The organism is Amycolatopsis mongoliensis (assembly GCF_030285665.1).
GTDB lineage: Bacteria > Actinomycetota > Actinomycetes > Mycobacteriales > Pseudonocardiaceae > Amycolatopsis > Amycolatopsis mongoliensis.
Genome location: NZ_CP127295.1, coordinates 10,252,216 through 10,309,886 on the forward strand (window position 1 = coordinate 10,252,216; position 57,671 = coordinate 10,309,886).

Annotated in this window: 14 protein-coding genes (2 of these 14 only partly in view); 5 read left to right on the forward strand and 9 right to left on the reverse strand. The window is 74.1% G+C overall.

Annotated features, from left to right (window positions below; translation table 11 throughout):
• Positions 1-873 carry the 5' portion of an ATP-binding cassette domain-containing protein gene (locus QRX60_RS49155; RefSeq protein WP_285998329.1) on the reverse strand. It extends 96 nt beyond the left edge of the window, so only the first 873 of its 969 coding nucleotides appear in the window; its start codon is at positions 871-873; its stop codon lies off the left edge, out of view.
• A gap of 141 nt (positions 874-1,014) precedes the next feature.
• Here QRX60_RS49155 and QRX60_RS49160 point away from each other — a divergent pair, with 141 nt between their 5' ends.
• The 4 genes from QRX60_RS49160 (at position 1,015) to QRX60_RS49175 (ending at position 4,894) form a co-directional block, all read left to right on the forward strand.
• Positions 1,015-2,226, forward strand: coding sequence for a macrolide family glycosyltransferase (locus QRX60_RS49160; protein WP_285998330.1), 1,212 nt, complete (start codon positions 1,015-1,017; stop codon positions 2,224-2,226).
• An 18-nt stretch (positions 2,227-2,244) separates the two neighbouring features.
• The gene (locus QRX60_RS49165; RefSeq protein ID WP_285998331.1) at positions 2,245-3,450 is read left to right on the forward strand and encodes a cytochrome P450; all 1,206 of its coding nucleotides are present in this window, start codon (positions 2,245-2,247) and stop codon (positions 3,448-3,450) included.
• A gap of 473 nt (positions 3,451-3,923) precedes the next feature.
• The gene (locus tag QRX60_RS49170; RefSeq protein WP_285998332.1) at positions 3,924-4,514 is read left to right on the forward strand and encodes a helix-turn-helix transcriptional regulator; all 591 of its coding nucleotides are present in this window, start codon (positions 3,924-3,926) and stop codon (positions 4,512-4,514) included.
• A gap of 233 nt (positions 4,515-4,747) precedes the next feature.
• Positions 4,748-4,894, forward strand: a complete 147-nt coding sequence (locus tag QRX60_RS49175) for a hypothetical protein (protein WP_284748679.1) — start codon at positions 4,748-4,750, stop codon at positions 4,892-4,894.
• A 249-nt stretch (positions 4,895-5,143) separates the two neighbouring features.
• Here QRX60_RS49175 and QRX60_RS49180 read toward each other — a convergent pair whose 3' ends face one another.
• Together QRX60_RS49180 and QRX60_RS49185 are read right to left on the reverse strand one after the other, a co-directional pair.
• Positions 5,144-6,202 (reverse strand): ketoacyl-ACP synthase III family protein, encoded by a 1,059-nt coding sequence (locus QRX60_RS49180; protein ID WP_285998333.1) that lies wholly within the window; start codon positions 6,200-6,202, stop codon positions 5,144-5,146.
• Complete coding sequence (locus tag QRX60_RS49185) at positions 6,199-7,413, reverse strand: macrolide family glycosyltransferase (RefSeq protein WP_285998334.1); 1,215 nt, start codon at positions 7,411-7,413, stop codon at positions 6,199-6,201. The genes QRX60_RS49180 and QRX60_RS49185 overlap by 4 nt, the downstream gene beginning before the upstream one ends.
• A gap of 266 nt (positions 7,414-7,679) precedes the next feature.
• Between QRX60_RS49185 and QRX60_RS49190 the strand changes: the two genes are divergently transcribed.
• Positions 7,680-8,873 (forward strand): aminotransferase class I/II-fold pyridoxal phosphate-dependent enzyme, encoded by a 1,194-nt coding sequence (locus QRX60_RS49190; RefSeq protein WP_285998335.1) that lies wholly within the window; start codon positions 7,680-7,682, stop codon positions 8,871-8,873.
• A gap of 39 nt (positions 8,874-8,912) precedes the next feature.
• Here the strand turns inward: QRX60_RS49190 and QRX60_RS49195 are convergent, their stop codons facing one another.
• The 6 genes in view from QRX60_RS49195 to QRX60_RS49220 are tightly spaced (at most 48 nt apart) and all read right to left on the reverse strand, a layout consistent with a single transcriptional unit that may run on beyond the window.
• Entirely contained in the window at positions 8,913-10,166 is a 1,254-nt protein-coding gene (locus QRX60_RS49195; RefSeq protein ID WP_285998336.1) for an activator-dependent family glycosyltransferase, read from the reverse strand.
• Positions 10,167-10,179: 13 nt separating this feature from the next.
• The gene (locus QRX60_RS49200; RefSeq protein WP_285998337.1) at positions 10,180-10,938 is read right to left on the reverse strand and encodes a thioesterase II family protein; all 759 of its coding nucleotides are present in this window, start codon (positions 10,936-10,938) and stop codon (positions 10,180-10,182) included.
• Complete coding sequence (locus QRX60_RS49205) at positions 10,931-21,286, reverse strand: type I polyketide synthase (protein ID WP_285998338.1); 10,356 nt, start codon at positions 21,284-21,286, stop codon at positions 10,931-10,933. Before QRX60_RS49205 ends, QRX60_RS49200 begins: the two co-directional genes overlap by 8 nt.
• Before the next feature lie 31 nt (positions 21,287-21,317).
• Complete coding sequence (locus tag QRX60_RS49210; protein WP_285998339.1) at positions 21,318-30,203, reverse strand: type I polyketide synthase; 8,886 nt, start codon at positions 30,201-30,203, stop codon at positions 21,318-21,320.
• Entirely contained in the window at positions 30,200-54,610 is a 24,411-nt protein-coding gene (locus tag QRX60_RS49215; protein WP_285998340.1) for a type I polyketide synthase, read from the reverse strand. Before QRX60_RS49215 ends, QRX60_RS49210 begins: the two co-directional genes overlap by 4 nt.
• A 48-nt stretch (positions 54,611-54,658) precedes the next feature.
• Positions 54,659-57,671, reverse strand: partial view of a type I polyketide synthase gene (locus QRX60_RS49220; RefSeq protein ID WP_285998341.1) — the final stretch only. Its footprint extends 10,463 nt past the window's final position; 3,013 of the gene's 13,476 nt are visible here — the last part of the coding sequence; the start codon falls outside the window, past its right edge; the stop codon is at positions 54,659-54,661.

Below are 57,671 nucleotides of genomic sequence, written 5' to 3' on the forward strand. Positions count from 1 at the left end.
CTCGACCTTGACGTCGTCGAGCGCGCGGACCACGCGCGCGAGGTCGGTGGACTTCTCCACCGGCACCGTCAGCGCGAGCCCGGCCAGTTCGTCCACTCCGGACACCCGCGGCTCCAGCCCGGCGAGGCGGACGGCGTCCGCGGCGCGTTCGGCGTCGGGCCGGTCGGCCAGTGTCAGGGTGACCGTGCGCTTGCCGACCTGCGCCTTGAGCGAGGCCGACGTGCCCGCGGCGATCACCTTTCCCTGCGCCAGCACGACGATCTTGTCGGCGAGCCGGTCGGCCTCGTCGAGCATCTGCGTGGTGAGCAGCACGGTCGAGCCGTCGCGCACGAGCTGTTCCACGATCTCCCACATGGCGATCCGGGCCGCCGGGTCGAGGCCCGTCGTCGGCTCGTCGAGGAAGATCACGTCGGGGTGGCCGACCAGGCTGGCGGCCAGGTCGAGCCGCCGCCGCATGCCACCGGAGTAGGTCTTCGCCGGGCGGCCTGCCGCTTCGCGCAGGCCGAACGCGGTCAGCAGCTCGTCCGCGCGTTCCTTGGCCGCCTTGGTGGAGGCGCCGAGCAGGCGGGCGATCAGGATCAGGTTGCGGAAGCCGGAAAGCTGCTCGTCGACCGACGCGAACTGGCCGGTGAGCCCGATGCGGCTGCGCAGGGCCACGGCGTCGCGCTGCACGTCCAGCCCGGCGACCCTGGCACGGCCCGCAGTGGGTGTCACCAAAGTGGTCAGGACGTTGACCAAAGTGGTCTTGCCGGCGCCGTTGTGGCCCAGCAGCCCGCACACGGTGCCGCGCGGCACCTGCAGGCTGACGTCGTCCAGCGCGCGGACCTTGCCGAAGGTCTTGGTGATTCCCTCGGCCTCGACGAACAGGGTCACGGCCGCTTCCTTCCGCTGCGCCGAATCGGACATGGCAACAGGTAGCACAGGAGGAATCCCCTTTTCCCTGCTCACCGCGGGACCCGAGGGGTTCGCCTAGACATGGTTGACTGCCCGCCGCGCGCGACTAGCTTTCGAGGCATGACTCCCCCGCCGGGAAGCCACCTCGCCTTCCTCACCTATCCCGCCCACGGGCACCTCAACCCGACGCTGCCCGTCGCGGCCGAGCTCGTGCGGCGCGGTCACCGGGTGAGCTACGTCGTGGCCGAGCAGTACGCCGATGCCGTGCGCGCCACCGGCGCCACCGTGCTGCCGTACGAGTCCCACGTGCCGAAGTCGTGGGACACCGTGGCGATCCCGGAGGAGATCACCGGCGACGTCGTCGCGGAGGCGGGCCTCGCCCAGACGCTGGAAGGCTTCGCGCCGCTGCGGACCGCGCTCGGCGCGTTCGAGGACGACCGGCCGGACGTCTTCCTGTACGACGCTTTCGGTTACCCCACCGGACGGCTGCTGGCGCGCAAGTGGGAGATCCCGGCCGTCCTGTCGTGCTCGACGTTCGTGGCCAACGAAAAGTTCTCGCCGTACGCCTCGATGGCGGGGAAGGTCCCCGCGCCCGACCCGGACCACCCCGCGCTCGCCAAAGCCGCGTCGGTGGTCGGGGACGTGCTCGCCGAGCACCTGCCCGGCACGTCCGCGGCGGAGTTCGCGCAAGCGCGCGAGGACACCAAACTCGTGTTCCTGCCCCGGGAGTTCCAGCCCGGCGGCGACACCTTCGACGACGGGTTCGCCTTCGTGGGGCCGTGTCTCGGCGACCGCGCGGCCGGCTGGACCCCGCCGGACGACCGGCCGGTGCTGTTGATCGCCATGGGCAGCTTCGGTTACCACCACCAGCGCGAGTTCTTCGCCTCGTGCCTCGAGGCGTTCGCCGGGTCGCCGTGGCACGTCGTCATGACGATCGGCCGCCTGGTCTCGCCGGCGGACCTGGGCCCGGTGCCGGCGAACTTCGAGCTGCACCCGTGGGTGCCGCAGCCGGCCGTGCTGAGCCGGGCGAGCGGGTTCGTCTCGCACGCCGGCATGGGCAGCACCATGGAGTCGCTCGCGCTGGGCGTGCCGCCGGTGGTCGTGCCGCGGACGCTGGAGCAGGAGATCGTCGCCGACCGGCTGGCCGAGCTCGGCCTCGGCGTGCAGCTGGACCCCGACGCCGTCGATGCGGCGTCGCTGCGGAAGGCCGTCACCGGCCTCGCCGAGGACGCCGGCGCGCACGAGCGCGTGGCCCGGATGCGCGAGCACATCACCGACGCCGGGGGCGCCGCGGCGGCCGCGGACCGCGTCGAGGCCCGACTGACCGCCTGATCCAGGAGTGAATTCGACGTGAACACCACCGAGCTGACCGCTGCCCCGGAAATCGCCCCGGACGGCGGCGCTTCCCTGCTCGCCTGGCTGGAGAAGATGCGCGCGGACACGCCCGTGTGGCAGGACGAGGCCGGGGCCTGGCACGTGTTCCGGTCCGCCGACGTCCGCCGGGTCAGCACCGACGCGCAGCTGTTCTCTTCGGACACGACGCGGCTGACCTCGCCCGGGGACCAGGCGCCTCCCGGCACCCTGCTGGTCATCGACCCGCCCGAGCACCGCAAGCTGCGCCGCCTGGTCAGCCAGGCGTTCACCCCGAAGGTCGTCGCCGACCTCGAGCCGCGGATCACCGAGCTCACCCGGGAGCTGCTGGCCGAGGTCGAGCCGGACGCGACGGCGTTCGACCTGGTCGACGTGCTGGCCTACCCGCTGCCGGTGATCGTCATCGCCGAGCTGCTGGGCGTGCCCGCCGCGGACCGCGCGCTGTTCCGGGGCTGGGCCGAGGCGCTGATGGCCCTGCAGGTCGACGACCCCAGCACCGGCGAGAAGCTCGCCATCGCGATCGAGGAGATGGAGGCGTACCTCAACGCCCAGATCGCCGATCGGCGCGCGCGGCCCCGCGAAGACCTGCTGACCCGGCTCGTGGAGTCCTCGATCGACGGCGAGCGGCTGACCGACGAGGAGGTCGGCAACTTCACCGCGCTGCTGCTGCTCGCCGGCCACGTCACCACCACCATGCTGCTCGGCAACGTGCTGCTCTGCCTGGAGGACGCCCCCGGCGTCTACGAGCGGGTCCGGGCCGATCCGGCGCTGGTCGAGCCGCTCCTGGAGGAGGTGCTGCGGCTGCGGCCGCCGTTCCCCCGGGTGGTCCGGGTGACCACGGCCGACGTCGAGGTGGCCGGGACGGTGATCCCCGCCGACTCGATCGTCTGGGCCTGGGTGGTGTCGGCGAACTACGACGAGCGCGAGTTCGCCGACCCGGAGCGCTTCGACCTGCACCGCAAGCCGAACGCGCACGCCGCGTTCGGGCACGGCATCCACTTCTGCCTGGGTGCGCCGCTGGCGCGGCTCGAGGGACGGATCGCGCTGGAGCTGCTGCTCGAGCGGTTCGAACACCTGCGGATCACCCCGGGTGCGGAGGTGCCGTTCCACGCCGGCGGCGTGTTCGGCGTCCAGCAGCTGCCGGTCACGACCACCGCCGGGGAACCGTTCCCGAGCGGAGGGTGAACGCGCGGTGCCGCGCAGGTGCCCGGGCGATACCGCACTACCGAAGGTGCGTCCCGGGGTGCCGTACCTGCGGTCGGGGGGACCCCAGTGTTAGCCCCCAACCCTCCGGCCGGCATTGACGGACCAAACCCCGTTGGCTAGCGTACGAGGCGTCATTTGGTTTGTTTCCAACGAAACGGACCGAAGCGGAGCTGACCGGGTGGACTCGAGGACGTTCTGGGGAAGGAACTCGAGTTTTCCGCTGGGGTGGTGTGAAGAACCCATCCGGACAGCCGCCGCAGGCCCTCTTGAGGGGAGCTCGGGGGTCGCCGACATCTTTGTCCGTGGACAATGCCTACGATACGTAGAACGAATCTGGGGGTTCGAACTCTATGAACACGCGTGTCGATTCCTTGGTCGAGCGACCGGCGGCGGTCCCGCACGGTCTCCCGGCCGTCGCCGAGAGACAGAATCAGAACGTCCCCTCCTTTGACATGTCCGATGTCTGCATCGCGAATCTGGCGCCCGACCTCCGGGTGATCGAGGCCAATGGCGACTTTCTCCGTCAGCTCGGCCGAACGGCGTCCGACGTTTTCGGACAGAGCTTTGTGGACTTCGTGCACCCGAGTGCCAAGCAGTTCACCCTCCAGCAGCTGGCGCGGCTGAACGAAGGCCGCCGGGACCGCTTCAGCGCGCGCCTGGTGGGCGTGCGGCCCGCGCAGCCGGTGCTCTCGGGCGGGCTGACCGGCATCGCGGTGCGCAGCCAGTCCGGTCAGGTCACCACCATCGTCGTGCTGATCAAGCCGGACCGCGCCGCGGAGACCCCGCGGCCGGCGATCGAGAAGACCAAGCTCCTCAGCGAGCTCGACGCGAAGGTGCTCGAGGGCGTGGCCGCCGGGATTTCGACCGTGCAGCTCGCTTCGAAGCTCTACCTGAGCAGGCAGGGGATCGAGTACCACGTCGGCGCGATGCTGCGGCAGTTCAAGTCGCCGAACCGCTCGGCGCTGGTCTCGAAGGCCTACTCGCAGGGCATCCTGTGCATCGGCCAGTGGCCGCCGAAGGTCACCCCGCAGTACATCCGCTGAACGCTTTCCCTGGGCCGGCCAGGCCGCCCGGGCAGGGGTCGACGTCCGGTTCACGCCGGCGTCGGCACCCACCCGGCGCGCCCGGCCGGCCCTTTCCCGCGAGGCGGGAACCTTCCGGGAAATCCCTCGAATACAGCGTCGCCGAGGGTGCGTCCGGCGGTACCCTGCGCTATCCTGCGAAGGCAGGGATCGATTTTCACGACCGCGGCCGGCACAAAGAAAGGTGAGGCGCAGTGGGTATTTTCGGGAAAAAAGAAGACGATTCCAAGAAGAAGCCGTCCGACTCCAAGGCGGACAACGCCAAGGCCGACGACGAAAAGAACCGCAAGCGCCGCAGCCGCCTTTTGGGTGGCGCGTACGGCGGCGGCAGCGGGGGCTGAGCGAGCACACCGCTGACCGATCGGATCGGGTGGGACGGGGGCGACCTCGGACCACCCGATTCGCGTTTCGAGAGCACCGGCCGAGGCCGGGTGGTGACTTCACGAGCTGTTGGTCAGTTTCCCACCTGTCGTTCGGAGCGGCTACTCTGTGACAACAGTGGTCCCACCGGGCGTGACCGCCGCGGGGGAGCACGCACCAGGCCGCCCCCACCGGACCGCGTCCACCGAAGGCGACCTCCGAACCCGCGCTCAGCTCGAGCGGGGCACCACCGGCCCGGCCCACTCCGGCACGTCCAGGATCTCCACCACGGCACCGGCCACGCTGACCCCCGGCGCGATCCCGACCATCAGCACGTGGTCACCCGGCGCCAGCTGGCCCGTCCCGAGCATGTTCGCCAGCGAGGCCACCTGGTCACTCGCCCCCAGGTGACCCAGGCCGCGGCCGAAGTCCCAGTTGGACTTCTCCAGCGGGATGCCCAGCATCGCGAGCAACCCTTCCTCGACGTACTTGCGCGAGCCGTGGTTGTACGCGATGCGGCTGACCGCGTCGAGCCCGATGCCCGCCTCGGCCAGCACGCGGTCGATCAGCTCCGAGCGCGTCTTCAGCAGGTTCAGGCCACTGTGGAGCATCGTGTCGCGGTTCTCGAAGCCGAAGAAGTCGATGCGCTCGGCGAAGTCCATGAACCGGCCGATCGTCGCGCCCGGAGGGAACATCGGCTCGTCGCCGCGGTGCATGCCCTCCAGCTCGGGCACCGTGATCGAGCTCGCCGACTTCAGCCGCGCGAAGCCGGACGTCGTGTTCAGCACCACCGCCGTCGCGCCGTCGCCGATGACGAAGTCGGGACGCAGGCAGCGCCAGCGGTTCACCAGCGGGGACGTCGAGTTGTCCGAAGCGACCGTCATCGCGGTCCCGCCGCCGCGGGCGATCAGGTAGGTCGCCGCCAGCTCCAGCGCCCCGAACATGCCGTTGCAGCCCTGGCGCAGCTGGGCCGCGAGCAGGTCGCCGCCGACCAAGTGCCGCTGCAGCCAGAACTGCGGGAACCAGCCGTCCGGGCCCGAGTGGTAGTTGTCCGCGTAGAGCAGGACGTCCAGCGATTCCGGGTCGACGCCCGCGCGGGCCACGGCCTCCTGCCCGGCCCAGAGCGCCATGTCCGGGGCCGGGGTCTCGCCGGCGCAGGCCGCGCCGGTCAACCCGGACGTCTCGGCGTCCTCGGCGGTCATCCACCCCTGCTCGATCGCCGCCTCGACGCCGGTGGTCGCCGGCACGTACGTGCCGATCCCGCTGAGGTAGACCTCCGCCAGCTTCACTTCGCCTCCACTTTCGCTCCGAGCCACGATTCGACGGCGTCGGCCGCGCGGATCTCCCCGCCGGCCAGCGCGACCTGCTCGCTCATCCACCGGACGCGCTGGGCGATCACGGGATCGGACGCGGTCGCGGCGACCGCTTCGAGCAGTTCGTCCTCGGTGACCTCGGTGCGCGACACCACCCGGCCCAGCCCGAGATCGGCGATGCGGGCCGCGGTCACCACCTGGTCGCTCTGGGACGGCGTCACGACCATCGGGACGCCGTAGTGCAGGGCCTCCATGGCGCTGCCCAGCCCGCCGTGGGTGACGAACACCCGGGTGTGCGGCAGCAGGGCCGCGTGCGCGACGAACGGGTGCGCTTCGACGTTGTCCGGCAGCGGGCCCAGCTCGGCCGGGTCGACCCACCGCCCGAGCGTCAGCACGACGTGGTACGGCTGCCCGGTAAAGGCGCGCACGCACTTGCGGAAGAAGCCCACCTGCTCCCGGCTGCGCGAGGTGCCCAGCGAAATCAGCACGAGCGGCAGCCCGTCGGCGGGCGGGGTCCACTCCCCCGGCGGCACCGTCCGGTCGAAGCACGGCCCGATGAACGCGAAGCGGTCGTCGAAGGTCTCGCCGTGGATCTGGAACGCCTTCGGCAGGTAGACGAGGTGGTAGCCGGGGGCGCCGACGCCGGTGTCCACATCGGACAGACCGTGGCGGGCCAGCAGCTGCCCGGCGTGCTCCACGAACGCGGCCAGCTCGGGGTCGGTGAGGTCCGGTGGCGCGGCGGAGTCCGTCTCGGCCTGCGCCTCGTTCAGGCGGAAGTGCTCGTTGGAGGCGAACTCCGGGCACGACTGGACCGTCGGCACCGACCACTTCCGCGCGATCAGCCGCGCCGTCTCCGACGCCGCCAGGTCGTGCACGACCAGGTCCGGCGGGTCGTCGGCGAACCGCCGCACGGCGGCGTCCAGCGGCGCGAGCCCCTCGCCCATGAACGCCAGCATGGCCCGCAGCGCGTACCCGTCGGAGGCGGTGTCGCCCAGCCCGGTCGCCCACGGGAACGTCGAGGTGTAGGGCAGTACTTCGGCGCCGGTCGCCGCCACCTTCCCGGCGAACTCGTCCACCACGGCAAAGGTGACCCGATGGCCGCGCCGCACCAGTTCGGCGACGATCGGGAGGACCGGCGCGACGTGCGCGTACGCGGGGAAACTGAAGACCGCGATGTGCCTGCTCACCACTGCATCGTCGGCCACCGGCACCCCGGGCGGCACCGGCTACCACGCAAGTTCTGGCCGTTTCCCCGCAAAACGGCTTGGAACGTTTCTACGTCGGGACGACTAGGTGGTTCCACAGAGTTTCGCGGCAAGGGCGCATCACCCACTCGCGGCGTCCCTATCCTGCAGACGATCGCACGAGGGGGAGCTCAACAGCTGTTGCAAAGCAACGAACTGCACGTCATCGCGGGAAAGGGCAGACCGCGACCCCTGGGGAAGGACCTTTCATGAAGACGAGCGTTGACGACCTGGCACTGTTCGGCGGCCCGATGGCCTTCGAACAGACCCTGGTGGTGGGGAAACCGAGCACCGGGGACCGGGCGAAGTTCTACGAGCGGCTCGAAGTCGCCCTCGACAGCGGGCGCCTCACCAGCGGTGGCCCGCTGGTCAAGGAGTTCGAGGCGCGGATCGCCGACCACACCGGGGCGAAGCACTGCGTCGCCACCTGCAACGGGACGATCGCGCTCGAGGTGATGGCGCGGGCGGCCGGGCTGACCGGCGAAGTCGTCATGCCGTCCATGACCTACGTCGCGACCGCGCACGCGATGCGCTACCTCGGCCTGACGCCGGTCTTCTGCGATCTCGACCCGGCGACCGGGTGCATCGACCCCGAGCAGGTCGAGCGCCTGATCACCGACCGCACGACCGGGTTGGTCGGCGTGCACCTGTGGGGCCAGCCGGCCGCCATCCAGGAGCTCGAGAAGATCGCCGAGCTGCACAACCTGACCCTCTTCTTCGACGCCGCGCACGGCATCGGCTGCACCTTCGGCTCCCAGCCCCTCGGCGGGTTCGGCAAGGCCGAGATGTTCAGCTTCCACGCGGCGAAGGTCGTCACGACCTTCGAAGGCGGCGCGATCGTCACCAACGACGACGAGTTCGCCCAGCGCGCCCGCTACACCCACAACTTCGGCTGGGGCGAGGAGCACGTCACCGAGTTCGCCGGCACCAACGCCAAGATGAGCGAGGCGTCCGCGGCCATGGGGCTGACCTCGCTCGAGGCGCTGCCCGCCACCATCGCCGCCAACCGCGCCCACTACGAGCAGTACGCCGCCGAGCTGGCCGGGCTGCCCGGCCTGGAGATGCACCGCTACGACGAGGAGAACCGCAACAGCTACCAGTACAACGTCGTCAAGGTGGACGAGGAGGAGTGCGGCCTGTCCCGCGACACCATCCTCGACCTGCTGCGGGCGGACAACGTGCTGGCGCAGCGCTACTTCTCGCCGTGCGTGCACGAGTGCGAGCCCTACCGGACCGAGCGGCCGGTCTCGCTGCCCGCCACCGACGTGTTCTCCCGGCGCGTGCTGACGCTGCCGACGGGCCCGTCGGTCACGAGCGAGCAGGTCCACGAAGTCGCGGCCCTGGTGGCCTTCGCGATCGAGCACGCGCCCGAAATCCGGCGCCGCCTGGCCGCCCGCGGCTGACGAGGTCGTGAGTGGGAAACAGGGTTAGAACACTGTTTCTCACTCACGACGCTCGGCGACCAGCTTCTCCAGGTCGGCCACCAGCTCGTGCGGGGTCGGCTGGGCCAGCGCGAGGTCGCGCAGGCGATGCGCGTTGGCCGCGAACTCCGGCTCCCCGACCAGCCGGGCCACCGCGGACCGCAGGTCTTCGGCGGTGAAGCCGTTGTGGGTGAACAACAGTCCGGCGCCTTCGTCGACCAGGCGCTGGGGACGCAGGAGGTGGTCGGCGATCGGCGTCGTGACCGTCAGCTGCGGGACGCCGGCCACCAGCGCCGCGCCGTAGCTGCCGAAACCGCCGTGGTGCACGATCGCCGAGCAGCTCGGCAGCACCGTGTGCAACGCGACCGACTCGACGACCCGGACGTTGGCCGGAACCTCGTCCAGCGCCTTGCGCTGTTCGGGCACCAGCGCAGCCACCACTTCGATGTCCAAAGTGGACAACGCGGCCAGGATCTCCGGAATGGACACGTAGTCGCCGCCGAACGCGTCCGTGTTGGACGAACCCAGCGTCAGGCAGACGCGGGGCCGCGACGGCGGTTCGCGCAGCCAGTCCCAGACCACCGCCCGGCCGTTGTAGGGCACGTGCCGCACCGGCAGCCGCCGCACGCCGGAGCGCGCGCCGAGCGACTCCGGCAGCGGGTCGATGGTCGCTTGGCCGGTGACGAGCTCTTCGTCGAAGTCCACCCCGTACGGCCGGCCGGTCAGCTCCAGCCAGTCGTAGAGCGGGTCTTCCCGCTGCTCCGGCGGCTGTTCGGCCATCACCTCGAGGAACGTCCGGCGCATGGCGCACCAGACGTCGGCCCAGCACAGCTGCCGGACGTGCGCCGCGCCGCAGGCCTTCGCCGCGATCGCCCCGGCGTAGGTCAGCGCGTCCCAGACGACCAGGTCGGGCTGCCACTCCCGCGCGTGGGCGACCAGGTCCCCGACCATCTCGTCGTTGTAGATGGCGAACCCGGCCCACACGGTGAACGTGAAGCGCTGGTGCAGCGCCTCCCAGGTGTGCGAGGCCGGGTCCGTGTCGTTCCAGTTCGCGATGTCGGCTTCCTGGGCGTCGCGGTTCTGCTTCATGCCCTCGTGCATCGTGTTGTCCACGCCGACCGGCACCGCGGTCAGGCCGGTGCCGGTGACGACGTCGGTGAACCCCGGCGACGCGGCCACCCGCACCTCGTGCCCGGCCGCGACGAGCGCCCAGGCGGCCGGGACCATGCAGTACAGGTGGGACTTCTCGTCCAGCGTCACGAACAACACGCGCACGGGAGGGTGCCTTTCAGTGGTGGCCGGAGAACGTGCCCGCGAGCCGGGTGGAGATCAGCCGCAGCACCTCGGGCTGGTGGTCGGCGAGGAAGAAGTGCCCGCCGGCGAACACCTTCAGCTCGAACTCGCCGTCGGTGTGGTCCTGCCACGCCCGCGCCTCGGCCAGCGTGGTCTTCGGGTCGGCGTCGCCGGTCAGCACGGTGATCGGCGTGCTCAGCTTCGGTCCCGGCCGCTTGACGTAGGTCTCCGCGGCCTTGTAGTCGTTGCGGATCGCGGGCAGCGCCATCCGCAGGATCTCGTCGTCGCCCAGCACGGCCGCGTTGGTGCCGCCGAGCTTGCGCAGTTCGGCGAGCACGCCGTCGTCGTCGAGCTTGTGCACGGATTCGTCCCGGCGGCAGGAGGGCGCCCGCCGGCCGGACGCGAACAGGTGCAGCGGGGTCACGCCGGCCGCCTCCAGCCGGGTGGCGACCTCGAACCCGAGCGTCGCGCCCATGCTGTGGCCGAACAGCGCGAACGGCTTGCGCGTCCGCTCGGCCAGCACTTCGGCGACGCGGTCCGCGAGCTCGGGAATGGTGTCGATGCCCGGCTCCAGCCGGCGGTCCTGGCGGCCCGGGTACTGCACGGACAGGACCTCGACCGCCCGGCCGAGCCCGGTGGACATCGGGAAGTAGAAGCTCGCCGAGCCGCCGGCGTGCGGCAGGCAGAAGAGCTGGACGGCACCCTCGTCCGCGTCGTGGTAGCGGCGGAGCCACAGCTCCGGGTTCTCAGTCATGCGTGAACTCCGTCCTCAGGGTGGTGCCGAGCCAGCCGCGCACGGTCTCGGCGGTGGTGGCGGCGTGGTCCTCGACCATGGTGAAGTGGTTGCCCGGCACGTCGATGACGGTGTCGGCGGTGTCCCAGTGCGTCTGCCACTCCTCCGGAGCCAGCCGCTCGTCGGCGACCGGGGGCTCGGACGAGCGCACCAGCAGCAGCGGCACCGACAGCTTCGCGGGCGCCCAGCCGGCCATGAGCCGGAAGTACCAGCTCATCGCCGAGAGCCGGGCGACGTCCATCGGCGCGAACACCTCCTCACGGTCGAACATGCCGCCGAACAGCTCGTCGCGGAACCGGTCCAGCGGCGAGTCTTCGCGCGGCAGGTAGCTGTCGAGCAGCACGACGGCCAGGGGCGGCGTCCCCCGCTCTTCGAGGAGCTCGGCGGCGGCGTGCGCGAGCATCCCGCCCGAAGACGACCCGAGGAGCACGAACGGCGCGCCGCCGGCGACGCGCAGCACCGAGTCGGCCTGGACCTCGGCGACCGCGCGGACACTGGTCGGCAGCGCCTCGCCCTTGACGAACCCGGGCGCGGGGAGCGCGTGCACGTCGTGGTCGCCGCGGAACGGCGAGGCGAACCGGGCGTACTGGTGCACCCCGGCCAGCGCCACGTACGAGCTGAAGCAGATGAGCTTCGGCGTGCGCTCCCCGGCGGCCAGCTGCACCGAACCCGGCTGTTCGGCCAGGTCCGCGGCCGCGTCGAAGGTGGGCCGCAGCAGTGCCGCGTTCTGCAGCAGCTCGAAGCCCTCCTTCATCTTGCCGAGCTCGCAGGCCGTGCGGAACAGCGCGCCGAGCGTCTCACCGGTGTCCACAGTGGACTTCGGGTGCACGGCCGCGCCGACGTTCAGCTCCGCCCGCAGGTGCGCGGCGAGGTCCGCCGGTGCCGGGAAGTCGAAGACCAGCGTCGGCGGCAGCCGCAGACCGGTCGACGCGCCGAGGGCGTTGCGCAGCTCGACCGCGGTCAGCGAGTCGAAGCCGGCGACGAGGAACCCGACGTCCGGGCGCACGGCCTCCGGTCCGGCGTGGCCCAGCACCGTGGCCGCGGTGGCCCGGACCAGCTCCAGCAGGATCGCCTGCTGGTCCGGCTCCGGCTTCCCGGCCAGGGCGGCGCGCAGGGCGGCCTCACCGGACACCGGGGCGGCGGCCGACGCGGCACGCCGGGCCGGCCGCACGAGTCCCTTGAGGACGGACGCGACCGAGCCGCCCAGCCCGGTGAGCTCGAGTTTCGCCGGGACCAGCGCGGGTTCGGCGAGCGACGTCGCGGTGTCGAACAACGCCAGTCCCTGCTCGACCGGCAGCGCCTGGACGCCACCGCGCGACATCCGCTGCCGATCCGCCGAGTCGAGCGTGGCGCTCATCCCGGTCTCCCACAGGCCCCAGGCCAGCGCCTGGGCGGGCAGGCCGCGGGCGGCCCGGTGGGCGGCGAGCGCGTCGAGGAAGGCGTTCGCCGCGGCGTAGTTGCCCTGCCCCGGGCCGCCGAAGGTGGCCGACACCGAGGAGAAGAGCACGAACGCCGAGAGGTTCCGGTCCGCGGTCAGCTCGTGCAGGTGCCAGGCGGCGTCGACCTTGGGCCGCAGCACCGCGTCCAGCCGCTCCGGGGTGAGCGAAGACAGGACGCCGTCGTCGAGCACGCCGGCCGCGTGCACGACCCCGGCGAGGTCGGGGACGTCTGCCAGCAGTTCGGCGAGCGCCGTCCGGTCCGCGGTGTCGCAGGCGGCGAGCCGGACGTCCGCGCCCAGCGCGGTCAGCTCGTCCCGCAGTTCGGTGGCGCCGGCCGCGCTGCGGCTGGTCAGCACGAGCCGCCGGACGTCGTGGGCGGTGACCAGGTGCCGGGCCAGCACGCGGCCGAGGCTGCCGGTGGCGCCGGTGAGCAGCACCGTGCCGTCCGGCCCGAACGGCCGTTTGCCGGTGGCGGCTTCCGTGGTGGCGCGGGTCAGCCGGGCCGCGAGCAGGGCGCCTTCGCGGACGGCGAGCTGGGGCTCGTCGGAGAGGACCGCGGACGGCAGCGCGTCAGCGGACTCGTCGAGGTCGATCAGGCGGACCCGGCCGGGGTGCTCGGACTGCGCCGAGCGGACCAGGCCCCAGATCGGTGCGCACGCCAGGCCGGGGACGTCGTCGCCGGCCGCGGCGGCGACCGCGCCCCGGGTCACCACGACCAGGCGGGAGGCGGCGAACCGCTCGTCGGCCAGCCAGTCCTGCAGCAGCGAGAGCACGTCGTGCGCGGCCGCCCGGGCGACCCCCGGCAGCTCGCCCGTGGCCGGGGCGAGGACGGCCAGCACCGCTTCCGGCACGGCCATCCCGAGGCCGACCGCGGCCCCGAGCGCGTCGAGGTCCGCATAGGACTCGCACGCGACGCCGCTCGCGTCGAGCACCGGCCCGACCTCGAGGTCGTCCTCGCCGACGATGGCCCACCGCCGCGCGACGGCTTCGACCGGGGGCGCCGCGACCGGCCGCCAGTCGAGCCGGAACAGCGACTCGTGCGCCTTCCGGACCGGGCGCACCGCCCCGGCGACGAGGGGCCGCAGCACCAGCGCGTCGACCGACGCCACCGGGCGGCCGGCCGGGTCGGCCAGGCTCAGCTTGACGGTGTCGTGGCCGTTCGGGGTCACCGTGACGCGGACCGCGGTGGCGCCGCTCGCGTGCAGCGTCACCCCGCTCCAGGAGAACGGGAGGTAGGTCCGGCCCGCCCACTCGGCGACCGTGCCGAGCACGTGCAGCGACGCGTCCAGCAGCGCCGGGTGCAGGCCGGACCGGGCCGCGTCCGCGTGCTCCTCGGGCCGCAGGGCCACTTCGGCGTGGACTTCGTCGCCGAGCCGCCAGGCCGCGCGCAGGCCCTGGAAGGCCGGGCCGTAGCCGAACCCGCCGTCCGGGCTGCCGGTGTAGAGGCCGTCGAGGTCCAGGGGCTCGGCCCCGGCCGGCGGCCACTCCGTCAGGTCTTCGGGGACGGAACCGGGTTCAGCGGCCAGCCGTCCGCCGGCGTGCCGCGTCCACGGCTCGTCGTCGAGTCGCGAGTGGACGGTCACCGACCGCGTGCCCGCCTCGTCCGGCGCGCCGAGGACGACTTGCAGCTGCACACCTTCGCGCTCAGGCAAGGGCAACGGCGTCTCGATGACCAGTTCGTCGATGCCGCCCGCACCCACGTGCTCGGCCGCGCGCAGGACCAGCTCGACGAACCCGGTGCCGGGGAACAGCGTGCTGCCCGCGACGACGTGGTCGGCGAGCCAGGGGTGGGTGCGCGGCGAAACCCGGCCCGTGCACACCACGGTGCCGTCGTCGGCGTTCGTGACCGACGCGCCGAGCAGCGGGTGGTCCGGGCGGTCGAGGCCCGCCATCGTGACGTCGCCGGCCGGGGTGAGGGAGAACTCGGGCCAGAACCGCTCGTGCTGGAAGGCGTACGTCGGCAGGGACGACGGGTCGCCGGTCCCGCCGAGGACGGGCTTCCAGTCCACCGTGGATCCGGTGACGTGCAGTTTCGCCAGTGCGCTCAGCAGTTCGCGCGGCTCGTCGCGGTCCTTGCGCAGCACCGCGGTGACCACCCCGCGATCGTCCAAGGAGGACGCGGCCATCGCGGTCAGGATGCCGTCCGGGCCCAGTTCCACGAACCGGGTCACGCCGAGCCCGGCGAGGGTGGCGACGGCGTCGGCGAAGCGCACCGTCCCCCGGGCCTGGCGCAGCCAGTACTCGGGCGAGGTCAGTTCGGTCGCCGGTTCGCCGGTGAGAGTCGAGACGATCGGGATGGTGGGCGCGGCGAAGGTGACGCCGGCCAGGACCCGGCCGAACTCCGCGAGCATCGCGTCCATGGCCGGCGAGTGGAAGGCGTGCGAGACGCGCAGCCGCCGGGTCTTGCGCCCGGCCCAGTGCCGCTCGACCTGCAGGACGCCGTCTTCGGCACCGGAGACCACCACGGACATGGGACCGTTGACCGCGGCCAGCTCGACACCCGCGGGCAGCGTCGGGACGACCTCGGCTTCGGTCGCCTCGATCGCGAGCATCGCCCCACCGGGCGGGAGGGTCTGCATCAGACGGCCCCGCGCGGCGACGACGGCACAGGCGTCGGACAGCGACCACACGCCCGCGACGTGCGCCGCGGCCAGTTCGCCGATCGAGTGCCCGGCGAGCCGGTCGGGATGGACGCCCCAGGATTCCAGGAGGCGGAACAGGGCCACCTCGACCGCGAACAGCGCGGGCTGGGTGTAGCCGGTCCGGTCGAGCAGCTCGGGTTCGGTGTCGACGACGTCCAGGAGCGGCCGGTCGAGATGGGCGTCGAACTGCGCGCACACCTCGGCGAAGACTTCGGCGAACACCGGGAACTCACGGCGCAGCCCGGCACCCATGCCGAGCCGCTGCGCCCCCTGCCCGGTGAACAGAAAGGCGGTGGCACCCTCGGCACGCACCCCTGTGGTGACGCCGGGCGCGGGCTGGCCGGCGGCGATCGCGGCCAGCCCCCGGACCAGCTCGTCGCGATCGGTGCCGACGACGACCGCTCGGTGACCGAACACCGTGCGGCCCGCCAGTGCGGTGCCGATCTCGGCGGGTTCGGCCGGGTGGGCCGCGATGTGGCTCAGCAGCCGTTCGGCCTGTCCTCGCAGGGCTTCCGGAGTGTGGCCGGAGATGGTCCAGGGCACCCAGCGCCCCAATGTGGCGTTCGGTGCGTCAGACGCACCCAATGTGGCGTTCGGTGCGTCAGACGCACCCAATGCCACATTGGGGCGCTCCGGTGCCTGCTCCAGGATCACGTGCGCGTTCGTGCCGCTCACCCCGAACGACGAGACGCCGGCACGGCGCACGCGGTCTTCGTCCGGCCACGGCACCGGCTCCGACAGCAGCCGCACGGCACCAGCGGACCAGTCCACATGGGACGAGGGAATCTCGGCGTGCAGCGTCCGCGGCAGCAGGCCGTGGCGCAGGGCCAAGACCATCTTCATGACCCCGGCGACCCCGGCCGCCGCCTGGGTGTGCCCGACGTTGGACTTGATCGAGCCCAGCCACAGCGGCCGCTCGCGGTCCTGGCCGTAGGTGGCGATCAGCGCCTGGGCCTCGATCGGGTCGCCCAGCGACGTCCCGGTCCCGTGCGCCTCGACGACGTCCACATCGGACGGTTCGAGGCCCGCACTCGCCAGCGCGGCCCGGATCACGCGCTGCTGCGAAGGACCGTTCGGCGCGGTGAGCCCGTTCGACGCGCCGTCCTGGTTCACGGCGCTGCCCCGCACGACCGCCAGCACCGGGTGCCCGTTGCGGCGCGCGTCCGACAGCCGTGCCAGCACGAGCATCCCGGAGCCCTCGCCCCAGCCGGTGCCGTTCGCGTCGTCGGAGAAGGCGCGGCACCGGCCGTCCGGGGACAGGCCTCGCTGCCGGCTGAACTCGACGAACGAGCCCGGCGTCGACAGCACGGTGACCCCGCCGGCGAGCGCGAGCGAGCACTCCCCCGCGCGCAGGGCCTGGATCGCCCAGTGCAGCGCGACCAGGGAAGACGAGCACGCCGTGTCCACGGTGACCGCCGGGCCCTCGAGCCCGAGCGCGTACGAAATCCGGCCTGAGAGCACGGAGGCGGCGTTGCCGGTGCCGAGGTAGCCTTCGGCGCTCTTCGGCGACAGCGCGAGCAGGGCGGGGTAGTCCTGGCCGTTGGTGCCGGCGAACACGCCGACCGGCGCCCCCCGCAGCGACTCCGGGTCGATCCCCGCGCGTTCGAAGGCTTCCCAGGACGTCTCCAGCAGCAGCCGCTGCTGCGGGTCCATGGCGAGGGCTTCCCGGGGCGAGATCCCGAAGAAGGCGGGGTCGAACAACGTGGCGTCGTCGAGGAAACCGCCTTCACGGGCGTACGAAGTGCCCTCGCTGTCGGGGTCCGGGTCGTAGAGCGCGTCGAGGTCCCAGCCGCGGTCGGCCGGGAAGCCGCCGATCGCGTCGCGGCCTTCGGCGAGCAACGTCCACAGCTCGTCGGGCGTGTGGACGCCGCCGGGGAACCGGCAGGCCATCGCCACGATCGCGATCGGCTCGTCGTCGGTCCGGGCCGCGACGGGCGCCGGTGCCGCCGTCCCCGCCTCGCCGGCGAGGTGCGCGGCCAGGGCGTTCGGGGTGGCGTAGTCGTAGATCAGCGTGGCGGGCAGCCGCTGCCCGGTGGCCGCGGCCAGCCGGTTGCGGAGTTCGACGGCGGTCAGCGAGTCGAACCCGAGGTCCTTGAACGCCCGGTCCGGCGCGACGGCCGCCGCGTTCGCGTAGCCGAGCACCAGAGCCACGGCGGTGCGGACGACGTCGAGCACGTCGGCCGGCCGGTCGGCGGTGGGCTGGGCGACCGGCCGCGGCGGGACGAGCTCGGAGAACACCGGTGGCAGGACCGGCGCGGCCCTGAGGACGGCGAAGTCGAACCGGATCGGCAGCACCGCGGGCTCGCCGGCGCGGCAGGCCGCGTCGAACAGCCGGAGACCCTCCACAGTGGACAACGGGATCATGCCGGTGGCGCCCAGCCGGCGGCGGTCGCGGTCGGCGAGGGCGCCGGTCATGCCGCCGGACTGTTCCCACAGACCCCAGCCGAGCGCGAGCGCGGGCAGGCCGTGGTCGCGGCGGTGGCGGGCCAGCGCGTCGAGCCAGACGTTGGCCGCCGCGTAGTTCGCCTGCCCGGCCGGGCCGAGCGTGCCGGAGATCGAGGAGAACACGACGAACGCGCTCAGCTCGGCCTCGGCGGTCAGCTCGTGCAGGTTGGTGACGGCGTCGATCTTGGGCCGCAGCACGGCGTCCAGGCGCTCGGGGGTCAGCGCGGACACGACGCCGTCGTCGAGGACGCCGGCCACGTGGACGACGCCGGTCAGCGGCCGGTCCGCGGGAATGCTCGCCAGCAGCGTCGCCAGCGCGTCGCGGTCGGCGGCGTCGCAGGCCGCGACGACCGGTTCGGCACCCAGCTCGGTCAGGTCCGCGACCAGCTCGGCCGCGCCGTCGGCGTCCGGGCCGCGACGGCTGGCCAGGAGCAGGTGGCGCACGCCGTACCGGGTGGCCAGGTGGCGGGCGACCAGTGCACCCAGCGCCCCGGTGCCGCCGGTGACGAGCACCGTGCCGTCCGGACCGAACGACGCGGACGGGCCCGGCTCGGGCGAGGTGAGCTTGGCCAGGCGCGCCGCCCGGATCTCGCCGTCGCGCAGCAGGAACTGGGGTTCGCCGGTGGCGAGCGCGGCGGGCAGCAGCCGCGCGGCCGCCGGGTCGTCGACGTCGGCGAGCACGAATCGGCCGGGGTTCTCGGCCGCGGCCGAGCGCACCAGGCCCCACACCGGGGCCTGCGCGAGGTCCGACACGCCCTCGGCGACGGCGGCGTTCCGGGTCAGGACCACCAGCGTCCGGCCGTCGAACCGCTCGTCGGTCAGCCACGCCTGCACGAGCCCCAGTGCGCGACGAGCCGCCGAGCCGGGAGTGTCATCTTCGGACCGGGACAGGAACGGGGCGACGAGGACGTCGGGCAGCGCGCCCGCTTCCGCGACGCCGTCCAGGTCGGGGTGGCAGGCCAGCGCGCCCAGCTCGGCGAACAGGGCGGCGCCGAGCTCGCGGTGACCGGAGCCGAGCAGGGCCCACGCCGCCGGGACCGGCTCCCCCGCCGGGACGGGCACCCAGTCGAGCTCGAGCAGTGAGTCCCGGGTGGCGCCACCGACCGGCTCGGGCAGCTCGGGCCAGTAGGTTTCGCGCTGGAAGGCGTACGTCGGCAGTTCCGCCGGGCGGGCGCCGGGGAACAGCTCGCCCCAGGCGGCCCGCGCGCCGCGGACGTACATCTCCGCGACTGCGGCCAGCGCGGTCCGGACCTCGTCCCGGTCCTTGCGCAGCATCGAGGCGGCCGTCGTGCCGGGCAGGCACTCCTCGGTCATGGCGGCGAGCACGCCGTGCGGCCCCAGTTCCAGGAACCGGGTGGTCCCCGCGTCCGCGAGCGCGGCCACGGCGGCGGCGAACCGGACGGGCTCCCGGACCTGGCGCACCCAGTAGTCCGGGGTGGCCAGCTCGTCGGTCACCGGTGCCCCGGTCACCGTCGAGACGATCGGAAGCCGCGGCCGGGCGTAGCTGATCCGCGCCGCGACCTGCGCGAACTCCGCCAGCATCGGGTCCATCAGCGGGGAGTGGAAGGCGTGGGAGACGGTGAGCCGCCGGGTCCGGCGGCCGAGGGCGGCGAAGTGCCGTTCGATCTCGCCCGCGGCCGCTTCTTCGCCGGACACCACGACGGCGGCCGGGCCGTTGACCGCCGCGAGGGAGACGGCGCCGGTGAGCAGCGGCGTCACTTCGGCCTCGGTGGCTTGAAGGGCGACCATCGCCCCGCCGCGCGGGAGCGCCTGCATGAGCCGACCGCGCGCGGCGACCAGCTCGGCGGCGTCGGCGAGGGAGAACACCCCTGCGACGTGCGCCGCCGCCAGCTCGCCGATGGAGTGCCCGGCTAGGTGGTCCGGTGTCACGCCCCAGGACTCCACCAGCCGGAACAGCGCGACCTCGACCGCGAACAGCGCGGGCTGGGTGTAGGCCGTCTCGTCCAGGTCCACCCCGGACTCGATGACCGTCTTGAGTGGACGATCGAGGTACCGGTCGAACTCCGCGCAGACCTCGTCGAAAGCGGTTGCGTAGGCCGGGAACCGCTCGCGGAGCTCGCGGCCCATGCCGGCGCGTTGCGCGCCCTGGCCGGTGAACAGGAACGCGGTCAGGCCTTCGGCGACCGCGCCGCGGACCAGCCCGGGCACGTCGTCGCCCTTCGCGAGCGCGCGCACGCCGTCGGCCAGCTCGGCCGCGTCGCCGACCAGGACGGCCCGGTGCTCGAAGGCCGAGCGGGTCGTGGCGAGGGCCAGCCCGATCCCGGCGGGGCCGCCTTCGACACCGGCGAGCCGCGCGGCTTGGGCGCGCAGAGCCGCTTCCGATCGTCCGGAAAGGACCCACGGGACCACGGCCGGCGTGGTTTCGTCCCGGAGCGCGGCTTCTTCGACCGGCGGTGCGGCGAGGAGCACGTGGGCGTTGGTCCCGCTGACCCCGAACGCCGAGACGCCCGCGCGGCGCACCCGGCCGTCCTCCGGCCACGGAACCGGTTCGGTCAGCACGCGGACGTTCCCGGCCGACCAGTCCACCCGCGACGTCGGCTGCTCGACGTGCAGGGTCTTCGGCAGGACGCCGTTGCGCAGTGCAAGAGTCATCTTGATGACGCCGGCGACGCCCGCGGCTGCCTGGGTGTGGCCGAGGTTCGACTTGATCGAGCCGAGCCACAACGGCGTCCGGCGGTCCCGGCCGTAGGTGGCCAGCAGGGCCTGCGCCTCGATCGGGTCGCCCAGCGAGGTACCGGTCCCGTGCGCCTCCACGGCGTCCACATCGGACGGTGCCAGGCCCGCGTCGGCGAGCGCGGCCCGGATGACCCGCTGCTGCGAGGGGCCGTTCGGGGCGGTGAGGCCGTTCGACGCGCCGTCGGAGTTGATCGCCGAACCCGCGACGATCGCGAGCACCGGGTGGCCCTTGCGCCGGGCGTCGGACAGCCGCTCCAGCAGCACGACCCCGGCGCCCTCGCCCCAGCCTGTGCCGTCGGCGCCGTCGGCGAACGCCTTGCACCGGCCGTCCGCGGCCAGGCCCTGCTGCCGGCTGAAGCCGATGAACGCGCCGGGCGTCGTCATGACCGTGACTCCCCCGGCGAGCGCGAGGTCGCACTCCCCCTCGCGCAGCGCGTGCGCCGCCCAGTGCAGCGCGACCAGCGAGGACGAGCACGCTGTGTCGACGGTGACGGCCGGGCCCTCCAGCCCGAGCGCGTAGGAGATCCGTCCGGAAAGGACACTGGCGGCGTTGCCGGTGCTCTCGTAGCCGTCGCCGACGCCGGGCACGAGGCTGAGCAGGCCGGGGTAGTCCTGGCCGTTGGTCCCGGCGAAGACGCCGACCGGCTCGCCCCGCAGCGACAGCGGGTCGATCCCGGCGCGCTCCAGGGCTTCCCACGACGTCTCGAGCAGGAGCCGCTGCTGCGGGTCCATCGAGAGCGCTTCGCGGGGCGAGATGCCGAAGAAGCCCGCGTCGAACGCGCCCGCGTCGCGGACGAACCCGCCCTGGTCGACGTAGCTGGTGCCCGGGTGGTCCGGGTCGGGGTGGTAGACCGCGTCGAGGTCCCAGCCGCGGTCGTCCGGGAAGTCCGTCAGCGTGTCGGTGCCGGTTTCGAGCACCCGCCAGAGGTCCTCGGGCGTCTCGACGCCCCCGGGGAACCGGCAGGCCATCGCCACGATCGCGATCGGCTCGGGCGTGGCGGATTCGGCCTCCCGCAGGCGTTCCCGGGTCTCGTGCAGGTCGGCGGTGACCTTGCGCAGGTACCCGAGCAGCTTCTCCTCGTTCACGTCGCACCCCGCCCGCCGGGGACCCCGCGCGTCACGCGAGGCCCAGCTCGTTGTCGATGAAGTCGAAGATCTCGGTCGAGCTGGCCGTCTCGAGCTTCTGCCGCGTGCTTTCCGCCGGGCCCGTGCCGAGCCGGCTCAGCAGCGCCTGCAGCCGGGTGGTGATCCGGGTGCCGGCGAGCTGCTCGGCGGTCAGCCCGGCGAAGGCCGCTTCGATCCGGTCCAGCTCGGCCTCGGCCGCCGCGGCCGGGTCCGCCGGGCCGAGCTCGCGGCCGAGGTACTGGGCCAGTGCGGCCGGGTTGGCGTAGTCGAACCCGAGCGTCGCGGGCAGCGGCAGGCCGGTGACGGCGGCGAGCCCGTTGCGCAGTTCGACCGCGGTGAGCGAGTCGAGACCCAGCTCCTTGAACGCCAGCCCGGGGTCCACTGTGGACGGGCTCGCGTAGCCGAGCACGGCGGCGACCTCGGCGCGCACCAGGTCGAGCAGCGCGCGCTCCCGCTCGGGGCCGGTCAGCGCGTCGAGCTTGGCCCGGAAGTCCTGTTCGGGCTTGACGGCGATCTCGAGCGCCCGGCGCGCCTCGGGCAGGTCGTCGAGCAGCCGCGCGGTGCGGACGGTGGTGGCGAACACCGCCCAGTCGACGTCGGCCACGGCGACGGCGGGTTCGCTGCCGCTCAGGGCTTTGTGCAGGGCCGCGGTGGCCAGTTCCGGGGTCAGCGGGCGGATGCCGCCGCGTTCGGAGCGGGCGCTGTTCCCGGCCGCCATGCCCGCGCCGGCCCACGGCCCCCAGGCGATGGAGGTCGCGGGCAGGCCGAGGCCGGCCCGGTGCTCGGCGAGCGCGTCGAGCACGGCGTTGGCGGCGACGTAGTTGCCCTGCCCGGCCGCGCCGAGGGTGGCGGCCAGGGAGGAGAACAGCACGAACGCCGAGAGGTCGCGGTTACGCGTCAGCTCGTCGAGGTGGATCGCCGAATCCACTTTGGACCTGAGGACGGTGGCGAGCCGCTGCGGCGTCAGGGAGTCCAGGACGCCGTCGTCGAGGACGCCGGCGGCGTGCACGACGGCGTCGAGGTCGGGCAGCGAGTCGAGCAGCTCGGCGGTGGCGGCGCGGTCGGCGAAGTCGCAGGCGGCGATGGTCACCTTGGCGCCCAGCGCGCTGAGCTCGGCTTCCAGTTCGGCGGCGCCGGGCGCGGCGGGCCCGCGCCGCCCGGCGAGCACGACGTGCGGCGCACCGGTGCGCGCCAGCCACCGGGCGACCTCGGCGCCCAGCGCGCCGGTACCGCCGGTGACCAGCACCGGGCCGGCCGGGATCCAGGGCTCGGCAGGCGCTTCGATCGGGGCGCGCACGAGCCGTCGCGCGAAAGTGCCGGCCGGGCGGATGGCGAGCTGGTCTTCCCCGTCCGCTCCGGCGAGGGCGGCGACGAGCCGGGTCAGCTCGGGTTCGCCGGGTTCGGCGGGCAGGTCGGCCAGGCCGCCCCACCGGTCCGGGTGCTCCAGCGCGGCGGCCCGCCCGAGGCCCCAGATCCCGGCGGACAGCGGATGTGCGGGAGTTTCGGCTTCGACGGCAACGGCCCCGGTGGTGACCGACCACAGCGGCGCGCCGACACCGGCGTCCCCGAGGGACTGGAGGAGGGTCGTGGTCAGCGCCAGGCCGAGCGGCACCGACGGCTGACCAGGGGTGGCGTGCCCGGCCAGGCCGAGGAGCGAAAGCACGCCGTCGACCGGACCGAGACCGAGCAGCTCGGCGGCGACCGCGTCGCGATCCGGCTCGCCGAGGGTCACCGGCACCGGCTCGGCCCCCGCCTCGGCCAGTGCCGGGAACACGGCCTTGACCAGCGGTTCGTCGGCACATCCGGCCGGGACCACGACGAGCCAGCGCCCGGTCAGCGCCGCCCGCGGCCGGTCCGCGAGCAGCCGCCACGACACCCGGTACTGCTTGCTGTCGGCCGGCGAGGTCACCGGCACCAGCGGCTCCGGCCAGAACACCTGCCGCTCGAACGGGTAGGTCGGCAACGCGACCTGCCGCACGCCCGGCGAAAGCGGTGCCCAGTCCACGGCCGGCCCGCTGACGTGCAGGGACGCCAGCGCCAGCAGGGCCGTCGCCGGCTCCGGACGGTCCTTGCGCAGCATCGGCACCGACCCTTCGGCCAGCGCGGACAACGTCCCGTCCGGGCCCAGCTCGACCAGCCGGGTGACGCCGGCCTCGCGCAGCCTGGACACCGCGTCGGCGAACCGGACCGGCTCGCGCACCTGCCGCACCCAGTACTCCGGGTCCGTGAAGTCGGCGTCCGCGCTCACCGTGGACACAACGGGGATGCGCGGCCCGGCATAGCCGATCCCGCGCGCCACCTCGGCGAACTCCTCGAGCATCGCGTCCATATGTGCCGAGTGAAACGCATGCGAGACCCGCAAATCCCTAGACTTCACCCCGCGCGCGGTCAGCTCGGCGGCGATCTCGGCGACCGCCGCCGCGTCCCCGGACAGCACCGTGGCCAGCGGCCCGTTCACCGCGGCCAGGTCCGCCCGCCCCGCGGCGACCGCCAGGACGTCCCGCTCGGCGGCCTGCACGGCGAGCATCGCCCCGCCACCGGGCAGCGCCTGCATCAGGCCCGCCCGCGCGGCGACCAGCTTGCCCGCGTCCGCCAGCGAGAACACCCCGGCGACGTGCGCCGCCGCCAGCTCGCCGATCGAGTGGCCGGCGAGGTAGTCGGGCTGGACGCCCCACGACTCCAGCAGGCGGAACAGCGCGACCTCGATCCCGAACAGTGCGGGCTGCGTGTACCCCGTCCGGTCGAGCGCCGAAGCGTCGCCGAACACGACCTCCCGCAACGGCCGATCCAGCTCGGGGTCCAGCACCGCGCACACCGCGTCGAACGCGTCCGCGAACACCGGGAACCGCGCGTACAGCCCGGCACCCATGCCGACGCGCTGCGAGCCCTGGCCGGCGAACAGCAGCCCGGTCGCGCCGTCGCCGACGTGCCCGGTGACGACCCCCGGGTGCTTCGCGCCCGAGGCGACCGCGGTCAGCCCGGCGAGCAGGTCGGGGCCCGTCACGACCGCCCGGTGGGCGAAGACCGCCCGGGCCGCCAGCGAACGGGCGACATCGGCCGGGGCGACGTCCGACGCCTCGACGAACTCCGCGAGCCGCCGGGCCTGCGCGCGCAGCACCGCCTCCGACCGGCCCGACAGCGGCCAGACGACGCACTCTGCCGCAGCCGGTCGTGAGTGAGAAACAGGGTTAGAACCCTGTTTCTCACTCACGACATCTTCGGCGGGCGGCTCTTCGAGGATGACGTGGGCGTTCGTGCCGCTGAAGCCGAAGGACGACACGCCCGCGCGGCGCGGCCGTTCCGAAAGCGGCCAAGGCCGGGTCTCGGTCAGCAGCGCGACCGCGCCGCTGGCCCAGTCGACGTGCCGCGACGGGCGGTCCGCGTGCAGGGTCTTCGGCAGCACGCCGTGCTCCAGCGCGAGGACCATCTTGATGACGCCGGCGATCCCGGCCGCCGCCTGCGTGTGGCCGATGTTGGACTTCAGCGAACCCAGCCACAACGGCTGCGAGCGGTCCCGGCCGTAGGTCGCCAGCAACGCCTGGGCCTCGATCGGGTCACCCAGTGCCGTTCCGGTCCCGTGCGCTTCGACGGCGTCCACATCGGACGGCTCCAGGCCCGCGTTCGCCAGCGCGGCCCGGATCACCCGCTGCTGCGAGGGTCCGTTCGGCGCAGTGAGGCCGTTCGACGCGCCGTCCTGGTTCATCGCCGAACCGCGCAGCACCGCGAGCACCGGGTGCCCGAGCCGCCGCGCGTCCGACAGCCGTTCGACCAGCACGACCCCGGCGCCTTCGCCCCAGCCCGTGCCGTCCGCCTCGTCGGCGAAGGCCTTGCACCGGCCGTCCGCCGCGAGCCCGCCTTGGCGGGAGAACTCGACGAACGCGCCGGGCGTCGCCATCACCGTCACGCCGCCGGCCAGCGCCATCGCGCACTCGCCCGAGCGCACCGACTGCGCGGCCAGGTGCAGTGCGACCAGCGACGCCGAGCACGCCGTGTCCACGGTGACCGCCGGGCCGCCCAGGCCCAGCACGTACGAGACCCGGCCCGAGACGACCGAAGCCGCGTTCCCGGTGCCGACGAACCCGCCGAAGTCCTCGCCCGAGCCCGCGAGCACCGCCGGGTAGTCCTGCCCGTTGGTGCCGAGGAACACGCCGACGTCCGGACCGCCGGCCGGGTCGACCCCGGCGCGTTCCAAAGTCTCCCACGCGGTTTCCAGGACGAGCCGCTGCTGCGGATCCATCGCCAGGGCTTCGCGCGGCGAGATGCCGAAGAAGGCCGGGTCGAACTCCGTGACGCCCTCGACGAACGCGCCGCCGGCCGCGGCGACCCCGGCCGCCGCGAGGCCCGCGACGTCCCAGTGCCGGTCGGCGGGGAAGCCGGAAACCGCGTCACCGCCGGAAACCAGCAGGTCCCACAGGTCTTCCGGGGTCCGCACGCCGCCGGGGAACCGGCAACCCATCGCCACGACGACGATCGGGTCCTCGGTGGACACCGCCGCCCGCTCGGCGACCGGTGCTTCGCTCGGCGTGCCCGCCAGGTGCCGGGCCAGGTGCGCGGCGGTCGGGTAGTCGTAGATCAAGGTCGCGGGCAGCTCGGTCCCGGTGGCCAGGCCGAGCCGGTTGCGCAGTTCGACGGCGGTCAGCGAATCGAACCCGAGGTCGGCGAACGACTTGTCCGCGGCGACCGCCTCGGTGTACCCCAGCACCGCCGCGACCTGACGGCGCACCAGGGTCAGCATGTCCTCTTCGGACAGTCCGGACAGCGCCACCGGCGGGGCTTCGCCGGCCGCTTCGGGCAGTTCGGTCAGCAGGCGGCTCGGTCGCACCGCGGTGAGCGCGGGGCCGTAGACCGGCCAGTCGACGTCGGCGAGCGCGACCGCGACGTCCCCGGCACCGAGGGCCCGGTCGAGCGCGGACAGGGCGAGGTCGGGGTCGAGAGGCGCCAGTCCGCCGCGGCGCAGCCGGTCGCGCACGGCTTCGTCCGCCGCCATCCCGGCGTCGGCCCACGGTCCCCAGGCCAGCGAAGTCGCCGGGAGCCCGCGTGAGCGCCGGTACGCGGCCAGGGCGTCGAGGTAGGCGTTCGCCGCCGCGTAGTTGGCCTGCCCGGCCGAACCGACGGTGCCCGCCAGCGACGAGAACAGCACGAACGCCGAGAGTTCGCGGCCGGCGGTGGCCTCGTGCAGCACCCGGGCGGAGGTCGCCTTGGCGCGCAGCACGCGATCGAGCTTTTCGGGGGTGAGGCCGTCGAGCACGCCGTCGTCGAGGACGCCGGCCGCGTGCACGACGACACTCAGGTCCGGCAGGGAGTCCACCAGCGCGGTGACGGCGTCCCGGTCGGTGCAGTCGCAGGCCACGACGGTGATCTCGGGCGCGGCCGGTTCGGCCCCGGCCGGGCCGCGACGGCTCGCCAGCACCACCCGCGAGGCCCCGCGCTCGACCGCCCAGCGGGCCAGGTGGCCACCGAGCGCACCGGTACCACCGGTGATCAGCACGGTTCCCGTGACCGTCCACCGGGGACAGTCGCCGGACAGCGGTGCCCGGGTCAGCCGCCGGGCGAAGACGCCGGAGGGCCGGATGGCGACCTCGTCCTCGGCGCCGTCGGCGAGCACACCGCACAGCCGGTCGAGGCCACGGTCGTCGAGGTGCCCGGGCAGGTCGATCAGGCCGCCCCACCGGCGGGGAAGTTCCACCGCGGCGGATCGGCCCAGACCCCACACCTGCGCCTGCTCCGGGTGGTCGAGGGGGTCGGACCGGCCGGTCGAGACCGCGCCCCGGGTCGCGCACCACAGCGGCGCGGACCAGCCGAGCGCGCCGAGGGCCTGCACCAGCGCGAGCGTCTCGTCCACGGCCAGCAGGGAAAGGATCCCGGCGGGCTCGGGCAGCGAGGCGAGCAGGTCGGCGCCGGTCAGCTCCACGACGTCCGCGCCGCGGTCACGCAGGCCCGCGACGACGTCCTCGGCGCCTTCCCGGGCCAGCACGACCCAGCGGCCGGACAGCCGGGTCGCGGTCGTCCCGGTGACCGGGCGCCAGCCGATCCGGTACCGCCAATTGTCCACTGTGGACTCGTCGTGGTGACGGCGGCGCCAGGACGCCAGCGCGGGCAGGACGTCCCGCAACGGCGTCTCCGACGGCACGTCCAGGGTGGCGGTCAGCGCGTCGAGGTCCTGCCGTTCGACCGCCGACCAGAACGTGTCCGCGCCGGTGTCCCCCACCGGGGCCGCGGACTCCGGTGAGGTCAGCCAGAACCGCTCGCGCTGGAAGGCGTACGTCGGCAGCTCGACGCGGCGGGCGCCGTCGAGCAGCGCGGTCCAGTCGGGTGCGCCGCCGCGGACGTGCAGCTCGGCCAGCGCGGACAGCGCCGACTCCCGCTCGTCGCGCGTCGCACGCAGCATCACCACGACGGGCACGCCGGCCATCCCGGTGAGCGTCCCGTCCGGGCCGACCTCGACGAACCGCGCGACACCCCGAGCCTCCAGGGCTGCCACGCGATCGGCGAACCGGACCGGCTCGCGCACGTGGCGCACCCAGTACTCCGGGTCGGTCAGCTCGGCGGGACCGCCGGTGACGATCGGGATCTTCGGCGCCGAGAAGGTCAGCCCGGACACGACCTCGCGGAACTCGGCCAGCATCGGCTCCATCAGGACCGAGTGGAAGGCGTGCGACACGGCGAGCCGCTTGGTCTTGCGCCTGCGTGACGCCAGTTCGGCCGCCGCCGCGAGCACCGCGTCCTCGTCACCGGACAGCACGACCGAGTCGGCCGCGTTGACGGCGGCCAGGTTCACCCGCTCGCTCAGCAGCGGCGTGACCTCGGCTTCGGTCGCCTGCACGGCGACCATCGCCCCGCCGGCCGGGAGGGCCGCCATCAGCCGGGCCCGCGCGGCGACCAGCTTGCAGGCGTCGGCCAGCGAGAGAATCCCGGCGACGTGCGCCGCGGCCAGTTCGCCGACGGAGTGCCCGGCCAGGAAGTCCGGCTTCACGCCCCAGGACTCCAGCAGCCGGAACAACGCCACCTCGACGGCGAACAGCGCGGGCTGCGTGTAGCCCGTGTCGTGCAGGGAATCGCTTGAGATCGCTTCGGCCAGCGGAAAGTCGAAGCCGGCGCACACCGCGTCGAAGGCTTCGGCGAACACCGGGAACGCGCGACGCAACCCCGCGCCCATGCCGATCCGCTGGGAACCCTGGCCGGAAAAGAGGAACGCGGTCTTGCCGGCCTTGCCCGGGGCGACCCCCTCCACCAGGGACGGTGCGGGTTCACCGGCCGCCAGCGAGTCCAGCGCCGTCACCGCTTCGGAGACGTCGGCGGCGAGCACGACGGCCCGGTGCTCGAACACCGAGCGTGCGGTGGCCAGGGACAGCGCGGTGTCGGCGAGCGGCCGGTCCGGCTGCCCGAGCAGGTGGTCGCGCAGCCGGGCGGCCTGCTCACGCAGGGCTTCGCCGGACCGCGCGGACAACGCCAGGGGCACCGGCCCGGCGGCGGGGAGAGTCCGCTCGGCGGGCGGCACGTCGTAGCTCTCCAGGATCACGTGGGCGTTGGTCCCGCTGATGCCGAAGGAGGACACGCCGGCGCGGCGCGGAGTCTCCCCCGCGGGCCAGTCGACGTTCTCGGTGAGCAGCTCGACGGACCCGGCCGACCAGTCGATGTGCGGCGAGGGCTCGTCGACGTGCACCGTGCGCGGCAGCACGCCGTGCTGCATCGCCAGCACCATCTTGAGCACCCCGGCGACGCCCGCCGCGGCCTGGGTGTGCCCGATGTTCGACTTCACCGAGCCGAGCCAGAGCGGCCGCTCGCGGTCCTGGCCGTAGGTCGCCAGCAGCGCGTGCGCCTCGATCGGGTCACCGAGCGTGGTGCCGGTGCCGTGCGCCTCGACGGCGTCCACCTCGGACGGAGTGAGCCCGCCGCTCGCCAGCGCGGCCCGGATGGCCTGCTGCTGGGCCGGGCCGTTGGGCGCGGTCAGGCCGTTCGACGCGCCGTCGGAGTTGATCGCGGACCCGCGGACCACCGCCAGCACGGGGTGCCCGTTGGCGAGGGCGTCGGACAGCTTCTCGACCAGCACGAGACCGACGCCCTCGGACCAGCCGGTGCCGTCGGCCGCGGCCGCGAAGGGCTTGCACCGCCCGTCGGGCGCGAGCCCGCGCTGGCGGCTGAACTCGAGGAACATGCCGGGGGTCGACATCACCGTCACGCCGCCGACGAGCGCCAGCGAGCACTCGCCGCGCCGCAGCGCCTGGGCCGCCCAGTGCAGCGCGACCAGCGACGACGAGCACGCGGTGTCCACGGTGACCGCCGGGCCCTTGAGCCCGAGCTGGTAGGCGACCCGGCCGGAGATCACCGCGGTGGAGTTGCCGGTGAGCAGGTGCCCTTCGACGCCGTCGGGCAGCGCGGTCAGGCCGGAGCCGTAGCCGGTGGACGTGCCGCCGACGAAGACGCCCGCCTTCGTGCCGCGCAACGACAGCGGGTCGATGCCGGCGCGTTCGATCGTCTCCCACGCCGTTTCGAGCAGCAGCCGCTGCTGCGGGTCGGTGGCCAGCGCCTCGCGCGGGCTCATCCCGAAGAAGCCGGGGTCGAACTCCGCCGCGTCGTAGACGAACCCGCCCTCGCGGACGTAGCTGGTGCCGGCCTGCTCGGCGTCACCCGAGTACAGCGCCGCGGGCCAGCCGCGGTCGGTCGGGAAGCCCGCCATGCCGTCGCCGCCGGCGGCCAGCAGTTGCCACAGCTGCTCGGGGGTGCGCACGCCGCCGGGGAACCGGCAGCCCATCCCGATCACCGCGACGGGCTCGGCGTCCCGGTCCTCGACCTCGCGCAACCGCTGGTTCGCCGCCCTCAGGTCGGTGGTGACCTTCTTGAGGTAGTCGAGCAGCTTCTTCTCGTTGTCGGAGGTCACGCCCCGAACTCCTTGTCGATCAGGTCGAACAGCTCGTCGGCGGACGCCGCCGCGACTTCGTCGTCCGACTGCGGTTCTTCCGGGGCGGCGGTGCCGGTCCACCAGGCGAGCAGGCTCTGCAGCCGTTCGGTGATCTCCTCGCGGCCTTCGTAGCCTTCGGGCAGCGAGGCGAGCGAACCGCGCAGGTCGTCGACCAGGCCGTTGGCCGAGGGTGCCGGCGGGGCGATCTCTTCGAGCAGGTAGCCCGCCAGTTCGGCGACCGTCGGGTAGTCGAACACCAGCGTCGCGGGCAGCCGCTTCCCGGCGACCGCGCCGAGCCGGTTGCGCAGCTCGACCGCGGTGAGCGAGTCGAAGCCCAGCTCGCTGAACGCCTTCCCGGGGTCGATGTCCACTGTGGACGCATGCCCGAGCACGGCGGCGACCTGGCCGGTCACCAGCTCCACCACCAGGTCCTCGCGCTCGGCGACCGGTGTCGCGGCCAGCCGCTCCGCGAGGCCCACCGGCTCGGCCTTCGCGACCGACACCGCCGCCCGCCGCGCCGGGGCGCTGACGAGTCCCCGGAACAGCGGGGCCACCGCGCCCGACGACGCGAGCGCGGCCGGGTCGACCCGCATCGGCACCACGGCCGCCTCGCCGGAAGCCACGCCCGCGTCGAGCAGGGCGAGGCCCAGCTCGGCCGACAGCGGCAGCAGCCCGGCGCGGGCCATCCGGCCCAGGTCCGTCTCGGTCAGCCCGCTGGTCATGCCGACGGCGGCCGACCACGGGCCCCACGCCAAGGCCACCGCGGGCAGCCCGAGGGCGTGCCGGTGGGTGGCGAAGGCGTCGACGAAAGCGTTCGCGGCCGCGTAGTTCGCCTGTCCCGCACCGCCGAACAGCCCCGCGGCGCCGGAGAACAGCACGAACGCGGTGAGGTCGGCGTGGCGGGTCAGCTCGTCGAGGTGCACCGCGGCGTCGACCTTCGGCCGCAGCACCTTGTCCAGGCGGGCCGCGTCCAGCGAGCCGACGACGCCGTCGTCGAGCACCCCGGCGGTGTGCATGACCGCCCGCAGCGGGTGCGCACCGGGGATGCCGTCGAGCAGCTCGGCCAGCGCGTCGCGGTCGGCCGCGTCGCAGGCCGCCACGGTGACGGTCGCGCCCAGCCCGGTCAGCTCGTCCCGCAGCTCGGCGGCCCCCTCGGCCGCGAGGCCACGGCGGCTGGTGAGCAGCAGGTGCCGCGCGCCGTGCTCGGTGACCAGGTGCCGGGCCAGCAGCCCGCCGAGGCCGCCGGTGCCGCCGGTGATCAGGACCGTGCCCTCGGGGTCGAGCGGTGCGGGCACGGTCAGCACGACCTTGCCGACGTGCTTGGCCTGCTGGAGGTGCTTGAACGCGGCGGGCGCGCGGTGGACGTCCCAGGCGGTGACCGGGATCGGCCGCAGCACGCCCTGGCCGAGCAGGCCGAGGATCTCCCGCAGCATCTCGGCGATGCGGTCGGGCCCGGCCTCGATGAGGTCGAACGCCTGGTAGGCGATGCCCGGGTGAGCGGCGGCGACGTCGGCGGGGACCCGGACGTCGGTCTTGCCCATCTCCAGGAACCGGCCACCGCGCGGCAGCAGCCGCAGCGACGCGTCGACGAACTCCCCGGCCAGGGAGTCGAGCACGACGTCGACGCCCCGGCCGCCGGTGGCCGCGAGGAAGCGGTCCTCGAAGTCCAGGGTCCGGGAGGAGGCGATCCGGTCGTCGGCGAGGCCGTGCTCGCGCAGCGCGTCCCACTTGCCGGCGCCCGCGGTGCCGAACACGTCGGCGCCGAGGTGCTTCGCGAGCTGGACCGCGGCCATGCCGACGCCGCCGGCGGCCGCGTGGACCAGCACCGTCTCCCCCGGCCGCACGCGGCCGAGGTCGACCAGCGCGTAGTAGGCGGTGAGGAACACGATCGGCACGGACGCCGCGTCGGCGAACGACCAGCCGTCCGGGACACGGGCGACGAGCCGCTGGTCGGCGACCGCGACCGGCCCGAACGCGCCGGGGAACATGCCCAGCACCCGGTCGCCCACGGCGAGCCCGGTGACCCCGGGGCCGACCTCGGTGACCACGCCCGCGCCCTCCAGGCCCATCGCCCCGGCCTCGCCGGGGTACATGCCGAGGGCGTTGAGGACGTCCCGGAAGTTCACGCCCGCGGCGCGGACGGCGATCCGCACGTGCCCGTCCGGCAGCGGTCCGGCGACCTCCGGGCACGGCACCAGAGTCAAGTTCTCCAGGGTGCCCTTGTCGACGATGTCGAGCCGCCAGTGCCCGTCCTTCGGCGCGCTGAGCACGCCTCCGGCCGCTTCGGCGCGCACCAGCCGCGCCGCGTGCGGCTCACCGTCGCGAAGGGACAGTTGCGGCTCGCCGGTGGTGAGGGCGGCGGGGATCGCGGCGTAGGACGCTTCCTTGCCGTCGACGTCGACCAGCAGGAACCGGCCGGGGTTCTCGGCCTGGGCCGAGCGGACCAGGCCCCAGACCGCGGCGTTGGCGAGGTCGGTCACCTCGCCGCCGTGGGCGACCGCGCCGGAGGTGACGAACACCAGCTTCGCCGCTTCGAGCGTGTCCTCGGTCAGCCAGCACTGCACGGTGTTCAGGGCAAGCCCGGTGGCCGCGCGCACCGCGCCCGGCAGGCCGGCCGCACGGTCGGGCACCAGCGGCGCGAAGACCACTTCCGGTGGCGTGCCGCCGTCGGCGACCAGCGCATCGATGTCCACATAGGACTTCAGCGGGCCGGACGTGCCGAGCTGGACGCCGAGCTTGTGCGGGTCCGGGCCGAGGACGGCCCAGGTGCCGGTGTCCGGTTCGGACCCGCCGGTCAGCGGGACCCAGTCCACTTGGAACAGCGAGTCGTGCAGCCGCTTGGGCTCGGTCAGCAGTTCGGCCGAGACCTGGCGCATGGCCAGCGACCCCACGGTGGCGACCGGGTTGCCGGCGGTGTCGGCGATGGTCAGCGCCAGGGCGTCCGGCCCGGCCAGGCTCAGGCGGACGCGCAGCGCGGCGGTGCCGGAGGCGTGCAGGGTGACGTCCGACCACGAGAACGGGAGCCTGCTCTGCCCGGACCCGGCCAGGGGCAGGTAGAGCAGCGCCTGCAGGGCCGCGTCGAGCAGGGCGGGGTGCAGGCCGAAGCGCCGCGCGTCGTCGCGGGCCGAGTCCGGCAGGGCGATCTCGGCGAACACGTCGTCGCCGCGGCGCCACGCGGCGGTCAGGCCGCGGAAGGCGTCCCCGTAGGCGAACCCACCGGCCGCGTAGGTGTCGTAGAAGTCTTCCACGGCAAGGGGTTCCGCCTGCGCCGGCGGCCACCCGGACAGGGGTTCGCCGGCGTCTCCCGCTTCGGCGGCGAGCAGGCCGGTGGCGTGCCGGACCCACTCCTCGGTGCCCTCGATCCGCGAGTGTGCGGTGAAGGACCGCGTCCCGTCCTCGCCGGGTGCCCCCACCGAGCACTGCAGCTGGACGCCGCCGCGCTCGGGCAGCACCAGCGGCGCGGCGAGCGTCAGCTCCGCCACCCGGGCGCAGCCGGCCTGGTCCGCGGCGCGGACGGCCAGCTCCAGGAAGGCCGTGCCCGGCAGCAGGACCTGGCCCATGACCTCGTGCCCGGCCAGCCACGGGTGCGTCGACAGGGCGAGCCGGCTGGTGAACAGCACCTCCTCGGAGCCGGCCACCGAGACCGCCGCACCGAGGAGCGGGTGGTCGACCGCGGTGAGGCCGGCGGCGGTGACGTCGCCGGCCGGCAGCCCGGTCAGGTGCGGCCAGAACCGCTGGTACTGGAACGCGTACGTCGGCAGGTCGACCCGGCGGGCTTCCGTCCCGGCGAAGACGGCCGCCCAGTCGGGGCTCTGCCCGTGGACGTGCAGCTCGCCGACGGCGGCCAGCACGCTGGTCCGGTCGTCCCGGCCCTTGCGCAGGGTCGGGATCGCCACAGCGGCTTCGACCATCGGCGTGAGGACGGCGTCCGGTCCGATTTCGACGAACCGGTTGACACCCAGCCCGTGCAGGGTCGTGACGGCGTCGGCGAACCGCACGGCCGCGCGCACCTGGCCGACCCAGTACTCCGGCGTCACCGGAGAGGCGACCGCGCCGGTCACCGTGGAGACGATCGGCAGGTCCGGTTCGGCGTAGGTGACCTGCTCGGCCACCTTCGCGAACTCGGCCAGCATCGGGTCCATCAGCGGCGAGTGGAACGCGTGCGACACCGTGAGCCGCTTGGTCTTGCGGCCCAGCGCGGTGAAGTGCTGCTCGATCCCGTCGAGGTCACTGCCGGAGACCACAAGAGACGATGGCCCGTTGATCGCGGCGATGCTCACGGTTTCGGTCAGCAACGGCGTGACCTCGTCTTCGGTGGCCGACACGGCCAGCATCCCGCCACCACGCGGCAGCGCCTGCATGAGCCGGCCGCGGGCGGCGACCAGCCGGCACCCGTCGGCCAGCGAAAACACGCCGGCGACGTGCGCGGCGGCCAGTTCGCCGATCGAGTGCCCGGCCAGGTACTCGGGGTGCACGCCCCACGATTCCAGCAGCCGGAACAACGCCACCTCGACCGCGAACAGCGCGGGCTGGGTGTAACCGGTCTCGTTCAGCAGGTCCTCGTCGCCGAAGACGACGTCCCGCAACGGCCGGTCCAGTTCGGTGTCGAAGTGCGCGCACACCGCGTCGAACGCCTCGGCGTACACCGGGTGGGCGTCGTACAGCCCGCGGCCCATGCCGAGCCGCTGCGCGCCCTGCCCGGTGAAGAGGAACCCGATCCGGCCCTCGCTCGTCGTGCCCGGGAGGGGTCCGTCGACGAGGTCGCGCAGACCCCGCACCAGCTCTTCGGTCTCGGTACCGAGCACCACCGCGCGGTGCTCGAAAGCCGTGCGGCCGGTGGCCAGCGACCAGCCGACGTCGGCCGGCCGTTCCCCGCCCAGCCGGTCGGCGAGCTGTCCGGCCTGGGCCCGCAGTGCGGCCTCGGACCGTCCCGAAAGGACCCACGGCACCGGACCGGTCCAGGTCGGTTCGACCGCCGGTGACTCCTCCGGCGCCTGCTCGACGATCACGTGGGCGTTGGTGCCGCTCACGCCGAACGACGAGATCCCGGCGCGACGCGGGTGCCCGTTCGGTGCCCACGCAACGGCGTCGGACAGCAACCGCACGTCGCCCGTGCTCCAGTCCACATGGGACGACGGGGCGTCGGCGTGCAGCGTCTTCGGCAGCAGGTCGTGGCGCAGCGCCAGGACCATCTTCATGATCCCGGCCGCGCCGGCGGCGGCCTGCGTGTGCCCGATGTTGGACTTGACCGAACCGAGCCACAGCGGCCGGTCGCGGTCCTGCCCGTAGGTCGCGAGCACGGCCTGCGCCTCGATCGGGTCGCCCAGCACCGTGCCGGTGCCGTGCGCTTCGACGGCGTCCACTTCGGACGGACGCAGTCCGGCGTCGGCCAGCGCGGCGCGGATCACCCGCTGCTGCGACGGCCCGTTGGGGGCGGTCAGGCCGTTCGACGCACCGTCCTGGTTGACCGCGCTTCCACGGACGAGGGCGAGCACCGGGTGGCCGTTGCGGCGCGCGTCCGAAAGCCGTTCGAGGAGCACCATCCCGGCGCCTTCGCCCCAGCCGGTGCCGTCGGCGTCGTCGGAGAACGCCTTGCAGCGGCCGTCGAGCGCGAGCCCGCGCTGGCGGCTGAACTGGATGAACCCGGACGGGGTCGACATGATCGTGACCCCGCCGGCCAGCGCGAGGGAGCACTCCCCCGACCGCAGCGCCCGCGCGGCGAGGTGCACCGCGACCAGCGATGACGAGCAAGCCGTGTCGACCGTGACGGCCGGGCCTTCCAGGCCGAGTGCGTAGGAGATCCGGCCGGACACCACGGATCCCGCGTTACCGGTCATGGTGTAGCCCTCGACGCCCTCGTCGTCGCCGAGCGCGAGCAGCGGGGTGTAGTCCTGGCCGTTGGAGCCGGCGAAGACGCCGACCGGGCCGCCGCGCAGCGACGCCGCGTCGATCCCGGCGCGTTCGATGGCTTCCCAGGCGGTCTCGAGCAGCAGGCGCTGCTGCGGGTCCATGGCCAGGGCTTCCCGCGGGTTGATGCCGAAGAACGCGGCGTCGAACCGGCTGGCGCCGTCGAGGAACCCGCCGCGGCGGGTGTAGGACGTGCCCTGGTGGTCCGGGTCCGGGTCGTAGAGCGCGTCGAGGTCCCAGCCGCGGTCGTCGGGGAAGTCGGTGATCGCGTCCGCGCCGCCGGACAGCAGCGCCCACAGGTCCTCCGGCGAGCGCACGCCACCGGGGAACCGGCACGCCATCGAGACGATGGCGATCGGGTCGTCTTCGACGGCCTTCGGCGCGATGTCCACTGTGGAGGTGGTCTCGACCGGCTCGCCCAGCTCGCCCTTGAGATGGGTGACCAGGGCGGTCGTGGTCGGGTAGTCGAAGATCAGCGTCGCCGGCAGCTTGAGCCCGGTGGCCGCCGACAGCCGGTTGCGCAGGTCGACCGCGGTCAGCGAGTCGAACCCGAGGTCGGTGAACGCCCGGTTCGGCTCGACGTCACCCGGCCCGGCGTAGCCGAGCACCCCGGCGACCTGGGTGCGGACGAACTCCAGCACGTCACGCTCGCTCAACCCGACGGCCTGGGTGGTCTCCCCCGCGGCTTCGATCGCCTGCCGCGCCTCGGGGATGCCGAGCAGCAGCGGGCTCGGCCGGACGGCGGTGAACGACGGCACGTACCGCGCCCAGTCGACGCCCGCCACGGTCAGCGTCGTCTCTCCGTGGTCGAGAGCCTGCTGCAACGCCGAGATCGCCAGCTCCGGGTCGAGCGCGTGGATGCCGCCCAGGCGCTGCCGTTCGGCGACGGCGGCCGCGTCGGCCATCCCGGTGTCGGCCCACGGGCCCCAGGAGATCGACGTCGCGGCCAGCCCGAGTGAGCGCCGGTGTTCGGCGAGCGCGTCGAGGTAGGCGTTGGCGGCGGCGTAGTTGCCCTGGCCGGGGCCGCCCCAGACACCCGCCGTGGACGCGAAGGAGACGAACGCCGACAGGTCGAGGTCGCGAGTCAGCTCGTGCAGGTGGAACGCGGCCAGTGCCTTGGGCTTGAGCACCCCGGCGAGGCGCTCCGGGGTGAGCGAGGACAGCACGCCGTCGTCGAGGACACCGGCGGCGTGGACGACGGCGTTCGGCGGGTACTCGGCCACGAGCGCGGCCAGGGCGTCGCGGTCGGCGACGTCGCAGGCCACGACGGTCGCCTCGGCACCGAGCCCGGCGAGCTCTTCGCACAGCTCCGCCGCGCCCGGGACGTCCGCGCCGCGCCGGCTTGTCAGCACCAGCCGCTGCGCGCCACGGCCGGCCAGCCAGCGGCCGACCTTAGCGCCCAGGCCACCGGTACCGCCGGTGACCAGCACGGTTCCTTCCGGCGTCCACTCGCGAGCCGGCGGCGTCGAGCCGAGCGGAGACCGCAGGAGCCGGCGGGCGAAGACGCCGGACGCGCGGACGGCGACCTGGTCCTCGTCCCCGGTGAGCGCGGCGACCACGCGGGCGAACGCGCGCTCGTCGAGGTCGGCGGGCAGGTCGAGCAGGCCACCCCAGCGGCCGGGGAGTTCGAGCGCGGCGACACGGCCGAGGCCCCACACGGGCGCCTGGGCCGGGTTGCGGAGGGCGTCGGCCTTGCCGGTCGACACCGCGCCCCGGGTGAACGTCCACAAGGGAGCATCGAGGTCGCTGAGGGCTTGGATCAGGGTGAGCGTGTCGACGAGCCCGCGGTAGGACTCGTCGGTGCCCAGCAGGGACAGGATCCCGGCCGGTTCGACGTCCCCGATCCGCTCGGCGAGGGTGGCGCGGTCGATGCCGACCTCGGCCTCGACGGTGACGGTTTCCGCGCCGAAGCGGTCCAGCGGCAGCGCGGTCTGGTCGTCCGGGCGGCGCACGACGAGCCAGGTGCCCTCCAGGCGCGGCGAGGCGTCGACGGTGACCGGCTGCCAGCCGACGCGGTAGCGCCAGTTGTCCACTGTGGACTCTTCCCGGCGCTGCCTGCGGTAGGCGGCCAGCGCGGGCAACAGACCTTCGACGGCGGACGCGTCCAGCCCGAGCGTCTCCGCCAGCTCGCCGGCGTCGTCGCGTTCGACGGCCGACCAGAACCCGGCGTCGGCGGCGTCCGAGGCCGCGGCGACGTCGCCCGGGCCGGGCAGCGTCGGCCAGTAGCGCTGACGCTGGAACGGGTACGTCGGCAGGTCCACGACTCCACCGGCCAGCACCGGCGAGAAGTCCACCTCGGCCCCGCGCGCCCAGAGCTCGCCGGCCGAGGTGAGGAAGCGGGCGAGGCCGCCCTCGCCACGGCGCAGTGAGCCGGTGACCACGACGTCTTCGAGGGTCCCGGCGATCGCGGTGCCCAGCACGGGGTGCGCGCTGGACTCGACGAACACGCCGTAGCCCTGCTCGCCGAGCGCCTCGGTGGCGGGCGCGAACAGCACGCGCTGCCGCAGGTTGCGGTACCAGTACGCGGCGGTCAGCTCGGTGGTGTCGAGCCAGTCGCCGGTGACGGTCGAGTAGAACGGGATCCGCGCCTCGGTCGGGGAAACCGGCGCCAGCACTTCGAGGAGTTCGGCTTCGATCGCCTCGACGTGCGCGGAGTGCGACGCGTAGTCGACCTGGACCTTGCGGGCCCGGACGCCGTCGGCGGCACAGCGGGCCACCAGGGCGTCGACCTGATCGGGGTCGCCGGAGACGGTCACCGCGGCGGTCCCGTTCAACGCGGCCACGGACACGCCGGGCGGCAGCTCGAGGTCCTCGGCCGGCAGGGCCACCGACGCCATCGCGCCCCGGCCCGCCAGCGAGACCCGGATCACCTTGCTCCGCAACGCCACGACGCGCGCGCCGTCTTCCAGCGAGAGCCCGCCGGAGACGCAGGCGGCGGCGATCTCGCCCTGGGAGTGCCCGATCACGGCGTCCGGCCGGACGCCGAAGGACTCCCACAGCGCGGCGAGCGACACCATGACCGCCCAGCAGGCCGGCTGCACGACGTCGACCCGCTGGAGGGCTTCCGCGTCGCCCAGGACGTCGGCCAGCTGCCAGTCCACGAACGGTTCGAGCGCGGCGGCGCACTCGGCGAGCCGATCGGCGAAGACCGGTGCGGCTTCGGCGAGTTCGAGCGCCATGCCGACCCACTGCGAACCCTGGCCGGGGAAGACGAACACGGTCTTGCCGGGCGTCCCGGCGACCCCGCGCACGGCGGGCTCGGTCAGGCCGGCCAGCAGCGCGTCCCGGTCGTCGCCGACGACGACGGCCCGGTGCTCGAACGCCGACCGCGTGGTGGCCAGCGACACCGCGACATCCGCGATGTCCTCCTTGGCCAGTGTGGCGGCCAGCCGCTCGGCCTGCTGCCGCAGCGCGTCCGCACTCCGCCCGGACAGCAGCAGCGGCACCGGCGCCGAGCGCCCCAATGTGGCGTTGGGTGCGTCAGACGCACCCAATGTGGCGTTCGGTGCGTCTGACGCACCGAACGCCACATTGGGGCGCTCTGCGGCCTGCTCCAGGATCAGGTGCGCGTTCGTGCCGCTCATGCCGAACGAGGACACACCGGCTCGGCGCGGACCATCGGCAAGCCACGGCCGGGTCTCGGTGAGCAGGCTGACGTCGCCCGCGTCCCAGTCGACGTGCGGCGACGGGACTTCCGCGTGCAGCGTCTTCGGCAGCAGGCCGTGCCGGATGGCCTGGACCATCTTGATCACGCCGCCGACGCCGGAGGCCGCCTGCGCGTGCCCGACGTTGGACTTGAACGAGCCCAGGTACACCGGCCGGTCCGCGGGCCGCTCGCGGCCGTAGGTCGCGATGATCGCCTGCGCCTCGATCGGGTCGCCCAGCTTGGTGCCGGTGCCGTGCGCCTCGACGACGTCCACTTCGGACGGCGTCAGCCGCGCGTTGGCCAGCGCCCGCCGGATCACCCGCTGCTGCGACGGCCCGTTCGGGGCGGTGAGGCCGTTCGACGCGCCGTCGGAGTTGATCGCGGAGCCCTTGATCACCGCGAGCACGCGGTGGCCGTTGCGCTCGGCGTCGGACAGCCGCTCCAGCAGCAGCATCCCGGCGCCCTCGGCCCAGCTCGCGCCGTCGGCGTCGGCCGAGAAGGGCTTGCTGCGCCCGTCGGCGGCCAGTGCCCGCTGACGGCTGAACTCCACCAGCGAAACCGGGGTGGACATGACTGTCACGCCACCGGCGAGGGCGAGCGTGCAGTCGCTCTCCCGCAGCGACTGGCAGGCCCAGTGGATCGCCACCAGCGACGACGAGCACGCGGTGTCGATCGAGACCGCGGGCCCTTCCAGACCGAAGGTGTAGGCGACGCGGCCGGACAGCACGCTCGGCGAGTTGCCGGTGCCGAGGAAGCCTTCGAAGCTGTCGGTCGCGGCGCCGAGCAGGCCGCCGTAGTCCTGGTAGGTGATCCCGGCGAAGACACCGGTGCGGCTGCCGCGCAGCGTGGCCGGGTCGATCCCGGCGCGTTCCATCGACTCCCAGGACACTTCCAGCAGCAGGCGGTGCTGCGGGTCCATCGAGACGGCCTCGCGCGGGCTGATCCCGAAGAAGCCGGGGTCGAACGCGCTCGCGTCGTGCAGGAACCCGCCTTCGCGGGCGTAGCAGGTGCCCGGCGCGTCGGGGTCGGTGTCGTAGAGCGCCTCGAGGTCCCAGCCGCGGTCGGTGGGGAACGGCGAAATCGCGTCGCCGCCCTCGGCGACCAGCCGCCAGAGGTCGTCGGGGTCGGCGATGCCGCCGGGGTAGCGGCAGGCCATGCCGACGATGGCGATCGGCTCGTCGGCCCGGGTGACGACCTCGGTGCTCTCCTCTTCCGCACCGAACAGCTCGGCGTGCAGCGCCTTCGCCAGCGCGACCGGGTTCGGGTGGTCGAAGACCGAGGTCGCGGGCAGCCGCAGGCCCGTCGCGGTGTTCAGCGCGTTGCGCAGCTGGACGGCGGTCAGCGAGTCGACGCCCAGTTCCTTGAACGCCCGGTCGGCGCCCACGGCCTCCGGCCCGGAGTGGCCGAGCACCAGCGCGGCCTCGGTCCGGACGATGTCGAGCAGCGCCCGGTGCCGGTCGGGTTCGGGCAGCCGGGCGAGCTTCTGGTGCAGCGCGTTGCCCGCATCGGCCACCTGGGCGACCACGCGGCGGGTCTTGACCGGCTCCTTCGCCGGCTCGGCGCGCTCGATGACGCGCAGCGCGCCCGGTGTCCCCAGCAGGCCGAACGCCGGCGTCTCCCCGGGCCGGCAGGCCAGCGCACTGTGCGCGACGGCTTCGAGCACCGCGCTCTGCACCGCGACCAGGCCCTCGCCGCCGGCGGTGGTCAGCACCACGAGGTGGACGTCCAGCTCGGCGAGGTTGAAGGCGATGTCGGCACGGTCGCGCAGGTCGGCCGCGCCCTCGGCGAGTCCGATGTGGACGGCCGTGGTGACGTCCGGGACGTCCCGGAGCGCCCGCGCCAGTTCGTACCGGTCGGCGGGGTCGCAGGCGATGACTTCGGCGGCCGGCACGGGTGCCTCGCCGAGCACGACGAGCCGCTGGACGCCCCGATCCTCGACGAGGTGCCGCGCGACGGCGGCGCCCAGTTCGCCGGACGCGCTGGTGAGCAGCACGGTTCCTTCGGGTTTCCAGGCGTCCGGCGTGACCGCGGAGGTCCGGGGCTCGTAGACCACGTCACCGCGGATCGCGAGCCGCTCCGCGCCCGGCTCGACGGCGGCACCGTCGACGAGAGCGAACCGGCCGGGGTGCGCGGCCAGCACCGGCTCCACGGCACCCCAGACCGCGGCTTCCACCACGTCCGGCACCTCGCCCTCGCGCACGGCGACCGCGCCGCGGGTGACGAACACCAGCCGCGAACCGGCGAACCGCGGGTCGGCCAGCCAGGCCGTGACCAACGCCAACGCCCGCTGCGCCGAAGCCCAGACGGCCCAGGTGAGGTCGTCGGTGTCGTCGGGGCGGCAGGAGGCGAACACGACCTCGGGCACCGCACCGGCGGCGGCCAGTTCGGCGAACTCGCCATAGGCGGGCAGCTCGCCCAGCCCGAGCCCGGAGAGGTCGCCGAGCCCGGCGGCGCGCAAGCGGTCGAGACGCGGCTCGGCGGCGCCCGCGACATCGCCGCGCTCCCCGGCCGCCGGTCGTGAGTGAGAAACAGGGTTGGAACACTGTTTCTCACTCACGACCCACTCGACGCGGTGGTGCGTGGCAGCGGGCGCCGACCGGGTCATCGGGCGCAGGACCACCGACTCGGCCACGGCCACGACCTGGCCGGTCGGGTCCGCCAAGGTCAGCTGGACGGCACTGCCCACCGGCCGCAGGCGCACCCGCAGCTCGGTCGCGCCGGTCGCGTGCAGGCTCACGCCCGACCAGGAGAACGGCAGGAGGCCGTCCCCCGGCAGGTCGGCGAAGGCCAGCGCGTGCAGCGCCGCGTCGAGCAGCGCCGGGTGCACGCCCCACTCGTCGGCGGAAGTCCCCGTCGGCAAGGCCACCTCGGCGTACACCGAGTCGCCCGAGCGGTAGGCCGCCCGCAGCCCCTGGAACGTCGGCCCGTAGGCGAACCCGGCCGCCGCTCGCGCGGCGTAGAAGTCGTCGGTCGGCAGCGCATCCGCGGGCGGCCACTGCGTCAGATCGTCCGAAGTGGACAAACCAGAGGCGAGGAAGCCGGTGGCGTGCCGGACCCAGCCGTCGCCGCGGGTGTGGATGCCGAACGCGCGCCGTCCGGCACCGTCCGGGGCCTCGACGCGGACCTGCACCGGTACGCCGCCCCGCTCGGGCAGGACCAGCGGCGCCTCGAGGACGAGCTCTTCGACCTGGTCGCAGCCGGCCTCGTCGGCCGCGCGCAGCGCCAGCTCGACGAACCCCGCGCCGGGGAACAGGATCTCGCCGTCGACGCGGTGTTCGGCCAGCCACGGCGAACCGTCGACCGACATGAGCCCGGTGAGCACGACGCCGTCCGCTCCGGCCAGTTCCACGGCCGCACTCAGCAAACCGTGCGAAGCACCGGACTGCCCGAGCGACGCCGGATCGCCGTCGACGTCCGGCACCTCCAGCCAGTACCGCTCGCGCTGGAAGGCGTAGGTGGGCAGCTCGACCCGCACGCCGTCGCGCAGCACCCGGGCCCAGTCCACCCCGCCCCCGGCGACCTGCAACTCGGCGAGCGCGGACAGGAGCGTGCGGACTTCGGTCCGGTCGGCCCGCAGCGCCGGCACCGCGACCACGTCGTCGTCCCGGCACTCGGCGACCATTGCAGAGAGAACCCCCGCCGGCCCCAGCTCGAGGAACCGCGTCACCCCGCGCCCGGCCAGCGTGCGGACGCCGTCGGCGAACCGGACGGTGGCGCGGACCTGCCGGACCCAGTACGCCGGGTCGCCCAGCTCCGCCGCCGAAGCGAGCGAACCGGTGACGTTCGACAGCACCGGCACGGCCGGCTCGTGGTAGGTCAGCCCCGCCGCGACCGTGTGGAACTCGGCGAGCATGCCGTCCATCCGGGCCGAGTGGAACGCGTGGCTCACCTTCAGGCGCCGGGTCTTCTCGAACCCCGCGGCGACCGCCAGCACGGCGTCCTCGTCGCCGGAGAGCACGACCGATGACGGCCCGTTGACCGCGGCCAGCGACACCCGCTCGGTCAGCAGCGGCGTGACCTCGTCCTCGGTGGCCGCGACGGCCACCATCGCCCCACCCTCGGGCAGAGCCTGCATGAGTCGGGCGCGGGCGGCGACGAGCGTGCACGCGTCCTCGAGGGACAGCACCCCCGCGACGTGCGCGGCGGCCAGTTCGCCGATGGAGTGGCCGCCGACGAAGTCGGGACGCACGCCCCAGTCCTCGAGGAGCCGGTACAGCGCCACCTCGACCGCGAACAGCGCGGGCTGGGTGTATTCGGTCCGGTCCAGCAGCTCACCGGCCTCGATGACGCCTCGCAGCGGCCGGTCCAGCTCGACGTCGAAGTACGCGCACACCGCGTCGAAGGCCGAAGCGAACGCCGGGTGCTCGCGGTACAGCTCACGGCCCATGCCGATCCGCTGCGCGCCTTGCCCGGTGAACAGGAACGCCGTGCGGCCGGGCGCGATCGTCCCGCGCACCACCGCGGCGGACTTGGTTTCCCCCGCCAACGCCGTGAGTCCGGCCCGCAGTTCGGCGTCGTCCCCGGCCAGCACGACGGCGCGGTGCTCGAACGCCGAGCGGGTGGTCGCCAGCGACCAGGCCAGGTCGGCCGGGTCGGCCGGAGCGGTGCCGAGCAGCCGCGCGGCCTGTGCCCGCAGCGCCGCCTCCGACCGGCCGGACAGCGCCAGCGGGACGAGCCCGGTGCGGCGCGGCCGCGGCAGCTCGGGCTCGGTCGCCGGGGCCTCTTCGATGATGACGTGCGCGTTGGTACCGCTGACCCCGAACGCGGACACCCCGGCCCGGCGCGGACGACCGTCGGCCGGCCACGGCATCGCTTCGGTCAGCAGCGAGACGCGGCCCGCCGTCCAGTCCACTTCGGACGAAGGTGTCGAAGCGTGCAACGTCTTCGGGAGCAGCCCGCGCTGGAGGGCGAGCACCATCTTGATCACCCCGGCGACCCCGGCCGCGGCCTGGGTGTGCCCGAGGTTGGACTTCAGCGAGCCGAGCAGGAGCGGGTGCTCGCGGTCGCGGCCGTAGGTGGCCAGCAGGGCGTGCGCCTCGATCGGGTCGCCGAGCCGGGTGCCCGTGCCGTGCCCTTCGACGGCGTCCACATCGGACGGTTCGAGGCCGGCGTCGGCGAGTGCGGCCCGGATCACCCGCTGCTGCGACGGGCCGTTCGGGGCGGTCAGGCCGTTGGACGCGCCGTCGGAGTTCACCGCGGAGCCGCGCACCACGGCGAGCACGGTGTGCCCGAGCCGCTGGGCGTCGGAAAGCCGCTCAAGCACGAGCATGCCGACGCCCTCGGACCAGCCGGTGCCGTCGGCGCCGTCGGCGAACGCCTTGCAGCGGCCGTCCGGTGCCAGGCCGCGCTGCCGGCTGAACTCGACGAACGCGGCGGGGTTGGCCATCACGGCGACGCCGCCCGCGAGCGCCAGCGAACACTCGCCCGAGCGCAGGGACCGGGCCGCGAGGTGCAGCGCGACCAGCGACGACGAGCACGCGGTGTCCAGCGTGACGGCCGGGCCTTCGACGCCGAGGTGGTAGGCGATCCGTCCGGAAAGGACACTGCCGGCGTTGCCGGTGAGCAGGTGCCCGCCAAGGCCTTCGGGGGCTTCGCGCAGGCCGGCGGCGTAGCCCGAGACACCCGCGCCGACGAACACGCCGGACGCGCTCCCGGAGAGGGACCGCGGGTCGATGCCGGCTCGTTCCAGGGCCTCCCAGGAGCTTTCGAGCAGCAGCCGCTGCTGCGGGTCCGTGGCCAGCGCCTCGCGCGGGCTCATCTCGAAGAAGGCGGCGTCGAACTCACCGGCGCCGGTCAGGAAGCCGCCGTCGCGGGAGTAGCTCTTGCCTGCGGCGTCGGGGTCGGGGTCGTAAAGGCCTTCGACGTCCCAACCACGGTCTTCGGGCCAGGAGGAGATGGCGTCGCCGCCGTCGGCCAGCAGCCGCCACAGCTCTTCCGGCGACGTGATCCCGCCGGGCAGGCGGCAGCTCATGCCGACGATCGCGATGGGCTCGTCGGCGTTGTCGAGACGCGGCGCCGGGACGACGGCGTCCTCGGTGCCGAACAGCTCCCCGGCAAGGAAGTCCGCGAGGACGGTGGTCGTCGGGTGGTCGAAGACGAGCGTCGAAGGCAGCTTCAGCCCGGTGACCGCGCTCAGGCGGTTGCGCAGCTCGACGGCGGTCAGCGAGTCGAAGCCCAGGTCGCGGAAGGGCCGGTCCACCGCGACGGCCGCCGGGTCGGCGTGCCCGAGGGCGGCCGCGGCTTCGAGCCGGACCAAGTCCGGCAGCTCACCGGCGGACAGGTCCCGGCTTCGGGTCTCCTCGACCGGGACGTCGAGCGCGGCACGGACCTCGGGCAGGTCGCCGAGCAACGCGCTCGGGCGGGCCGAGGTGAAGCCGGGTGCGAACCGCGCCCAGTCGACGTCGGCCACGGTGACGGCGGTGTCGCCGGTGTCGAGGGCCTGACGCAGCGCGGTGATCGCCAGCTGCGGGTCCAGGGGCCGGAGTCCGCGGCGGCGCAGGTGGTCCTCCGCGCCTTCGTCGGCCAGCATGCCGCCGCCCGCCCAGGGACCCCAGGCCACCGACGTCGCGGCCAGCCCGGCCGCGCGGCGGCGGCGAGCGAGGCCGTCGAGGTAGGCGTTCGCGGCCGCGTAGGCGCTCTGGCCGCCGCTGCCCCAGACGCCCGCGATGGAGGAGAACAGCACGAACGCGTCGAGCTCGCGGTCGCCGAGGACGGCGTCCAGGTTCGCCGCACCCGCGAGCTTCGCGGCGGTGAACCCGGCGAACTCGGCGACGCCGAGCCCGGCGAGGGGCGCGGACTGGGCGACCCCGGCGGCGTGGACGACGGCCCGCAGCCCGTCGAGGCCGCCGACCAGCGCGGCGACGGCGTCGCGATCGGTGACGTCGCAGGCCGCAACGGTCACGGTGACGCCGAGCGCGGTCAGTTCGTCGCGCAGTTCCGGCGCGCCGGCGGCGTCGAGGCCGCGGCGGCTGGTCAGCACGAGGTGCTCGGCTCCGGTGCGGGCCAGCCAGCGGGCGACCTCGGCGCCGAGCGCCCCGGTCCCGCCGGTGATCAGCACGGTGCCGCGCGGCCGCCACGAGGAGCCGGACGTCGTCGCGGGGGCGCGGTCGAGGCGCGCGGCGAAGACGGCGGAGTCGCGGACGGCGACCTGGTCCTCGGTCCCGCCGAGCACGCTCGCCAGCCGGGCGACCGCGCGGTCGTCGAGGACGGCGGGCAGGTCGACCAGGCCACCCCAGCGGTCGGCGTGTTCGACGGCGGCGGTGCGGCCGAAGCCCCAGAACGCCGCCTGCGTCGCACTGCGGACCGCGTCCGCGCGGCCGACGGAAACCGCGCCCGAAGTGGCGCACCACAGCGGCGCGGCGTCGCCGAGCTGCCGGACGAGGTCCAGGGTCGCGGCGAGGCCGATCGTGATCCCCGGTGCGTCCGGCGCGGGGCGCTCGTCGAGAGCCAGCAACGACAGCACGCCGGCGAAGTCACCGTGGATGCCGGGCAGGTCAGGCATGCGGACCGGGACGCAGTCGAGGCCCGCGGTCAGCGCCGCGAGCGAGTCCGGCTCGCCGCCGTGCTCCGGGAGCACCAGCAACCACGTGCCCGGCCCGCCCTCGGCCGGCGCCAGCGGGCGCCAGTTCACGACGTAGCGCCAATCGTCCACAGTAGACAGATCAGCGCGGTTCCCGTGCCACCGCGCGAGCAGCGGCAGGGCGGTTTCGAGTCCGGACAGTTCGGACTCCGCGACGTCGAGGGTCGTGGCGAGGGCGGACAGGTCCGCGCTTTCGACCGCCGACCAGAACTCGCCGTCGACGACGTTCGCCGGAGCGGCGGCGGCTTCGGGCGTGCGCGGCCAGAAGCGCTCGCGCTGGAACGGATAGGTCGGCAGCACGACGAACGACGCCGGACGCAGCACCGCGGACCAGTCCGGAGCGTGCCCGGAGACGTGGAGGCGGGCCAGCGCGGCGAGCAGCGTCCGCTCCTCGGGCCGGTCCTTCCGCAGCGTCGCCTTCGCGGGCAGAGTGTCCTGCGCCAGGGCGGCGAGCACCCCGTCCGGGCCCAGTTCGACGGACTCGGCGACGCCGAGCCCGCCCAGCGTTTCGACAGCGTCGGCGAACCGTACCGGCTCGCGGACCTGGCGCACCCAGTACACCGGCGTCAGGATCTCGTCCCCGGCCAGGCGACCGGACACAGTGGACACGAGCGGGATCTTCGGCGCGTGGAAGGTCAAGCCGTCGGCGACGGCCGCGAACGCGTCCAGCATCGGGTCCATCAGCGCGGAGTGGAACGCGTGCGACACCGCGAGTCGTGAGACCTTCCGGCCCAGCGCGACGAAGTGCCGCTCCACCGCCTCGACGGCTTCGGCTTCACCGGACACGACCGTCGCTCGGGGACCGTTGATCGCGGCGAAGCACGCGCCGTCGCCCAGTTCGGCGGCGACCTCGTCCTCGGTGGCCTGCACCGCGAGCATCGCCCCACCCGTGGGCAGCGCCTGCATCAGTCCCGCGCGGGCCGCGACCAGCTTGCACGCGTCCTCGAGGGAGAGCACACCCGCGACGTGCGCGGCGGCCAGCTCGCCGATCGAGTGCCCGGCCACGTAGTCCGGCCGGACGCCCCACGACTCCAGCAGCCGGAACAGCGCAACCTCGACCGCGAACAACGCGGGCTGGGTGTACCCGGTCTCGTCGAGTGCCGAAGCGTCGCCGAAGACGACCTCCCGCAACGGCCGATCCAGCGCCGAGTCGACCAGCGCGCAGACCGCGTCGAAGGCGTCGGCGAACACCGGGAACCGCTCGTACAGCTCGGCCCCCATCCCGACGCGCTGCGACCCCTGGCCCGAGAACAGGAACGCGGTCTTCCCGGCGTTCTGCGTGCCCTGGACGAGGTTCGCCGCCGGACCGCCGGCCGCGAGGGCTTCCAGGCCGGTCGCCAGCTCGGCGAAGTCCGCGCCGAGCACGACGGCCCGGTGCTCGAACGCGGCGCGCCCGGCCAGGCCGGCGGCCACGTCGGCGACGTCGGTGTCCCGCAGCCGCAGCAGGTCGCGCGCGGCGTCCCGGAGCGCGGCCTCGGACCGGCCGGACAGGACCCAGGGCACCAGCCCGTCCGAAGCGGCCGGGGTTTCGGCCGCGGGCACGCCTTCGAGGATGACGTGAGCGTTCGTGCCGCTGACGCCGAACGACGACACGCCCGCACGGCGCGGTCCGTCGTGCTCGGGCCAGGAGTGCGCCTCGGTGAGCAGCGCGACCGCGCCGCTGTCCCAGTCGATGTGCCGCGACGGCCGGTCGACGTGCAGCGTCTTCGGCAGCAGGCCGTGGCCCAGGGCGAGGACCATCTTGATGATCCCGGCGACGCCCGCGGCCGCCTGCGTGTGCCCGATGTTGGACTTCAGCGAACCCAGCCACAGCGGCTGTTCGCGATCGCGGCCGTAGGTCGCCAGCAGGGCCTGTGCCTCGATCGGGTCACCCAGGGTCGTGCCGGTCCCGTGCGCCTCGACGGCGTCCACATCGGACGGTTCCAGGCCTGCGTTCGCCAGCGCCGCCCGGATCACCCGCTGCTGCGAGGGCCCGTTCGGGGCGGTGAGGCCGTTCGACGCGCCGTCCTGGTTCACCGCGGAGCCGCGCACCAGCGCCAGCACCGGGTGCCCGTGGCGGCGCGCGTCGGACAGCCGCTCGACGAGGATCAGGCCGACGCCCTCGCCCCAGCCCGTGCCGTCCGCGCCGTCGGCGAACGCCTTGCACCGGCCGTCTTCGGCCAGCCCGCCCTGCTTGCTGAACTCCAGGAACGCGCCCGGGGTCGTCATCACGGTCACGCCGCCGACCAGCGCCATCGAGGACTCGCCCGAGCGCAGCGACTGCGCGGCCCAGTGCAGCGCGACCAGCGACGACGAGCACGCGGTGTCGACCGTGACGGCGGGGCCCTCCAGGCCCAGCACGTAGGAGATCCGGCCGGAGACGACCGAGCCGGCGTTCCCGGTCCCGGCGTGGCCTTCCGAGCTGCCTTCGCCGGACTCGCGCAGCAACGCCGCGTAGTCCTGGCCGTTGGTGCCGATGTAGACACCGACCTGGGAGCCGCGCAGCGACAGCGGGTCGATGCCCGCGCGCTCGAACGTCTCCCACGAGGTCTCCAGCAGCAGCCGCTGCTGCGGGTCCATGGCGAGGGCCTCGCGCGGCGAGATCCCGAAGAAGCCCGCGTCGAAGTCGGCGACGCCGTCGAGGAAGCCACCGTGGCGGGTGTAGCTGGTGCCCTCGTGGTCGCGGTCGGGGTGGTAGAGGTCGGCCAGGGGCCAGCCGCGGTCTTCGGGGAAGGTGCCGACAGCATCGCGGCCACCCGCCAGGAGGTCCCACAGGTCTTCGGGCGACCGCACGCCGCCGGGCAGGCGGCAGGCCATCGACACGATGGCGAGCGGCTCGTCGTCGACGGCCGTGGCGGACTGCGTGGCGACTGGGGTCGCGGCGGAACCGGCCAGCTCCTCGCGCAGGTAGGTCGCGACGGCGGCCGGGGTCGGGTAGTCGAACACCAGCGTCGCGGGCAGCGCGCGCCCGGTCGCGGCGCCGAGGCCGTTGCGCAGTTCGACGGCGGTCAGCGAGTCGACGCCGAGGTCCTTGAACGCCCGCTCGGGCTCGACCGCGTCCGGGCCGGGGTAGGCGAGCACGGCCGCGGCCTGGGTGCGGACGACGTCGAGCAGGAGCGCCTGCTGGTCCTCAGTGGACAGTTCGGCGAGCCGCGCGACCAGGGGCTCTTCTTCGGGGGCGGGCATCGCCTCCCGCGCCTCGGGCAGGTCGCCGAGCAGCGGGCTGGGGCGGGTGGTGGTGAAACCGGGCACGAACTTCGCCCAGTCCACGTCGGCGACGATGGGGTTCGCTTCTCCGCCGCCGATCGCGCGGCGCAGGGCGGCGACAGCGAGGCGCGGGGCCATCGGCGGCACGCCGCCCCGGCGCATCCGGTCGGCGACCAGGTCGTCGGCCGCCATGCCGCTGCCGCCCCACGGGCCCCAGGCCACGGAGGTGGCGGGCAGCCCGGCGGCGCGCCGCTGTTCGGCGAGCGCGTCGAGCCCGGCGTTGGCGGCGGCGTAGGCGGCCTGCCCGACCGCGCCGAGGCTGCCCGCGAACGACGAGAACAGCACGAACGCGGACAGGGCGCGGTCGCGGGTCAGCTCGTCGAGGTGCCGGGCGGCGTCGAGCTTCGGCCGGAAGACCGTGTTCAGCTGCTCGGCGGTGACACCGTCGAGCACGGCATCGTCGAGGACGCCTGCGGTGTGGATGACGGCGTCGAGGTCGGGCAGTTCGTGGAGGAGCCCGGCCACGGCGTCGCGGTCGGCGACGTCGCAGGCCGCGACGGTGATCCGGGTGCCGAGCGCGGTCAGCTCGTCCCGCAGCGCCGTCGCGCCCGGGGCGTCGAGGCCGCGGCGGCCGGCCAGGACGAGATGTTCGGCGCCGGCTTCGGCGAGCGTGCGCGCGACGACCGCGCCCAGCGCGCCGGTGCCGCCGGTGATCAGCACGGTCCCGGCGGGCGACCACGGCTCGGCGGCCGGGCCGGTGGTCCGCTGCAGCCGCCGCGCGAAGACGCCGGACGCGCGCAGCGCGACCTGGTCCTCGGCCGAGCCCAGGACGGCCGCCAGCCGGTCGAGAGCGCGCTCGTCCAGCTCGGCGGGCAGGTCGACCAGACCGCCCCAGCGCTGCGGGTACTCCAGCGCGGCGACCCGGCCGAGGCCCCACAGCGGAGCCTGGCCGGCCGCGCTCAGCGGGTCGGCCTGCCCGGTGGAGACGGCACCCTGCGTCGCGATCCACAGCGGCGCTATGACGCCCGCGCGGATCAGCTCGATGGTGCGCAGCAGGGGTTCGGTGTCCCAGGCCAGCAGCGACAGCACACCGTCCACATCGGAGTGCTCGGCCAGCTGGTCGAGCGTGGCGGGGACGAACCCGCGGCTCACCAAGGCTTCGAGCACCGGGGATGCGAAGTCCGCTGCTGGGACGACAGCCAGCCTGGTCCCCGAGAGCGGCTTCACTGCCGGCGACACGGGCGTCCAGCCGATCCCGTATCGCCAGGCGTCCACAGTGGACTTCTCTTGCCGCTTCGCGCGATAGGCCGACAGCGCGGGCAGCAGGTCACCGACCGTGCCCTCGGGCAGGTTCAGCACTTCGGCGAGGGTCCCGGTGTCCACGGCGGACCAGAACTCGTCGTCTCCGGCACTGGTGGGGGCCGAGGGCTCCAGCCAGTAGCGCTGCCGCTGGAAGGGGTACGTCGGCAGGTCGACGCGGCGGCCGCCTCCCAGCACGGCCGACCAGTCAGGTCCGTGGCCGGAGACGTGCATCCGGGCGAGACCGGTCAAGGCGGCCGGTGCCTCCGGGCGGTCCCGGCGCAGGAGCGCGGCCACCGCCGCGCCGGCGGGCAGGCAGTCCTGGGCGAGCGCGGCGAGCGCGCCATCGGGACCGAGTTCCAGGAAGCCGGTCACCCCGGCCTCGCTCAGCCAGCCGACGCCGTCGGCGAACCGCACGGCCTCGCGGACGTGCGAAACCCAGTAGTCGGGCGAGGTCAGCCGGTCGGCGAGGGTGCCGGTGACGTTGGAGACGACCGCGATCTTCGGCGGGTGGAAGGCAAGACCGTCGAGGACTTGGCGGAACTCGGCGAGCATCCCGTCCATACGGACGGAGTGGAACGCGTGCGAGACGTCGAGGCGCTTGGTCTTGCGGCCCAGCCCGGCGAAGTGCTCCGCCGCGGCCAGCACGACGTCCTCGTCCCCGGAGAGCACGAGCGACGACGGCCCGTTGACCGCCGCGATCGAAAGCCCGTCGACCAGGTCGACCTCGTCCTCGGTCGCCTGCACGGCGACCATCGCGCCGCCGCTGGGGAGTGCCTGCATGAGACGGCCGCGGGCGGCGACGAGCGTGCACGCGTCGGCCAGCGAGAGCACCCCGGCCAAGTGGGCGGCGACCAGCTCGCCGATCGAGTGGCCCAGCAGGTAGTCCGGCTGGTAGCCCCAGGACTCGGCCAGCCGGTACAGCGCCACCTCGACCGCGAACAGCGTGGGCTGGGTGTAGGCCGTCTCGTCGAGCCGCTCGCCCGAAGCGATGACCGTCCGCAGTGGACGGTCGAGGTGGCGGTCGAGCTCCGCGCACACCTCGTCGAAGGCGGCGGCGAAGACCGGGAACCGTGCGGCCAGCTCGCTGCCCATGCCGGCGCGTTGGGAACCCTGGCCGGTGAACAGGAAGGCCAGCTTCCCCGGCCGGATCGCGCCCCGCACCAGACCCGGCGCGACGCCGTCCGCGCCGAGGGCGTCGAGGCCGCGCAGCAGCTCGTCCCGGCTGTCGGCCAGGACGACGGCGCGGTCGTCCAGGGCGGCCCGGCCGGTGCCCAGTGACCAGGCGAGGTCGGCCAGGTTTTCTTCCTCCGCAACGGCCCGGAGGCTCGCGGCCTGCTCACGCAGGGCGGCCGTGCCGCGCGCGGACACCAGGAACGGCAGAGGCCCCTCGACGGCCGGCGGTTCCTCGGCCTCTTCGGCGGCGGGCGGTTCGGCGAGCAGGACGTGCGCGTTGGTGCCGCTGACGCCGAACGCCGACACCCCGGCGCGGCGGGGCGCGTCGCGCTCCGGCCACGGCATCGGCTCGCCCAGCAGCTCGACCGAGCCGGCCGCCCAGTCCACGTGGGACGACGGCTCGTCCAGGTGCAGGGTGTGCGGCAGGTGCGCGTGCCGCAGGGCGAGGACCATCTTGATCACGCCGGCCGCGCCGGAGGCGGCCTGGGTGTGCCCGATGTTGGACTTCACCGCGCCGACGCGCAGCGGCCGGTCCGCCGGGCGGTTCTGCCCGTAAGTGGCCAGCAGCGCCTGGGCCTCGATCGGGTCGCCCAGTGTCGTGCCGGTGCCGTGCGCCTCGACGACGTCGACGTCGGCGGGCGAGAGCCCGGCGGCGGCCAGGGCCGCACGGATCACCCGCTGCTGCGAGGGGCCGTTCGGGGCGGTCAGGCCGTTGGACGCGCCGTCGGAGTTGACGGCCGAGCCCTCGATGACGGCGAGCACGGGGTGGTTGCGGCGCCGCGCGTCGGACAGGCGCTCGAGCAGCAGCAGGCCGACGCCCTCGCCCCAGCCGGTGCCGTCGGCGGCCTCGGCGAACGGCTTGCAGCGGCCGTCGCCGGCGAGCCCGCCCTGGCGGGCGAACTCCAGGAAGACGGCCGGGGTCGACATGATCGTGGCGCCGCCGGCCAGCGCGAGCGAGCACTCCCGCTTGCGCAGGGCCTGGCAGGCGAGGTGCAGCGCGACCAGTGCGGACGAGCACGCCGTGTCGACGGTGACCGCGGGGCCTTCCAGGCCGTAGCTGTAGGCGAGCCGGCCGGACAGGACGCTGCCCGCGTTGCCGGTGAGCAGGTGCCCGGCGACCTCGCCGGTCTCGCTGCCCAGGCCGTATCCGGACGGCGTCGAGCCGACGAAGACCCCGGCGGACGTCCCGGCCAGCGAACCGGGGTCGATCCCGGCGCGTTCGAAGACCTCCCACGACACTTCGAGCAGCAGCCGCTGTTGCGGGTCGGTGGCCAGGGCCTCGCGCGGGCTGATGCCGAAGAACGCCGGGTCGAACGTCGTGGCGGTGTCGATGAACCCGCCGGTGCGCGCGTAGTCGCCGCCGTCGACGTCCCAGCCGCGGTCGGCCGGGAACGCCGACATCGCGTCGGTCCCGCCGTCGACGAGGTCCCAAAGCTCCTCCGGAGAGGTCACACCGCCCGGGAACCGGCAGCCCATCGCGACGATCGCGATGGGCTCCCGCTCCCCCGCCTCCAGGTCCTGGAGGCGTTGCCGGGTCTCGGCGAGGTCGGTCGTGACCCACTTCAGGTAGTCCCGGAGCTTCTCTTCGTTCACCAGCGCCCTCGCCTGTGGTTTTCGTGCGGTCCACCGGCGCCGGGCCTCTCACGACCTGCCGAGCTCCCGGTGGATGAAGTCGAAAAGTTCGTCGTCCGTCGCGCCTTCGAGCTGCTGGGCGGCCCGGGGACGCCCGTCGGACGCCCGGGCTTCACCCAGCTTGTTCAGCATGGTCTGAAGTCGGCTGGTGATTTGCCCAAAGGCGTCATCGTCTGGGGAAACCCCTGAAACCAGCGCCTCGATCCGGTCCAGCTCCCCCAGGACCGAGACTTCGTCGCCGACCAGCGCCGAAAGCAGGAACCCGGCCAGCGCCGACGGCGTCGGGTGGTCGAAGACCAAGGTGGCGGGCAGCTTGAGCCCGGTCGCCGCGCGCAGGCGGTTGCGCAGCTCCACCGCGGTCAGGGAGTCGAAGCCGATCTCCTTGAACGGCCGGTTCGCGTCGATCTCCTCGGCGCCCGCGTGCCCGAGCACCCGGGCGATGGCGTCGCGGACGTGGTCGAGGACCACCCGCTCCTGCTCGGCGGGCGGCAGGCCGATCAGCTTGCCCGCGAAGGACTCCGGAGTGGACTCCGGCTCGGTCCGCTGGGCTTCGAGGGCCCGGCGGACGGCGGGGAGGTCGTCGAGCAGCGGCCGCGGCCGGGCGGCGGTGAAGCCCCGCACGAACCGGTCCCAGTCGACGTCGGCGACGGTGAGGACGGTCTCGTCGCGGTCGATCGCCTGCCCCAGCGCGAGCAGGGCCCGCTCCGGCGGCATCGCGCCCACGCCGCGGCGGCGCAGGTGCTCCTCGGCGTCGTTGTCGCCCGCCATGCCCGCGCCCTGCCACGCGCCCCACGCGACCGACGTCGCGGTGAGCCCGCGGTCACGGCGGCGCTGTGCGAGCGCGTCGAGGAAGGCGTTGCCCGCGGCGTAGGCGCCTTGCCCGCCGCTGCCCCAGACGCCGGCGTTGGAGGAGAACAGCACGAACGCGTCGAGGTCGTCCAGGAGCTCGTCGAGGTGGGTGGCGCCCGCGACCTTCGCGGACACCACTTCGGCGAACTCGGCCAGTTCGGTGTCGTCGAGCGCGGTGCCCTGGACGATGCCGGCCGCGTGGAAAACGGCCCGCACGGGCCCGTCCAGCCCGTCGAGCAGCGTTTTCAGGGCCGCGCGGTCGGCGACGTCGCAGGCGGCGATCGTCGTGGTCGCGCCGAGCGCGGTCAGCTCCTCGCGGAGTTCGGCCGCGCCGGGTGCCGCTTCGCCGCGCCTGCTGGTGAGGATCAGGCGCTGTGCCCCGCGACCGGCGAGCCAGCGGGCGACGTGGGCACCGAGCGCGCCGGTGCCGCCGGTGATCAGGACAGTGCCGTCCGGCCGCCAGTCTCGGGCCGGGGCGCCGTCGCCGAGCGGGGCCGGCACCAGGCGGCGGGTGAGCACGCCGGACGCCCGGACGGCGACCTGGTCCTCGTCGCCCGCCGCGGCCAAGACTTCGGCCAGCCGCTGCCGGTCGCGCTCGTCGGTCGTGTCCGGCAGGTCGACCAGGCCGCCCCAGCGGTCGGCGTGCTCCAGGCCGATGACCCGGCCCAGCCCCCAGACCTGGGACTGCGCCGCGTCGGTCACGGCGTCGGACCGGCCGGTGGCCACCGCGCCCGCCGTGGCGAGCCACAGCGGGGCGGCGATCCCGGCGTCGCCGAGCGCCTGGGTCAGGAGCAGGGTGTTCGCGACACCACGCGGGAGCACCGCGTCCCCGGCCGCGTCGAGGGCCAGCAGGGAAAGCACGCCGTCCACCGGGGCGAGGTCGACCAGGCGCTTGCCGAGCGCGGCGCGGTCGGTGCCACCGACGGTGACCGGGACTGCGGTGGCGCCCGCGTCCTCGACGGCCTGCCGGGCCGCGTCGATCCACGCGTGGTCGCCGCCTTCCGGCGTCACGACCAGCCAGGTGCCGTCCAGGGGTTTCTCTTCGGTGGTGAGCGGTTTCCAGGTGATGCGGTAGCGCCAGCTGTCCACAGTGGATTTCTCGAGGCGGGTGCGCCGCCAGGAGGCGAGCGCGGGCAGGACGTCGCCGAGGGGCTCCGGCGCGACGGCGAGGGTGCCGGCGATCGACGCCACGTCCTCGCGTTCCACCGCGGCCCAGAACTGCTCGTCGGCCGGGTCGCCGGTGACTGCCGCGGGCTGCGCGGCCTTCGGCCAGAAGCGCCGGTGCTGGAACGGGTAGGTGGGCAGGCCGACCGTGCGCGTCTCGGGGAGGACCGTCCGCCAGTCGACGTCGTGGCCCTGCGTCCACAGTTCGGCGACCGACGTCAGGAACCGGCGCGGGCCGCCTTCGCCGCGGCGCAGCGTTCCGACGACGACGCCCGGGGTGTCGTCGAGGGTCTCCTGGATCGCGGACAGGAGCACGGGGTGCGGGCTGACCTCGACGAAGAACCGGTGTCCCCGCTCGATGAGGACCTGGGTCGTGTCGAGGAAGCGGACCGGCTCGCGCAGGTTCCGGTACCAGTAGCCGGCGTCGAGGGTCGCGGTGTCGACGGGCTCGGCCGTCACCGCGGAGTAGAACGGGACATCGCCCGTGCCGGGGCTCAGGCCCGCCAGGACTTCGTGCAGCTCGTCGCGGATGCCTTCGACGTAAGCAGAATGCGAGGCGTAGTCGACCGGGATGCGGCGGGCGCGGATGTCCTTGTCCGCGCAGTGGGCGATCAGCTCGTCGAGCGCGGCCGGGTCACCGCACACGACCGTCGAGGCCGGGCTGTTGTAGGCCGCGATCGCGACCCCGTCCGGGAGCAGGTCCGCGACGCGGGCGGCGTCGAGCGCGATCGAGGCCATGCCGCCCTGCCCCGCGAGCCCGGCGGCGATCGCTTTGCTGCGCAATGCGACGACCTTCGCCCCGTCCTCGAGGGACAGTCCGCCTGCGACGACCGCGGCCGCGATCTCGCCTTGCGAGTGCCCGGCGACGGCGTCGGGCTCGATGCCGTGCGCCCGCCACAGCGCGGCCAGGGACACCATCACGGCCCAGGACGCGGGCTGCACGACGTCGACCCGGGCCAGGGCGTCCGCGTCGCCCAACACTTCGGTCAGCGACCAGTCGACGTGGGGG

What these genes read in the sequence shown, in the direction of transcription:
- QRX60_RS49160 (WP_285998330.1), top strand. Translation starts at nt 1,015, where the DNA reads ATGACTCCCCCGCCGGGAAGCCACCTCGCCTTCCTCACCTATCCCGCC.
- QRX60_RS49170 (WP_285998332.1), top strand. Translation starts at nt 3,924, where the DNA reads ATGTCCGATGTCTGCATCGCGAATCTGGCGCCCGACCTCCGGGTGATC.
- QRX60_RS49190 (WP_285998335.1), top strand. Translation starts at nt 7,680, where the DNA reads ATGAAGACGAGCGTTGACGACCTGGCACTGTTCGGCGGCCCGATGGCC.
- QRX60_RS49200 (WP_285998337.1), bottom strand. Translation starts at nt 10,938, where the DNA reads ATGACTGAGAACCCGGAGCTGTGGCTCCGCCGCTACCACGACGCGGAC.